Here is a 57,671-nt window from a genome sequence, read left to right as displayed (position 1 = left end):
TCAACCATCATATTTGCGATTGCAGCGCCAATTCGTCTTACTTACTTAGGTATGACCAAAGTACCGGAAGAGTTGATCGAAGCGGGCAAAGCGTTTGGTGCTAGCCGTAGAAAGTTGCTATTCAAAGTTGAGCTTCCGGCGGCGATGCCAAGCATTATGGCGGGCGTAACTCAATGTATTATGTTGTCACTATCAATGGTGGTGATCGCGGCATTGGTTGGAGCCGACGGACTGGGTAAACCTGTGGTACGTGCACTTAACACGGTGAATATTTCACAAGGTTTTGAAGCTGGCCTCGCCATTGTTTTGGTTGCCATTATTCTTGACCGCTTATGCAAAACACCAAACCAGAAAGAGGCTTAATGATGGATGCAATTACAATTAACAATCTTGACGTGGTTTTTGGTAACAAGCAAAAACAGGCGCTCGATCTGCTTGATCAAGGCAAAAGTCGCCAAGAAATTATTGATCAAACTGGCCAAGTTGTCGGCGTTGATAATGTTTCAATGACAGTCAAAGAGGGTGAAATCTGTGTGCTAATGGGTTTATCTGGTTCGGGTAAATCGAGCTTATTACGTGCCGTCAATGGTCTTAATTCAATCTCTCGCGGTAGCTTAGAGATTAAAGATGGCGAGCAAAGTGTCAATTTGGCCGATTGTGATGAAGGCACACTGCGTCACCTGAGAACCCATCGTGTATCGATGGTCTTTCAGAAGTTCGCTTTGATGCCATGGTTGACTGTGCTAGATAATGTTGCTTTTGGTTTAGAAATGCAGGGCGTGCCGAAGGCTAAACGTCGTGAAAAAGCGCGACAGCAGCTTGAAATGGTCGGATTAGCTGAGTGGGAAACCAAACATCCTCATGAACTTTCAGGGGGAATGCAGCAACGAGTTGGTCTTGCTCGTGCTTTTGCTATGGATACCGATATCTTATTGATGGATGAACCTTTTTCAGCGCTTGACCCCTTGATTCGTGCTCAATTACAAGATGAGCTGATTCTATTGCAGAAAAAGCTCAATAAGACGATTTTATTTGTTAGCCACGACTTAGACGAAGCGCTCAAGATTGGTAATAATATCGCGATTATGGAGTCTGGTAAGCTTATTCAACATGGTAAACCAGAGCAAATCGTACTCGCGCCAGAAACAGAATATGTCAAAGACTTTGTCGCACACACTAATCCATTGAACGTGTTGAAAGGACGCTCGTTGATGCAAATGCGCGAACATCTCATCAGCCGAGATGACCAATGGCAAATTTGTTCACGTGACGATTTATGGGTAAAACAGCAAATCAATGGTGTTGCTTTAGTTGACTCAGATAAAACGTTACTCGATTGGAGTGATGATACATTTGAAATGGCGCAAGTCAGTGAATCCAGCGTGGTTCAAGCAAGCCCTGAAATTGGGATGCGTGAAGCAATTGAGTTAAAACAACGCAGTAATCAACCTATTTTATTGGTTGAAGATAACCAGCTGGTGGGTGTGCTCACCGATAATGAATTGTACGATGCCTTGTTAGGTAATTTTAAAGACCAACGCGTAGCATAACGTGAACGGATAACAAAAAGCCCAGCAATCAATACTGGGCTTTTTGTATCATTAAGCGTTTGATTAACAGCGGTTACCCTCGTTTCATTACACACGCGTAAGCCGTCGCAAATGCTTGTTCTTGATATTGCTTAAGGCCAGTCTCTTTAAATGCGATGGCGAGTGGATTTCGCTTTAAGCTCTCTTTAATCTCTGTCGGAGAGACGACTTCAACATTCAGGCCTTCAATAAGTTGAATCGCGGCTTCAAGTTTAAAACCCACGGCACCACCGGCAAATTTTCCTTTGGTTTGACGCTGACGAATCACCACTTTTTCGATCTGATAATCTTCGACCAGCTTGGCGAAAGAGAACTGAAACTTACGGATTTCTTGTGTGTCATTCGCATTGCCGATGGTTAATTTCGATACGCGGCAGTCAGGCAGATGAACCACACTGTCTGAATGAGAAAGAAGACAAATAATTGCGTCGTTTGCTTTTAGTTCTACACCACAAATTTTCATGCTTAAACCTATTTATTATTGAACCCTTATTATATCGGCCAAATGCAATGAAGCGACCTAATTATGCCTTTTTCATTCAAACAAAGGTCATTTTCTTATGGACACAGTGGGCCAGGCGTCGCTATATGGTCGACCATGTAGTCATTTCGCAGATTCCGATAAACAACAGCATGCCAAACTTCGCCATTCTTCAGACGATATTCAATTGCATAGTTGATGCCACTGACTACCTGTGTGCGGACCTTGTCGACACTTTGTAATTCTGAATGACTGCCCATATGTGACATGAGGGCATTGACGGCAGCTTGGACATCAGGCGTGATGTCGGTATCACTCCATCCCCCAGGTATAGATTTAGAGGTACATAGAGGGTTAGGGGAAGGCTCTTGGATAGGGGATTGAGAAGTCTGACTGCATCCCATTAGCGCGAGGGCCGCCAACAACGAGCTGAGTATAGAGATTTTCATCGTTTACCTTCTAAATAAAAATGACGGACAGCGAAAATGGTGCCGAAGCAGGTTTATTTTTAGAGTATAGTTCGATCGCGCTCTGATAAGTCAGGAAACCGTCATAAAAAGGTCGCTATGCTTGCGCACCACGACCTGATTGTTTGCACTAACAAGATTAGCTTCGACGGTTTTCGCGGTAGGAGTACTGATAGTCAACACCAAGCTTTGCTTTGTACTCAAACTGCCCGGGAGCTTTGGCATACTCTTCAACTTGTACCAACATGTCATTTACTTTGATACTTGGGTAGATAACATTGTTTTCATGTATTGGGAGTACAAATTTCAGTTTAGCGCTATCCATCGCTTTCATTTCGTCCATTAGATCAAACGCAGCATCATAGGCTTGTTGTTTGGTTGCGTATGCGTCAGTTGTTAGCGTGGTATGGCTAATGACAGTTTGATCGGCAGCGAATACAGAAGCACTGATCACCAATGTGACAAAAAGAATCAATTTTTTCATCGTTGTGTCTCCTAATGAGGTCTCAGGTACAAGCTTACTGTGCAGCGAAATAAGACTGTCACTGCTGTGTAAAGAAAAATTACGGTTTGTGGTAACGTTTGTTTACGATACTCACTCTTTACTGACATAGTGATTTGGCGGTTAATAATTGGTCGCTTGGGTTGTTTTTGAGTCAAAATAGGTAGAGCTACGTACATAACCCGTCACGCATAGATTCAATTTGATAACGATGGCATCATCGAAAAGAGCGGAATGACTAAACTGAATAATAAATAGAGTGACCCAACGCGGTGAATGGCTTTTGCAGGGATAAGCATGAGAAAACTAATAGTATTGATAGTGATAAGTTTGAGTTTATTTGGTTGTAGCTCAAAGTTCGTATACAACCACATCGATTGGTTGGTGCTTGAGTTTGTTGACGATTACGTTGAACTTGATGAACAGCAAGAAGACTTTGTCAGTGATAAAATCTCGCAACTGAGTGAGTGGCATCGAAAGGAAGAAATTCCTAATTATATTGAGCAACTTGATCAACTTATCGTGATTGAACCAAGTCAATTTACTATTGATGACATGCGGGTTCACGAACAACAAATACGTGCCCATTCGCAACGACTAGTCGCACGAGTTGCTCCAGACCTATATCAAATTACGACACAGTTGTCTGACGATCAAGTCAATGAATTTATGGATAATCTACGTGTACGTCATACTAAATACAAAAAGAAATACCAATCACTTACTGATGAAGAAATCAAGCAGCGTTATCGCCAGCGAATTGAGAACAATCTTGAGAATTGGTTGGGCGCCTTAACCAAAGAGCAGCAGCAACTTCTCACCCGTTGGGCCAATGAGTTGCAGATTACTTCGCGCGATTGGGTGACCCATCAAACTAAGATGCGTATTGAAATCAATGCAATGCTGGGAGAGAGGCTTAACGAAGCATTATTTAAACCCGATTTTCAGGATCTTATGTTTAATCCAGATAACCTTTATTCGCCTCAACTTGCAGGGAAAATTGAGTATAACCGCGGGGTTGCAAGAACTTACTTAACACAAATTATTAATACTATGTCGTTAAAACAGACGCTGCATTTTCGGGATGAGCTAGAAGATTGGAAAGAGTTGGCTTTGGATATTCAGTAGGATGAGCACAGTTTTAGCCATCGGTGGTTTTTTCTTCTAACACCGCACGTTAATGTATATCATCTTGAAAATAACGAAATTTGCATATGGAATGGATTCTACTTTTTGCAGCGGGCGTGGTAGGTGGTATTTTAAATAGTATTGCCGGTGGCGGTAGCTTTATTACCTTTCCCGCACTGATGTTTTTTGGTTTACCTGCGGTTGCTGCGAACGCAACCAACACCTTCGCCGTTTGTGCCGGTTATATTAGTGGTGCTTATGGTTTTCGCCAAGACATTGCGCATTCGGCGCAGCGATTACCTTCAATAATTTTGATCAGCTTATTGGGTGGCGCACTTGGTGCGTATTTACTGCTCAATGTCTCAGAGCAGCAGTTTTTAATTGCTATTCCTTGGTTGCTTCTTTTTGCCACCTTACTATTTTTGTTCGGAAATCATTTAAGTGCTTGGCTTGCAAAAGGGGCACAACGCGTCTCTCTTGATCCGATATGGTCAACGGTCTCAATCAGTTTGTTGTTATTACTGGTCTCGGCTTATGGCGGCTTTTTTAATGCTGGCCTAGGAGTGATTGTACTGAGCTACCTTGTTTTAGCAGGCTACACCAACATCAATCAAATGAACGGGTTAAAATTACTGGTTTCATCGTGTGTCTCTGTGATCGCGATTGTGGTGTTCATGGTGGATGGGGTGATTGATTGGCAAAAAGGTTTTGCGGTAATGATGGGGTCACTGTTAGGTGGTTACGTGGCGGCGCGAGTCTCAAGAAAAGTCGATCAAAAATATGTGAAAGGTTTTGTGGCATTATCAAGCATCGCCATGACGTTGTATTTTTTCGCGGATGTATATTGGTAAACGTATTTTATCGTTCGCTTATCGGTAAGTGGTATTGTTCACGTTATGCTCGGGGAACGTTTTCTGGAGCCAATACGAAAGGCTATCTAGGCCGAGTTCGCCAAGCAGACAAAGGCAAAATGTCACGTGTTCTTGGGATTAGCCGCAACACCATCTACCGTAAACTAAAGGCTATAGGGATTGGCTAGGCGTAATTGTAGCGACAGCTATTGATAATGTATTGCAAGCGACTCTGAGAATAAGAGTCAAGTGTTAAATCTGCAAGTGTCTGAATTTAAATTATAAAAATAAAAAGGAGTCCACCGTGGACTCCTTTTCCTTGAAACCTAGCCTATAAGCCGCCTTGTTGCTGCGCCTGTTTTACTAAAGCCTGACGTTGAGTTTCCTTTTCTGACAATTGCTCATTGTCGTTTGCACGCTGAGATTTCTCTGCTTGTGGAGCAAAGACAAAGTATTTATTAATAGTCATATTAAGAACCTCAATTAAGAGTGGTAACCTTCCAGGTTAAGTTTATCACCATGGTCTACATCGTTAAGATGTAAAACTCCTTGTTGTAGGTTTCAAAAAATAGAGGATGTTAACTAGGTTAACATCCTCCATGAAGAAATAATTATAGTATGAGTCTTAGGTATGAATAAAGATAAAACTCATCCTTTTTATTATACGTCGTAAGTCGTAGATGCGGTATTACCGCCAGTACCTGTCCAGTTAGTGTGGAAGAATTCACCACGTTCACGGTCAATGCGCTCGTAGGTGTGGGCACCAAAGTAGTCGCGTTGAGCTTGCAGTAAGTTCGCTGGCAGACGCGCTGTTGTGTAACCGTCTAAGAACGAAAGCGCAGAGATAGTACAAGGCATTGGGATTCCCGCTTCTAGCGACTTAGCCGCTACTTTACGCCATGCGCTTAGGCTGTTCTTTAAAATGCCTTTGAAGTAGTCATCTGAGCCTAGGAATGCAATGTCTGGGTTCGCTTCATACGCATCACGGATGTTGCTTAGGAACGCCGAGCGGATAATACAACCACCACGCCACATAAGCGCTACGTTGCCATAGTTGAGATCCCAGCCATTTTCATTTGACGCTTCACGCATTAGCATGAAGCCTTGAGCGTAAGAGATAATTTTCGATGCGAGAAGAGCCTGACGTAGTGCGTCAACCCACTCTTGCTTATCACCTTCAACCGGCGTGATTGTCTTACCGAATAGAGATTCAGCTGCAACACGCTGATCTTTTAGAGCTGACAGACAACGAGAGAATACTGACTCAGAGATAAGCGTCAATGGAATACCTAAGTCTAGTGCGTTGATACCTGTCCATTTACCAGTACCTTTTTGGCCAGCAGTGTCGAGAATCTTCTCAACTAGTGGCTCACCATCTTCATCTTTGTAGCCAAGGATATCAGCGGTGATTTCTACTAGGTAGCTGTCTAGTTCAGTTTTGTTCCATTCAGCAAATACAGCTTGCATCTCGTCTGCAGACATACCTAGACCATCTTTCATGAACTGGTAAGCTTCAGTGATGAGCTGCATGTCGCCGTATTCGATACCGTTGTGAACCATCTTAACGAAGTGGCCAGCACCATCGTTACCAACCCAGTCACAGCAAGGCTCGCCAGCCTCTGTTTTTGCAGAAATACCTTGGAAAATAGGTTTGACCGCTTGCCAAGCTTCAGGAGAACCGCCAGGCATGATTGAAGGGCCAAAACGTGCACCTTCTTCACCACCAGAGACACCAGTGCCGATAAAGTGAATGCCTTTTTCACGCAGTGCAGCAACACGACGGTTAGTGTCTGGATAGTTAGTATTACCACCGTCGATGATGATGTCACCTTTGTCTAGAAGTGGAACAAGTGACTCGATAAATTTATCAACGACATCACCAGCGCGAACCATAAGCATGATTTTACGCGGTGTTTCTAGTTTCTCTACGAGCTCTTCTAGCGAGTAGGCACCAACAATGTTTGTGCCTTTTGCTGGGCCTTGAATAAACTCGTCTACTTTGGCTGCAGTACGGTTATGAGCAACCACTTTGAAGCCGTGATCGTTCATGTTTAAGATAAGGTTTTGACCCATTACGGCTAGGCCAATTACACCGATATCACCTTTCATTTTTTCTCTCCAATTGATCTATTTTGACGCGCATTACGCGATTTTTGCTGCTGCGTCTGAATCTAAGTACCACTCCGTCTCACCAGTTTTAGACTGGATTTTTGCTGCAGGATAAGGCAGCTCACTTGCTGGGGTGGTATGAATTTCGTGTACGATGTCAACTTTGCCCGCACCAAGGACTAGATAGCTAATACGCTTGGCCGCTTCAAGTACTTTGGCTGTTTTTGATACGCGGATTTGGCCTGACTCTGGGTGAGTGGCCAATAACGAAAGGTTTTCATCTTGATAGTTGGTTTGCCCTGGGAACAGCGATGCGGTATGACCATCCGCACCAACGCCAAGCAAAATCCAGTCAAATACTGGTGTACCGTTTTCACACGGGATAATGTCAAGCATTTCTTGTGCAAAGCGCTCAACTTCGCCCTCAGGGTCGTTCTCTCCAAGGATGCGATGGATGTTCGCAGCTGGGATATTTACTTGGCTGAACAGTAGCGTGTTGGCTTCGCCATAGTTGCTTTGTGCATCATCAGGTGCCACGCAGCGCTCATCGCCCCACCAAAAATGAAGGTTATGCCATTGAATGTCTTCAGCGTAAGGCGCTTGTGCTAAAAGCTTAAATAGCATTTTGGGCGTGCTGCCACCAGATAGTGAGATGTGTACAGGGCGACCAATTTCACTCAACGCTTGCATGTCATTGGCTAAGCTTTCGACAACGTGTTGAGCGGTTTGAAAAATCTTGTGGTTAATCATAATTCACAGTAGTCCGTGTCAGTTAGGTTCTTGCATGGGAAACGCCACGCACGATGATCGCGTTGAAGTAGGTCGTCTGACTCTTTTGGTCCCCATGTGCCACAGGCGTAACCAAACAGGGCTTGTGGGTCCTGCTTGAAGTCGAGAATAGGTTGGACGTATTGCCAGCAGGCTTCTACTGCGTCACTACGTGCAAACAGTGTCGCATCACCATTAAGCGCATCGAGTAATAAGCGCTCGTACGCGGTCAACATCTGGGTCTCTTGCAAAGAAGCATAGTGGAAGTTCATTTTTACTTCTTTTGCATTAAAACCAGCCCCTGGCTCTTTCAAGCCAAAGCTCATTTGAATGCCTTCATCGGGCTGAATACGAATGATCAACTTGTTCTCTGGTGCGTTTTGACCAAATACTGGATGCGGTGTTTGTTTGAAATGGAGAACCACTTCAGTGACGCGAGTCGGCAGTCGTTTGCCACTGCGGACATAAAAGGGCACGCCATTCCAGCGCCAGTTATTGATGTACGCTTTAAGGCCGACATAGGTCTCGGTTCGTGAGTCAGTCGCCACGCCTGCCTCATCACGATAGCTTGGTAAAAACTCGCCGCGCACGTCTGATTCGGTGTATTGACCAAGAACAAGATTGTTACGCAGATCGTCTTCCTCAAGAGGCTTAAGACATTGCAATACTTTGACCACTTCGTCGCGCATTGAGTCTGCGTTGATTTGTGCTGGTGGCTCCATACCGACCATGGCTAATACTTGTAATAGGTGATTTTGGAACATATCGCGCACCGCGCCAGAGCCGTCGTAGTAACCACCGCGCTCTTCAACGCCAAGGAATTCCGCTCCCGTGATTTCAACGTATTCGATATAGTTACGGTTCCATAGTGGCTCGAACATCGCGTTAGAAAAACGGAAGACAAGCAGATTTTGAACGGTCTCTTTACCTAAATAGTGGTCGATACGGTAGATTTGGTGTTCGTTGAAGTGTTCGTGAATCTCTTTATCGAGCGTTTGTGCTGATCTAAGATCGTAACCAAATGGCTTTTCGATGATCAGACGTTTCCAACCATCGTCTTCGCAGTTAAGACCGTGCGCGGCGAGGCTAGATGGAATGACGCTGTACAAGCTTGGTGGTGTCGCGAGATAGAACAGCGTATTACGTTGTTCAAATTGGTACTGCTCAGCGAGCTGGTCGAGTCGGTCGGTCAGTTTTGAATAGTCGGCACTGTCCGAAGTGTTGATGGCTTGGTAGTGAAGATGGTTGATAAAAGCATCGAGCGTGGTTGGTTCGGTTTTTTCCATTTCTAGCAGCGATCGCTTGAGCTTTTCGCGGTAAGACTCATCGCTGTATTCTGTACGACTTACACCAAGAATGGCAAAGTTTTCAGGCAGCTGTTTATTTGAGTAAAGGTGATATAGAGCGGGGATCAACTTACGATACGTTAAGTCTCCCGAAGCGCCAAAAATAACGATGCTGCTGTTTTCTGGTATTACCATCATCTTTCCCTTAAAAACGAGGTAGTGTCATGTGCCTCATTGGCTGGCATGAAATAGATAGCCAACCCTATCAACGACACCTAAAAGTATAAAATCGGCATTACCTATCAATCCAATAGGTAAAACAGAATAAATACGCCAAATCTCGATGCATCACTAAAAAGGAGTGAAAAAATCAGAGCTGAAAGTTCAGTTGGCAGCGTATTGTCTATGACTCTTTGACATACATCAACCTTTGGGAGGGCAATCGATTAAATAATGACTAGAAGTTAAGCTAAGATATTGATATTTAGAGTTTAGATAGACACTAGCTAAAATCTAGGAAATAAAGTTTTTACTCTAACAGTATGAAGCCGTTAGTGGCTAGAAATCGCCCCTTAAGAACGTTTTTACGCGTTTGATATGGACGGCTCGATCGAATTCAACTTTTTGATCTAAAGACAAAAATTGTTTGGCATAGGTCTGATCTATCTCTTTTTCTAAGAAAATCAGATACAGTTTAGCATCGATGTGACCTGTGGTTGCCATTTTTGTCATGATCTCAATCGATGCTGCTAACGTTTTGGCTTTCTTGTACGGTCTATCGCTTGATGTTAGTGCTTCGAACACATCGGCTATTGCCATGACGCGTGCAGGGATAGATAGCTGTTCTTCGTTTAAACCTCTAGGGTAACCTTTGCCGTCCACGCGTTCATGGTGTCCGCCCGCATACTCAGGCACTTCTTTTAAATGCTGTGGGTAGGGTAGGCGCTTGAGCATAGTGATAGTCTGAATAATGTGGTCATTGATGATAAATCGTTCTTCATCATTGAGTGTGCCACGGTAAATCGACAAGTTATAAAGCTCGCCTCGATTGTATTTCAGCTGACCGGGTTTAAGGACAAGCTCCTCTTGCCATGGATCTTGTGTGTTTTTGACTGCAGGCCAATCGATTTGATGAACTTTTTTGTCGCTCAATAGTGTTTCTTGTGTCGGAAGCGGGACCTTACTGCCAGCGCGCTGTTGTTCAATCCAAGAGACGCCAATCTGGTCGTCTAGTGTGCGAGTCCAAGTTACTTGGCTGATACGCTCAAGTCTTTCTAACGCTTCATCGCTCATCGATTCGCCGCCGAGATTACATTGACCGATAAAAGCAAAATCATCGTCAAGTTGTTGATGTTTAATATCCAATTCTTGCTTAAGCTTGTCAGGATCTCCTCCTTGTGAAATTGCTTTCCAGTATTCAGTTTCGGCTTGCGCTTTTAATAATTCAAAACGCATGCGTACTTCATGAATTCGGTCATAGATCGTTTCTAGTTTGGTGGCCTTGTCAATGACATATTCAGGGGTGGTCACTTTACCACAGTCATGTAACCACGAAGCAAGATGTAGTGCTTCCCATTGATCTTTTGACATCGAAAAAAACGGGAAATAACTTTCGTCAGAATTGGCAGCAGTGACGAGCATTTTGGTTAACTCGGGGACACGTTGACAATGACTGCCCGTGTAAGGCGACTTAGTATCAATTGCCGAAGCAATCAGCTCGACAAAGGCATTGAGCATCTCTTTTTGTTGCTCCATGCGATCGATGTTCTCTTTGGCAATTTCACCAAAGCTGAGTAACTCTTTAAGGAAAGCATGTTTGTCGGATTGTTCTGGGGTAATAGCACGTTCGTAGCCAAGCAAGAGTATGCCGACCAGCTGCTTGTCACGGCTATGTAATGGGAATAGATAAATATCTGAGTTATAAAGCTGTTCACGGAATTTAGCTAAGTTGGTATCATCTCGATTTAGATGGACAATTTCGCCTTTATTCAATTCGGTTTTTACCCAAGCAATTGAATTAACTAGAGTATTGATATCTATCTTAAAAGGAATAATGGCGTGATTGGCTGCGCAGTTGAAATCTGCCTGGGTATCCTCTTTGACATACAACACAATGGTCTCACCACGAGTGACCAGAAAGCTTTGATGTGCAATGGTTTTTGCCAGTACCGAAAAGTCTTGATTACTCGCCGTTTCACGCAATAGTCGTAACAAGTCGTACAGAGTGTGCTCCATTAACTCGATTGAATTGGTGAGATTAGCCACCTCTGTGATCATGCTGCGCGAGTAACGCGTTTTCTTAAAATCAAAGCGCGCGATATTGCCGGTTTGTTCCATTAACGCGTGCAGCGGTTGAGCTAAACGTTGGGCGACAAGCCAGACCAAAATAAAACTCACTGAAAGCATGGCGAGCGCGACGGTGACCTGTTTATCGCGCAGTGAAAGTAGCGGCGCGAGTAAGTCTTGCTGTGGCGTCGCTTCGGCGAGTAATAGTCGCGTCGAACTGTTCAGTTGGACGGGAGTGAGCGTCACTGACCACAATTTATTGTTAAACTCAGGGGTTTCGTAAATAATTTGGCTTGAAATACGGTTGATAACAGAACTGAAAACGGTGTCGTCTAAGTTTACTTTGTCATATTCAAGTGGATTTGTATGACCTGTGTTGTGATGCGCGAGAGAGTTAAATTTGTGATCAAACAGGATCAGTTGGGTGTTATCAGAATAGCCCATGTCGCTGACTTGTTTGGACAGTGACGTTAATGTGAAGTCAGCGCCCACCACACTGTTTCCGTCGGCGGCGCGACGTGACAAGGTTACTCCAGAGGTTTTAAGGAAATAAAAAAAGTAGGGGTCGGTTAAGCGAATTTGACCATCACCATTTGCTTTTTGAAACCACGGCCGTACACGAGGATCAAAGTTGTTGTCTTGGCTTTGTGTATATCCCACATGGTGTAGATTACCGTCTAAAAAGAAAAAACGATTTTGCCCTTCTATGTTAGTAGTATTGATCATTAAACTCGCGTCTTTTGGGGCGTTAAAACGTACTTTGTCTGCCTCGTTTCTGAGTGCTCTTGCGAGAGTGAAATCACCAGAGTCATTGGCGTAGTACAAAGCAACCACCCCTGGGTTTCGGTCAAAAATAAGTTTTAACGAACTCCAGAAATTGGCGTGTTTAGTTGGGGTTGCGTGATCTTCTATCGCTTCATTCATCGCCATAAAGTCGAGCGTGGTGAGGACTGGCCCTGTTTTAACTTGGAAAGTTGATTCAAGCTTACGGCTATTTTCACGGCTAAGCTCTTGCGCGCTGCCAGTAAGAAGCTGTTGAGCATGTTGATAGCTAATAGCAATCAATATCGTGCCAACAAGTGCTGTCAGGCATAAAAAGAGACTGATGATATGAATGCTAAGCGAATAGCGTTGCTTTCTCATAAAGACACCATAAATAAAGTACCTATTAAGTATCGAACAAACTCAACAAGCTGCAAAAAATTAAGCAACTTTTTGTTATCTCATGATTTTTTGCTTCGATAGCACCAAAAGGTCAAAATTTGGATTGCAATGATTAACTGTGGTGGAGAGGAATACTGGGCTATGATCAGAACAATATGCGAGCAACGAGAAGGATAGGCTGCTAACATAATAGCCACCATAGAAATAACTTGTGTTGAAGAATGAATTTAGTTGTTGATACCCATACCCACACCTATGCCAGTGGTCATGCTTATAGCACTTTGGTCGAAAATGCGCGTTTGGCCAAACACAATGGTCTAAAGATGTTTTGCACTACCGATCACGCAGAATCTATGCCGGGCGCTCCTCACTATTGGTTTTTTTCTAATCAACGGGTGTTGCCACGATTTATTGATGATGTCGCGGTTATTCGAGGTGTCGAATCGAATATTTTGAACACACAGGGTGAGATTGATGTTCACCCTTCGTCTTATAAAAGCTTGGATTGGGTCATTGCCAGCTTTCATGAGCCGGTGTTTAGGCCGAGTGATAAAAACTCGCACACCAAAGCGCTGATTAACACCATTAAAAGTGGCAATGTCGATGCGCTGGGTCATCTAGGTAATCCTAATTTTGATTTCGATTTTGAAGCGGTATTGCGTTGCGCTCAGCAGTATAATGTGGCGATAGAAATAAATAACACCACGTTAAAAGGCAATAGCCGAGTTGGTAGCGTGGAACGTTGCTATGAAATTGCGGCGATGGGCAAAGCGTTTGGTGTCTTTTTTACCACAGGTAGCGATGCCCATTTTTGCCAAGATGTCGGCAACTTGTCGCTAGTGTCAGAGCTGCTTGATCACGTCGGGGTTGAGAGTCATCAAGTCATAACTCACTCTACAGCTCAGTTTTTAGCTTTTCTTGCTTTAAGAGGCAAAGATGCTATCAGCGAATATCAAGATTTATAACTTGATACAAAAATCGTTTAATTTATTGGCTTAAATTCCAGTAAACTGAGCGACTTGATAAACCACAATTAAGAATAACAACAATGAGAAAGCTATTGCCGATTATTGCCATCGCTCTATCTGCGCATGCTTACGCTGCGGATTTTGACTTAAAAGCGACCATGAAACAGATGAAATTCGAGTTTAAGCAAGCGGCTCAGGCTGAGCAAATCGAGCCAATGCAGACTGCCATCTCGAATTTAACTTCGTTGGTCGAACTGTCCAAACAAGGCCATTATCCACCCGAGAAAACAGGTCTTTACTTAGAGGGCTTTAACAAGCTTTCAGTGGCGTTAGCCGAAGTCGACGCTAAGCTTAGCGATGGCGATCTCGCCTCGGCAAAACAAGCGCTTAAACAGGTTGATGCGTTACGTGAAGAGTACCACGACAAACGCAACCCGAGTATCTGGAGTACGATTTTTGGTTGATCATCACTCGTGTATTGCAACAGAAAAACCATGATCCAAGCAAGATTTTCTGCGTTCACTTACTGAGTTTATTAGCAAGAAATTATATACTTGCGCTCTAACCGTTGAGAGTGACAATGATCAGAGCGTTTAATTTCAAGCGTATTATGTTGCTTGCAAGTGCCCTTAGCTGGGTACTTGTGAGCTTGATGCCTATCATCAATGCCCACGGCGCCAGTGCTGGAATATGGGCCACGCTCTGCACCATCAACGGTTTCGAACTGGTTCAGATTGAAGAGGGCAAGGGGCAAACTCAACACAATAAACCATGTCCTTTCAGTCACTTCTCTTGTTTCCACCAGGTTTATTTTCCTACAGGCCAACACGAACGTAGAATCGCTTTAGCGCAGTTTGATACGTACACTTTTTTGGCTCTAAGTGAACGTTTTCAGATCGCTATCCCGCGTGCTCCACCTATACTCACAATGACTTTAGTTAAGTTAACCAATATTGCTACTCACTCCCATCAACTTCTCACTGATGTAATCAATAAACGCCCTTAACCTCGCTGGCATGTATTTGGTTTGTGCATATTGCAGCGCGATAGCGCCATGATAATTACTTTTAATCGTCCAGTCGGCCAAAACGGGTACTACCTCTCCCTTTTTCAGGGCATCTGCAATAACAAAATCATGAAAGATGCCAACTCCAAGCGCATTTTTTACCCCAGTCAAACGCATTTGTGAGTGATTGACCGCATAACGCCCATTGACCGCCACTGAGTGAAACTCATCGTCTTTGAAGAAGTCCCAGATATGATCGCTGTCATTCTCGGCCAAATATAGGCAATCATGTTCGAGTAACTGTGTTGGGTGAGTTGGCATGCCGCGTTGCTCAATGTATTTAGGACTTGCACACAAAACAAGATTGGTTTGACTGACCTCTTTCAACACCAAATTTTCATCTGGTTTATCAGTGAGTTTGAAAGCGATATCAATCCCATCACGAATCAAATCAATCTCACCGTCGGCCACCCGCAGTTTGAGTTGAATATGGGGATATTTTTGCAAGAAAGGCACCACGTGGGGTTGCAAAACCGAGTTGAGAAAAGCTTCTGGCGCTGCAACGGTTAATGCACCGATCATCTCTTGGTGCTGCGATGTTGAAATCTCAACAGCTTGCTTTGCTGCATTCACCATTACAATGGCTTGGTCGTATATTTGTTGTCCTGCGCGGGTAATGAGCAGTTTTCGGGTAGTGCGTTCAAATAGTTTCACAGACAAAGAGGCTTCTAGTCGAGTGACTAATTTACTTAATGCCGACGGTGTGACGCTGAGTTGCTTGGCGGCGGCAGTAAAACTACCTTCATCGACAATAAGAATAAAACTCGCCAAATCGGGGAGCAGGGCAATCAGTTGAGTATTTTTCATCGAATAGTGACTGTTCAAAACCAAAATAACCGTTAGTGTAGCGGTGATCAATGTGGCCGTCATCATTAAACTTGGATATTTGTGCTTGTTATTCACTAATGTTTTTCCACCCGACAGGATAATGCAAACCTTGCGATTGAATTACACTTAAGCGATAAGATTTCGGTCTTCACCAACGCTGAAGATTATCATTACGTGAAGCACTGACAATAATAACGAGCAAGGAATTAGACATGTCTGCTACATTCTACGACCAGATAAAGCAACAAATTGAGCAAGTGAAGACTGAAGGTCTTTACAAATCAGAGCGAGTGATTACGTCACAGCAGCAAGCTGCGGTTAAAATTTCAAGTGGTCAAGAAGTCTTGAACTTCTGTGCCAATAATTATCTTGGCCTTGCTAATCACCCCGCGCTTATCGAAGCTGGTAAGTCAGGTATGGATCAGCATGGTTTTGGCATGGCGTCTGTTCGCTTTATCTGTGGTACTCAAGATATCCACAAAGAGCTTGAGCAAAAGCTGTCTACATTTTTAGGTAAAGAAGATACGATTCTTTACACATCATGCTTTGATGCAAACGCGGGTCTATTTGAAACCATTCTCGGTAAAGAAGATGCGATCATTTCAGATGCGTTAAACCACGCCTCAATCATTGATGGTGTTCGCCTGTGTAAAGCGATGCGATTCCGTTATGCCAACAACAACATGCAAGAGTTAGAGCAACAGTTGATTGCAGCTAAAGAAGCCGGTGCGCGACATATTCTTATCGTCACTGATGGCGTGTTTTCAATGGATGGCGTGGTTGCAAACCTTCCTGCTATTTGTGACTTAGCAGACAAATATGGCGCATTAACTATGGTCGATGATTCTCACGCGGTGGGTTTCATGGGCGAAAACGGCGCGGGTACTCATGAGTTCCATAACGTTGTTGATCGTATTGATATTATTACGGGCACGCTAGGCAAAGCAATGGGTGGCGCTTCAGGCGGTTATACCTCGGGTAAAGCGCAAGTGATCGATTGGCTACGTCAACGCTCGCGTCCTTACTTGTTCTCTAACTCGGTTGCACCTGCGATTGTTAATGCTTCTATCCGTGTTCTTGACCTTCTGAAAGAGAGCGGCGAGCTTCGCGATCGCTTGTGGGAAAATTCAGCTCACTTCCGCGATCGCATGGAAGCGGCTGGTTTTACTATGGGTGGCGCTGACCATGCGATTATTCCTGTCATGCTTGGTGATGCAAAAGTCGCAGCCGAGTTCGCAGAGCGCGCTCTTGAAAAAGGCATTTACGTGGTTGGCTTCTCGTTTCCTGTGGTACCAAAAGGCCAAGCACGTATTCGTACACAAATGTCAGCCGCTCATTCTCGTGAGCAACTTGATCGCGCTATCGATGCCTTTATCGAAGTAGGCCGCGACATGGAGATCATCAAATAATGAAAATTAAAGCACTTGCAAAACTAAAGCCCGAAGAAGGCATTTGGGTGACAGAAGTCGACAAGCCAAAGCTTGGTCACAATGATCTTCTTATTCGGATTAAGAAAACCGCGATCTGTGGAACAGACGTCCACATCTACAACTGGGATGACTGGTCACAAAAAACCATTCCAGTTCCTATGGTTGTCGGCCATGAGTACGTCGGTGAAGTGGTTGGTATTGGCCAAGAAGTCCGCGGTTTTGAGCTTGGTGACCGTGTTTCTGGTGAAGGCCATATTACCTGTGGTCATTGTCGTAACTGTCGTGGTGGCCGTACTCACCTTTGTCGTAACACGGTTGGTGTCGGCGTAAATCGCGAAGGCGCATTTGCTGAATTTTTAGTGATCCCTGCATTCAACGCCTTTAAGATTCCTGAAGGTATCTCTGATGATTTAGCCTCTATCTTTGACCCATTTGGTAATGCTGTGCATACCGCGCTATCTTTTGACCTTGTCGGTGAAGATGTGTTGATCACTGGCGCAGGTCCTATTGGTATTATGGCAGCAGCCGTTGCAAAACATGTTGGCGCACGCCACGTTGTTATCACGGATGTGAACGAGTACCGTCTCGATCTTGCACGTGAGATGGGCGTGACTCGCGCAGTTAACGTTGCTGAGCAAAAGCTTGAAGATGTGATGGAAGAACTTGGCATGACAGAAGGCTTCGACGTAGGTCTTGAAATGTCTGGTAACCCGTCAGCGTTTAACTCGATGCTGACAACGATGAACCACGGTGGTCGCATTGCACTGCTGGGTATTCCACCATCTGATATGGGGATTGACTGGAATCAGGTGATTTTCAAAGGCTTGGTGATTAAAGGCATCTATGGCCGCGAAATGTTTGAAACATGGTATAAGATGGCGAGCTTGATCCAATCGGGCTTAGATCTGACACCAATCATCACGCATCATTACAAGATTGATGACTTCCAACGAGGCTTTGATGTTATGCGAAGTGGCCAATCTGGTAAAGTTATCCTCGATTGGGAATAAGCACATTCTCATTGCAAAGGCCGCGCATCCCAGCTCGGCCTTTTTTGGATCTCCATCACGTCATCAGAAAGCTTGTAGACACTCGCCAGTATCGACTGGCGTTTTGTTTATGTTTGTTTTTGCGCGATTTGCGCATATTGACGCAGTAAGTCGGTCAGGGTGGTGACCCACTCGAAAGCATTTTGTGGTGGTTGCTCAATGATAACTTCAACATGATTGCAATGTACTTCTAGGGGAATGGCCCGTTCCAAATGGAAGGAGACGCTATAAAAGTGCCACAGTAATAGACGTTGCATGCGCTGAATGTTTTGCTGCTTATTGTCAGACTCAGAAAACAATGCAGGTAGCTCACTGAGCGCGATGGCATTCATTCTTAGCATGGCATCAAACTGTGCTTCTTGATGCTTTTCTTCACAGCTCACCTCATTCTCATCGAAAGTAAACAGTTCGGACATCGAATCCTCAGGTACCAAGCGGTGAATCATGCGCAAGCTCAGTGTTTCAAGTTCATCGCGCGCCATGTTCGAGAGGCTGTTATAGGTATAATCAAGTTGCATAGACAATCCCAGACAAGAAACAGGCCTGGTATTTTATCGATAAAAAAAGAAATTGCCAGAGAAGGAAATAAACAAGCCCCGCGGATTAGCGGGGCTTGTAGACAGTAAAGCCTTGACGTTATTAGTGTATCTTTTTGTTCTGATAGAGCACGTTAAGTATCACTGTCTAACAGTAGGTGTTATTGGTAATTAAGCCAGTAATTTACTACCATTTTTGCTTGCTCACCTCTATATTGTGATCTCCGTTCAATATTTTCCATCGTGAGTTTGTGTCATTCGACACAGTCAGAGAGATTTTCCTTCTACCACGATGTAAATGGCTATTAATTAAGCGCGTGACCGTTTGCGTAAAAATATGTGATGAAACTCTCATTTATGTCGTTATACTTTCTGCCCGGTTGAGAATAACAGCTCTACCAATACAAGCCGTCACAGGGAATAGTGAATGACCCCACGGACCGGACCAGCTATCAATTGAATGCTTGTAGGGGTAATTTTTAATGAATTTTTTATTTGGCTTAATCGGGATTTCGGCCCTGCTCTTATGTGCCGTATTATTATCAGAAAACCGTCGGTTAATTAATTGGAAAACTGTGTCGCGTGCTTTATTACTTCAAGTGAGCTTCGCCGCGTTGGTGCTTTATTTTCCGTTGGGGCAAGCTGCACTTACCGGTTTAAGTAGTGGTGTGTCAAGTTTGCTCGGTTTTGCTGATGAAGGTATCCGTTTCTTATTTGGCGACCTTGCCAACACTGGCTTTATTTTTGCGGTTCGCGTTCTTCCTATCATCATCTTCTTCAGTGCTCTTATCTCTGCGCTTTATTACTTAGGGGTTATGCAAAAAGTCATCAAGTTTATCGGTGGGGGAATCCAGAAATTTCTTGGCACCAGTAAAGCGGAATCTCTTGTTGCTACTGGTAATATCTTTCTTTCCCAAGGTGAGTCCCCGCTTCTGGTTCGTCCGTTTCTTTCTAAAATGACCCGCTCGGAATTATTCGCTGTCATGGCTGGTGGTATGGCGTCGGTGGCTGGCAGCGTTTTAGGTGGCTACGCAGGTTTAGGTGTTGAGCTTAAGTATCTGATTGCGGCAAGCTTCATGGCGGCGCCGGGAAGTTTAATGATGGCAAAAATCATTGTTCCTGAGCGCGACGCTCCCATAGAGCAGTGCGATATTGAGATGGATAAAGCCCAAGAAAGTAACGTGATAGATGCGTTAGCAAGTGGCGCGATGAACGGCATGAAAGTCGCCGTTGCCGTAGGTACGATGTTAATCGCTTTTGTCAGTGTGATTGCGATGGTCAATACTGGTCTGGAAAGTTTAGGGGAGTTGATTGGCTTTAGCGGCATGACTTTACAAGCACTGTTTGGCTATTTGTTCTCACCGCTTGCTTGGGTGATTGGTGTTCCAACTAACGAAGTCTTGATGGCCGGTTCATATATCGGCCAGAAGATCGTGATGAATGAGTTTGTTGCCTTTATCGACTTTGTTGAACATAAAGCGCTCCTTTCAGAGCATACTCAAGTCATCATTACCTTTGCCCTTTGTGGTTTTGCCAATATTGGTTCTATTGCGATTCAACTAGGATCGATTGGCGTAATTGCACCAGAGCGCCGATCTGAAGTGGCAAACCTTGGGATTAAAGCGGTATTAGCAGGTACGTTAGCGAATCTAATGAGTGCTTGCTTAGCGGGCATCTTCATCTTGCTCTAGCCCAAGCTAAGTGCACTATCAAAAACCGAGTCGGGAACGCTCGGTTTTTTGTTTAACCAATGACGTGATGGTTATGCATGGTATTGTGCTAGGAAAGGGAGATGAAGTGCTGTCTCCCATCCAATATCCAGATCTGCATATGCTTCATGGACACAATTTAATTACTACTGATGGAACGACATTACTTGGCGCAGATAAAGCCGGTATTGCAGAAATCCTTTCTGCTGTTGCTGAGTTGATTGCCTGTGATGTCAAGCCCGTGATTAAACCTATTCGTGGCGGCACCGATGGGGCGCGTTTAGCATTTATGGTCTCTCTTGTCCGAATATATTTACTGGGGGGGATAATTTCCACTGCATTCACGAGTTTGTCTCTATCGAGTCGATGGAGCAAGCGGTTAAGGTAATTGTGACCTTGGCAGAAAAAACGGCGTTAAAAAACCAATAAGTCATCATTGCTACGCTGATATTATATTGAAATTCATATACCTTTAGAAGTAAAGGGTTAGCAACGAGTTTCAAAATGAAAAGGTTTTTATTGCTGTTATCGCATATAGTCTGTTTAGGTTTGGGTTTCGCGATTGGGATTTATGCGTTGCCCATTCTTATTCAGCCGCTGCCTCCTAGTGTGAATGATGTCCAGCATGTTTCTGATCATGCTGTCTATACTGGTACTTTTCAGCGTGCGCGGAAAGACAGCGACTTACTACATTGGGGCGCAGGCTCACTTTCTATCAATGAAGAACAAGTTGCTTTTATTGGTGAACTCGCTCCTGGCCCCGATTATCGACTGTTTTTTTCCCCTACGTTTATCGAAACGGAGCAAGACTTTATTGCTCAAAAGAACACGATGATTGAAGTCGGTGAAGTGAAAAACTTTGATCGTTTTACAATGATGTTGCCTGAAGGTTTCCCAATTAATGACTACAACACTGTGGTGATCTGGTGTGAAACCTTTGGCCAATTTATAACGTCTGCTCGTTACCAATAGCAAAGACTGAGTGCTCGATGATAAGATTTGGGCGCGATTGAATGTGATATGGTTACATTGAGAGGCATCGCCAGTGTTTTTTATAAAATATTAGGAGTACCGAGTGGAGAAAGTACAGCTAGTTATTGATTTTCTTCTGGCTTATAAGTTGGTGTTTAGTGCACTGATTATTATCATTATCTCACTAGTAAGGCGACTTGTACTGTCAAAGATCCGTGGTGATGTTGCTTTTGTGTCGGAAGAACAACGTAATTGGATGTCTCGTACTAAAAACGGCACCTTCATTTTTACGGTATTGACGCTATTTATTTTATGGCAATCAGAGATCAGTGAGTTTGCCTTCTCGGTCGCGGCGATCGCTGTTGCGATTGTTGTGGCATCAAAAGAGATCATCTTATGTTTTACTGGGTCTATTCAACGTGCAAGCTCACGCTCTTTTCGCATCGGTGACTGGATAGAAGTTGGCAAAACATGTGGTGAGGTGATTGAACACAACATCATGGCGACAGTGATCCAAGAAATCGACCTCCACCATGGTCAATATCACTACACGGGAAAAACCATCACATTGCCTAACAGTATGTTTTTCACTTATCCGGTGAAAAACCTTAACTTTATGAAGCGTTATGTCTTTCACAACTTCTCTATCGTGGTGAGAGATTTCGTCAATTTGTATCCACTGTTACCAACTCTGCACGAAAAAATTGAGCATCACACCAATTATTTCCACGATGTGGCTACAAGATATAACAGTATGATTGAAAAGCATGCAGGTGTCGATCTGCCGGGGTCTGAAGCGCACATTCATATTACAAGTGGTATTACAGGGGAGCAATTTGTTCATATCATGTTGTTCTGCCCGACCGATAAAGCCGTTCACCTTGAACAAGAAATACGCTCTGATTTTATGGCGCTGTATGAGCAACGTTTTCCAACGCCGTTAGCCAGCTGATTGTGCAGTGAAGGTACTGTTATCCTCATTACATTGCTGATACCCCCTTGGCTCTGTGGGACCCTGTAGGGACAAAAGAGTCGGTTCAAAATGCCAGCGCTGATTCGATTCGTGACTTTTACCAAACTTGGTATCAGCCACAATATGCACAAATTGTGATTAGTGGGGACATAACTCGCGAAGAGGCGAAGGCGTTAATTGAAGCGAAGTTCGCCAGTTGGTCGGCAAACAATCAGGCATCAAACAAACGTAATCAAGACATCGTACTCAAGGTTGACGATTATGTCGCTGAAGTCGGCCAATATGACTCGCCAAGCATCAGTGTTTTGATTGATAGAGGAACGTCAATCGTTAAGTTACGTGGTCAACAGCATCAATTGTGGCTTGATGAACTTGCTCAATCGCTGATTTTCAATCGTCTTGACAAAGAATTCAATGCTGCTGCGATCCCCTTGCAAGGACTTGTCGTCACAAGTGATTATATTAACTACCGCCGTTACACCTATTTGTCAGCGGCTTTTGCAGAACAAGAGCATCAACAAGCTCAACAATTGGTTGTCTCTACACTCGCAGCGCTGCGCGATTTTGGTGTCAGTAAACAAGAGTATCAAACTGGTTTAGCAGGTTATGTTCTACAGGCAGAGAACCTTGATTACAATTGGCAACAGCAAAGCACCATTGACGCGGTACAAAGCATGGTCGCTTCAATAACGCAGTCGAGCGCAAATCAATCTAAAGCCGACTATCAACGCAGTTTAGATGAATTTTTAGCGCTTGCGACGCCTGAACGGATCAATCAACGCATTCAAACCCTGCTGACTCAAGAGAAAGTACTGCTTCTGGCAGCAGAGAATGATCAAGCGGTTGCCACATTGACCAAACAGCTCCCTCAACTACGTGCGAGCTTTGATATTGCTGGGGTGGAACCCGTGATGTTAACCGCTCAAGTCGATCAGTTGAGTAATCCCTTAAGTGGCGGTGATATTGTCAGTAAAGATCAACGACCAGGTTTTACTGTGTGGACACTCTCCAATGGGGTAGAAGTGTGGTTTGAACGTGATAAAAACGCAGGCGATTTCGTCCATATGGTTTACATTAGCCAGGGTGGCAAAGCGGCGTTAGATAGTGAACTGTATGCAGCTCATGGGTTAGCTCCGAGCGTGATTAGTCGAAGTGGTATCGGTGAGTTCTCTGGCAGCGAATTTGATGCGTTTCTGACGCGGCAGTCGATTGAGGTGTATCCATTTGTCGGGCTGAGTCATCATGGCCTTGAGGTCGGTACTACGAAGAAAAACCTCGCAGATTCACTTAATGTTATCTTCAACGCGGTGACTAACGCGAAGGTTGATACTCGACAGCTTGAGGTGGTTAAGCGTGAGGTGATTGAAGAGCGACAAAGCGACCTAGAAACCCCTATCGGTCAGTGGAATAAAGCGATTAACCAAAACAGTTACCTGCCATCAAGTTTCCATCGTATGACCACCGCGCCTGAAGTGGCGATGGTCAATGACGCGCAAATTCACCAAGTGTACCAACAACTGTTTTCGGTCAACCGTAACAACAAGCTGGTGGTGATTGCTGATATGACGGAACAAGAGCTTGAACCTTTAATCAAGTATTATGTCGGGGCCATTCCACTGCAACAGGGCAAGGCAGCTAAACTACTGGCTGATTATCAGCGTAGTCCGCAAGCTCGTGTTGATATGCCGATCTACAATGAAGAGAACAGTTTCTATCTGCTACGTTCAACCAATCCTAATGCATCGATAACAACGGCACGTCTTGCATTTATTGACGATATGATTCAGCGCTTACTTGCCAAGCGCCTGAATGACTATGTGCGTGAAGAACTTGGCCTAGACTATGCGCCTGATGCTTACAGTATCTCACTCGATGGGGAGGCCAGCACTGATTGGTTCATCGAGGCTCAAGTCGCACCGCAAGATATCGACAAGATTGATAAGGCTGTCGCTAAAGTGATGCAAGGCCTTCTAGATAACGTAACGCAGCAAGATGTTGATCTGGTTGCCAAACAACTTGCTGTGGCGCTTGATCCTTTAGCGGATGATCCTGTTCAACGCGCTTGGTTTTATGCGCGGTACTTGGTTCATGAGTATGGCTTAGAGGCATTGCAAGATGTTGACATGATGACACAGTCAATAACGCTTGATGAGATACAAGAGCGGATTGAAGAGTCATTTGGGCGCGCGAGCTTGATAACTAAATACACGCTCACGCCTAAAGCGTAATCTAACCCTAAAAGCAGCGACCAGTCGCTGCTTTTTTAATGCTTAGAATGACTAATTTAATGTTTAAAATGACTGCGCTGAATGAAGTGATGGATTTGCTCTAGAGTAGCTGAGCCGTAGATTAAGCTCGTGTGACTATTGTAGATCTCTATATGATCAGTCATGCCAGGAATTTTAGTTTCTTCAACGGTGACGGTGCCATCCGAACGTTTTTGATCGCCCTGAAGCAGTATTGAACGCGCTCCTATTGGTAGGGTGCCCGCAATACTGCCAAGTTTCTGAACAAAATCCCACTCTTCTTCGTGCTCGGTTAAACCAAAATCAGGGGCATTACCAAGAATAACGCCCATTCCTAACTCTTCGATGCGTGATGCGATGGAAGCGCCTTGCAGAGGAGAGCCTATCGCGACCACATGTGAAATTTTGCGAACCGATGGACGTCGTGCCTTGAGATAGTGTTTGATAATCAGGCCGCCAAGACTGTGGCCTACCAGTACATTGGGCTCTTTTAAACTCAGTGCTTGGTCAATATCACTGAACACGCGTTGCTCATCAATGGCCAAGCTATTATAGGTTAGCACTTGAGTTTGATAGCCCATACCACTGAGTTTATAACTAAGTGGCTTCATTACCATTCCGTGCATATACAGACCGTGTAAGATAATGACTTTCATGCGACTCTCCCGATAACCTCTTAAACAGTATCTAATCACTTTCACAGGTGAAAAGCATTAAAAACTGTTGCGCTGGATGCAACTTTTTATCGGGCTAGCCGTATGGCAGCGCCCGCAGAGATTAAAGGACCGGATTATAACGGTGTGCTGACTTCATCAACCAAATATAACAACGATTGATAGGGGATGCCGCTATGGTGAGAGAGCCCAATTTCACAGGTTCGACTGTTACTAAAGCCACGAGAGCAACCTGACGGAACTTGCTGTTTTAATGTGTCTACCGCCGCTTTATTGAGCTCTGGGGTGATGAAGCCTTTGTCCCCCGCCCAGCCGCAACAAGAGATGTGCTCAGGAACAACCACGTCAGTAACACATGCTTTTGCAAGGACTAACATATCGTTTTCTAATCCCATACGACGTGAGCTGCAGGTGACATGGAGCATAACGGTTTCATCTTTAGGTAAAATGGCCAAATGCTGCAAAAGATATTTAGAGACAAAACCTGTTGGTTCGAGGATTTCCATCGGTTTGCTGAAGGTCTCGATGCTTCGCTTGGCACATGGACTGGTGTCGATCAGTACAGGGTATTCGCCTTCGTAGCTAGCTTGCCATAAAGCATTCTCGAGTTGTTGGGCTTTTGATGCAGCGATCTCCTTCATTCCTTTGCTGTCGTACGGCATACCACAGCACTGGTCATTGAGCTTGTCGGGAATGATCACTTCAAATCCCGCCTTTTTAATAAGTGACAGTGTCACTTCAGTCAGACTACGTTGATCTTGCGCATCGGATTGCTGGCTCATGGTACGAGAAGCACAAGAGGGCAGGTAGACCACCTTTTTATCGGAGCGAACCAGCAACTCCATCGACTTTTCAAGTTTATGGCTGTTGGCTTGCGGTGTTTCTGGTAGCCAAATAGGGGTGGTGTTGCCGCTGAGCTTGCGAATACTGTTGGTCAGGCCTGCCACCGCGCGCTCGCCGATCACATTAACCGCAATCTGGTTAGCTTTGAGAGAAGCGCGAGTGAGTGAGGTCGTGGTAGCGAAGTGATCCGCCGTCCATTTAGCGATCGGGGTGAACTTTTGATACTTAGCGGTGCGCAGCTGTTTAATTAAATCGCCGGTGTTAATCCCAACTGGGCAGCGTTCTGCACACAGGCCAGTTGCGGCGCAGGTATCAATACCTTGGTACTCGAAAATCTGTTCAAGTTCTGTTGCTGCTGTCTCTTCACCAGCCGCTCGGCGGCGCTGTAATTCTCGGTATAAAACAATTCGCTGACGTGGTGATAGCGTGAGCGTCCGAGACGGGCAAACTGGTTCACAGAAGCCACATTCGATACAACGGTCAACCAGATCGTCAGCGGCGGGCATTGGTTTCAAATTTTCAATATGCGAGTGTGGATTGTCATTTATAATCACGCCTGGATTAAGTAAACCTTGTGGATCAAACAGGGCCTTGATTCTCTGCATTAGCTGATAACCATCTTGTCCCCATTCGAGCTCGACATAAGGCGCCATATTGCGACCAGTTCCGTGTTCGGCTTTTAGTGAACCTTGGTACTTAACCGCAACTAACTCGGCGACATCATCCATGAACTGACCGTAGCGATTTATCTCTTGCTGCGAATCAAAGCCTTGAGTAAAGACAAAGTGTAAGTTGCCCTCAAGGGCGTGACCAAAAATGATCGCTTCGCTGTAGTGGTACTTGTCAAATAGTGCTTGCAGATCGCGCACGCCATTGGCGAGGTTTTCAACTGGAAATGCAACATCTTCAATGATCACTGTCGTGCCAACTTCACGAACGGCGCCCACCGCTGGGAACATGCCTTTGCGAATTCCCCAAAGCGTCGCAACCATGTTGGCATCTAAGGTGAAAGGCACGGACTCGATGATGGTGTATGGCGACAATGCCGCGAGAATTTGCTCACACTGGACATCAATACTAGCTTGTTCGCTGGCGTGGGTTTCAACCAAAAGTGCGGCAGCTTCAAGGTCAAGGTGTTGAATAAACTTTGGCATGCCGGGTTTATCGGCAACGGAGCGCAGCGCACGCCCATCCATTAACTCGACCGCTGCGACAGGCGTTTTTGATAGTGTGGTGACCGCTCGACATGCTTCTTCAATGTTGGCAAAAACTAGAAGTGAAGAGGCTTTGTAATTGTGTTCAATTACGGTGTTATAAGTGATTTCAGCAATAAAGCCTAACGTCCCTTCAGACCCGATCATTAGGTGTTCAAGGACTTCAATTGGATCGTTAAAATCAACCAACGCATTCAGTGCATAGCCGGTGGTATTTTTAAGACGATACTTGTGGTGAATGCGGTCACTGAGCTCAGTATTCGCTTGAGTTTGTTCCACCAGTTCGGTTAATCCTTCAATGATGTCTGGACGTGCAACTCGGAAGGCGGCAATGCTGTCAGAGCAGCCAGTATCAAGCAGAGTTCCGTCGCTAAATACCACTTTGATACTGTCGAGGGTTCGGTAGGAGTTTTGCGCCGTGCCACAGCACATGCCGCTGGCGTTATTAGCCGCGATACCACCAATTTTGCAAGTGTTAATCGATGCCGGATCGGGGCCAATTTTTCGTTTGAATGGGGCAAGGTATTTATTGGCGTCAGCGCCAATCACGCCCGGTTGCAAAACGATTTTATTACCGTTATCAAGAATTTTATGACCGCGCCAGTCATCGGTTAATGTGATGAGCACAGAGTCGGATACCGCCTGACCAGACAAACTGGTACCTGCGGCGCGAAAGGTAAAGTGAACGTTCATCTCGCGGCAACATTGGATAGCGTAAGTCACCTCATCGAGACTGTTTAACCGCAGCACAATCTTTGGAACCAAACGATAGAAACTGGCGTCAGTACCATAAGCTAAACGTTTTGCTTGTTCGGTGATGATGCGTTTAGCTTCAATCTCGACGGCGAACAGTGACTCAAGTTGTTGATAGGCATTATCGTTAATGTGCTGCGACATGTTGGCTTCCTTGTGCTTGCTACTGACGTTATATTTTTTTGCTGTCAGTAGTAAAAAAGTGTCACAGCGTAGTTGGATTTTCTGTGACACCTTGTTGATTTATTAAATGTTGACCAGTGACTGGCGATTTAGATCGTGAATACTTTTCGCACCAGTTAGCGTCATGGCAACGCGCATCTCTTTTTCATACAGGTCGAGTAAGTTTTCGACGCCAGCTTGGCCTTGAGCGGCAAGCGCATAAATAAACGATCGTCCCAGTAAGGTACAATCAGCGCCAAGTGCTAGCATCCGTACCACATCTAGTCCTGTGCGGATCCCTGAGTCAACAAATATCTTCAGATCGCCCTTTACCGCATCCGCAATATTAGGTAATGCCTTAGCGGTTGAAAGCACACCATCTAACTGACGACCACCGTGGTTGGAGACCACAATGCCATCTGCGCCAAAAGTGACAGCATCTTTAGCGTCTTGCTCATCCAATATGCCTTTAATTACCATGGGGCCGTCCCAGAACTCACGAATCCACTCAAGATCTTGCCAAGAGATCGAAGGATCGAAATTATTGCCTAGCCAGCCAATATAGTCTTCAAGTTTGGTCGGCTCACCGCGGTAAGTGGAAATATTACCCAAGTCGTGTGGCTTACCAAGCAAGCCAACATCGACGGCCCAGCGAGGGTGACGTATGGCCTGGAAGACTCGGCGCATTGCCGCGTTTGGCCCGCTCATTCCTGAATGCATATCGCGATAACGAGCGCCAGGCACTGGCATATCGACGGTAAACACAAGAGTTGTCACGCCAGCAGCTTTAGCGCGCTCAAGAACATTTTTCATAAAGCCGCGATCTTTAAGTACGTACAGTTGGAACCACATCGGACGCTCGATAACAGGTGCGACTTCTTCAATCGGGCATACAGATACCGTAGACATGGTGAATGGGATGCCTTTATTTTCGGCGGCTTTGGCTGCTTGAACTTCACCACGCCTTGCATACATACCTGTCAAGCCAACTGGGGCAAGCGCGATCGGCATCGCAAACTTTTCACCAAAAATTTCTGTCTCAAGACTAAGGTCTTGCATGTCTTTCAGTACGCGTTGTTTTAATGCAATTTCGGCAAGATCCTCGGTGTTCTTCCTTAGCGTGTGTTCACCATAAGATCCGCCATCAATATAGTGAAAGAGAAAAGGAGGCAGTTTTGCTTTGGCTGCAGCACGATAATCAGTAGAAGCAGAGATGATCATAATTCAATCCTATTAATGGGTTATACGACACCTTTCTGTTGATGGCTTAGTATGGTCGACATCTGAAAGGGGCGGCGCTAATACTCAGGTTTTGCTAGCGTGTTCACATTCGCAGGCTTTTGTTAGGCGAGAAGAGTATTAACGCCATCAGTCATTACATCAGTGCGTCGGTAATATGTAGGCCGTAGATAGCAAACAGACCGATAAGACCGGTGACAAACAAATAATAAATAGTTGGAATGATGGTTTTACGTAATGTAGCGCCTTCACGGCCAAGTAGGCCCACCGTCGCTGACGCTGCAACCACGTTATGAATGGCTATCATATTGCCCGCTGCCGCACCAACCGCTTGGAGAGCAACCACAACGGCACTTGAGATAGTCAACGTTTGCGCAACCTCGAACTGGAACTGACTAAACATCATATTAGACACGGTGTTTGAACCGGCGATGAAGGCGCCTAACGCCCCGACAGTGGCACTGAGTGCAGGGAAGGCATCACCAACTAATCCGGCGGCGAAGTTTGCTGTCGTGACCGGCATACTGGCCAAATCGGCGCCATTAATACCTGAATTAATAAAAATTCTCACCATTGGAATAGTGAACACTAAGACAAACCCTGCGCCAATTAAGGTCTTACTCGATTCACCAAACGCTTTGATTAATGGAGTGGCACTGCGCGACTGCAGTACAACGGCAACCAGTGCTACGAACACTAAGATACCACCGGGTAAATACAAAGGTTGGATGGCGGTACTAATACCCGTTTCACCTAAAATGTTGTTAAATGAGAGACTTACACTTGTCAACATCGCTTTGAAATCGGCGCTAACTCGGCTTGCAACCAGCACGATAGCAAGTAGAACATAAGGAAGCCACGCCAGTGCCATCGCCATTGGTTTGCCTTTTACGTCATCAAGTTCAATTTTGAGTGAACCAAGCCATTCTACTGGCCAGTTCTTTTCATCCTCAAAGTCCCAAGTTGATTTTGGCACAAGAAAGCCCCGTTTTGCTGCTGAGACAACAACAGACAGGCCAACCAAACCACCGATTAATGATGGAAATTCTGCCCCGAGGAAGACTCCCGTCAGTGCGTAGGGAATAGTAAAGGCTAGGCCGGCAAATATCGCAAACGGCAGAATATCGATGCCTTCTGTCCAACTCTTATTTTTGCCAAAGAAACGAGTAAGCATCATCGCCATAAGAACAGGAATCATCGTACCAACACAGGCGTGGATCAGTGCAACGCTTGAGGTGATTTGTTGTAGGTAGGCATCCCATGTTGAACCATTGGCCAACAGGGCTTGACTAATATTGTGTGTATCAAGGCCTTTGTTTACACCGACAATAATCGGCGTGCCAACGGCGCCAAATGATACCGGCGTTGATTGAATCATCATACCCATTAGCACGGCGGCCATTGCAGGGAAGCCGATAGCAACCAATAGTGGTGCGGCGATGGCGGCGGGCGTACCAAAGCCAGAAGCACCTTCAATAAAAGAGCCAAAACACCAAGCAATAATGATGGCTTGAACTCGTCTATCAGGGGAAATATTGGTGAATCCATTACGAATGGTCGAAATTGCGCCAGTATGTTTGAGCGTGTTGAGCAAGAAAATGGCACCAAATACGATCCATAGAACGGAAATGGTAATACCGAGTCCTTGAAATACCGACGCGAGTACACGAGTTGTCGACATGTCCCACGCGAACAACGCGATGACAACAGTCAGGCCGAAGGCGATCGGCATCGCCCGTTTTGCCGGCCAATTCAGTCCGACGAGAAGTATGGCAGCCACCACTATCGGTGAGAAGGCCACGAGAGCTAGCAGGGTTTCACTCATTGGTATGTCCTTTACATTCTTCAGTTAGGACTCTGGAGAGTCTCTTGGATTTTATATTTGTGATGAGTTTGTTAATTATAGGTGAATTTACCCCTTTATTTTTTATTGATATAGGGAAATAATGAAAATAATTAATTCCAAAAATGACATAATAAATGCGTGCAGATGACTTAATTCTTTTTTCCCAAGTGGTAGAGCTTGGCAGTTTTAGCAAGGTAGCTGAAATAAATAATCTTACAAATTCGGTAGTTAGTAAGAGAATCGCCCGTTTAGAGCAAGAAATTGGCGTTCAATTATTATATCGAACCACACGTAAATTAACGTTAACAGAAGCAGGTAAAGCGTTAACACATGGTGCAAAAAATGTGAAGCTAGCCGCTCAAGAGGCGATGGATGCCGTGTCGGGCTTTGGTGAGAACGTCAGCGGTCATATCAAAATGTCTGTTCCTTCGATTTCGGGAGATCTCATCCTGGCAGACGCCGTAGCAGAATTTTGCAATCTTCATCCTGGTTTATCAGTTGATATGTCACTCGACAATCGCTTTGTCGACTTAGTTGCAGGAGGCTACGATTTGGTCATTCGTACCGGATACCTTGAAGACTCAAGTTTAATTGCTCGCCATATCCTCGATTCACAATGGGTGGTGTGCGCCTCTCCCTCTTATATCGCCCGAAATGGAAAACCCTACGAACCGCAAGATTTAACCCAACATAATTGCTTGCAATACGCTTATCAAACTACAGGCGCATGCGAATGGGAGTTTAAAGCGAAAGAAGATAACTATATTGTCAGGGTCTCGGGATCGTTTTCGACCGATAACGCGACTGCATTAAGGAAGGCGGCACTGGGCGGGCATGGTATCGCCTACGTTCCAAGGTGCTTGGTCTATCATGATCTACGTAATGGGCAATTGGTTGATCTGTTTCCAGAGCAAGTGGGTAAGCGACTCGGGATCTATGCGGTCTATCCTTTTACTCGACAACCGCCGAACAAAGTCAAATCACTCATTGAGCATATTCGCACGCGATATTTAGCGATTTCTCATTATTTTTAAAAAAACAGCCGACGCATCCATGCGTCGGCTTTATCGGCGGCCAAACCGAATATACTTTTAGTTTAGGCGGCTTGTGTCGAGAATTAATGCTCGAGCGATGGCGATACGTTGACGCTGACCGCCAGAGAACTCATGCGGATAACGGTTAATTGAACGTGTATCTAATCGTACTTTTTCTAACGCCTTGCGTGCTCGGCTCATACGTTGTTTTCGGCATGATATATCCTTATTAATTAACGGTATAGGCGCCCTCCATGGCGGCGTTGTAGTGTTTAAGAGTCGAAAAATAGTGATGGGCTTTTTGCACGTTCTCGAGCTCTATCATCCACTCGGCACTGCGTTGTGAGCAGCAAAAGGCCGCAATGTGTTTGAGTAGATCTTCACATTGTTGGTGGAGAACCGTTTGTGTGGCATCGACAGCTCTAGATGACTCGATCGAAACAAACTGCAGATGCGCGTAGGTCTGATTGAGAAGATCAAACGTCTGCTGATGTTGGCCCATTTTATTTAAGATTTCAGATTGTGAGATGGCAGCACCACGTAAACCAGTTATTAGACATCTTAATTGGCATGGTTTGGTTGCTTGGTCTGTTACAGCATGTTGTAAGTGGTTAGGAAGATGACTTAAAACCAGGTCGTATAAATAGTGTGCTTCCGGCCAATGCCCTTGTTCTAAAAGTTGTTCGGCTTTTAGGTAGTTCGCCCAACACTGATGTAAATTCATACCTTTATTACTCCACCTACAAGTTATAATTACATTTAAATGCAATTTAATATCAAATGCAAATAAATATCATTTGTATCATGGGTGTGGGGATTTGTTTGAAATTTAGCCACTTAAACGTGAATTGGCTGTAAGTCACTAAAATATAATAAAAACTAACCTAAACTAAAGATCACAGGAAAATAACAACAAGGATAGAGTGATGACTATTCAAAGACTTGAAACAAGCCAGTTATATCGATCTGCTGAACTTGAAAAGTTACAAAGCAAGTCGACAAAAGAGTTGGCACCTATCGATGAAATCGTTGGGCAAGAGCGAGCTCAGAAGGCAGTAGAGTTCGCCATGTCTATCAAAGAGAAAGGGTACAACATTTACGCCATCGGTCAAAATGGACTGGGCAAGCGGACAATGATTTTACGCTATTTGAATCGCCATCAACATGATGCCAACGCTCTTTATGATTGGTGTTACGTGGCGAACTTTGAAGATATTCGTACCCCAAGAGTGCTCAAGCTTCCATGCGGAGTTGGGAATAAGTTTCGTCAAGATATTGAAAAGCTCATGGCTAAGCTTAACAACGCGATGCCGCTCGCGTTTGATAACGAACTTTACTATAGCCGAGCCGATAAGCTCAAAAACCAGCTGGCAGCAAAACAAGAAGCGGAGCTAGAACAAATCAGCAAGGAGGCGAAAGCAAAAGGGATCAGTTTGACCATTACTACCCAAGGCGATTATCAATTTGTTGCTATGGATGGTGAAGAGATGCACAGTGAGGAATCTTTCGATGCATTAAGTAAAAAGAAACAAGAGGAGTTTGGCACCACCATTGATGAACTTGAAATTCAACTAAGAAACATGGTCCGCCAACTCACTGAATGGGAAGAAACCTACAGTGAGAAAATTAAAAAGCTTAACGATGAAGTGACGCTTGATGTCATCACACACTTTATCAAACAGCTAAAAAAAGATTATGCTCGTTATCCTGCAATAAAATCATACCTGACTGAATTGCAACAAGATATTGTTGAAAATGCGGATATTTTTCTTGATCAAAGTGCTGAGCAGGGAGAAGTGGCGACGGCATCATTGGATAAAAAATTACCTCGTCGATACAAGATTAACGTATTGGTAAGCCGTAAAGATCAAGTACTGCCGATTGTAGTGGAAGAAAACCCTAATTATCACACTTTGTTTGGGTACATTGAGACAGCAACTTTTAAAGGCACAGTATTCACCGACTTTTCATTGATTCGTCCGGGCAGTCTACACAAAGCCAATGGCGGTGTGCTACTGATGGACGCTCAAAAAGTACTTGAGCAACCCTATGTATGGGATGGGCTTAAGCGAGCGTTAAGGGCGCGCCAACTTAGTTTAACTTCGCTCGAAAAAGAGGTGACGCTAACAGGGACCGTCTCTTTAGATCCCGAGCCTATTCCACTCGATGTGAAAATTATTTTGTTTGGTGACTACCGTACTTATCAGTTGTTGCAACATTACGATCCGGAGTTCAGCGAACTGTTTAGAGTCACGGCGGATTTTGAAGACGAGATGAAGCGTGATGCTGACTCAGAGCTTCAATATGCACGTTTCATCTCAAGTGTCGTTAATGACAACGGTATGTTGCATTGTGATAAAAAGGCGATTGCGCGCATCATCGAACATAGCTCTCGCTTGGTAGGGGATCAGAAGAAAATTTCACTACACTCAGCCAATATTGCCAACCTTCTACGTGAGTCAAACTATGTGGCCAAGCAAGCTAACTCGAACATGATTCGTTCCAGTCACGTTGAAGAGGCGCTAGGTAATCAAGAGCTCAGAATTAGCCGTTTAAAAGACAGCGTAATGGAGAGCTTTGTTAACGGCACGACGTTGATTCACACCTACGGAGAAGCCATCGGTCAGGTCAACGCGCTGTCGGTACTGAGTACCAGTGAATATATGTTTGGTGCACCAAATCGAATTACCGCCACCACCTGCTATGGTGACGGAGAGGTGATCGATATTGAGCGCAGTGTTGATTTGGGGGGCAGTATTCACTCTAAAGGTGTGATGATCTTAAGTGCTTACTTGTCTTCGGTGTTTGGCAAAACGGCTAAAGTTCCTTTAAGTACGACCATTACTTTCGAGCAATCGTATGGTGGCGTCGATGGCGATAGTGCCAGTATGGCCGAATTTTGTGCAGTAGTGTCGGCATTTTCGAAGCAACCTAATCGTCAAGATATTGCGATAACCGGTTCGATGAACCAGTTCGGTGAAGCGCAACCTATTGGTGGGGTTAACGAGAAGATCGAAGGGTTCTTTGATGTCTGTGGCATTAAAGGTCGCAGTTCTGAACAAGGAGTTATTATTCCGCGTTCTAACATGCATAACTTAATGTTGCGTGCTGACGTGGTGAAAGCCGTCGACAAAGGTGAATTTCATATCTGGGCGATTGACCATGTTACCGAAGCGATAGAATTATTCACCGGTAAATCAGCAGGCGTAGCCAGTGATGAGGGAAGCTACCCGATTGATACCGTGTTCGGCATTGCTCAGGCTAAGCTTAACGCATTGCGAAAGTAGTCCGCTAGCGTAACAAATTAAAGCGAACCGTTTGGTTCGCTTTGTTGTTTTTAGGCCCCTCACAGACACTGATATAAAAAATTTAAATAAGTTGAATTAATTGCTTTACCTAAACCTAACTTGAGGTTTTAACATCAGTGGTGTTGAGACGAGTAAATGTTAAGGAGACAGTATGCTTCAACTTGAACACATTAATTTGGTGGTAAGGGATATCCCAACCACTTTGGCTTTTTATCAAGCGGCTTTTCCACATTGGTTTGTGCGTGATGAAGGTCAAGGTGAATGGTATGGCAAGTCGAGAAACTGGCTCCATTTTGGTGACGAATACCAATATTTAGCCTTGAGTGATCATGGCGAAGGTGAAAACCGTGAGCTGTCAGGACATCAAGTCGGTCTTGCACATTTTGCTTTCGTGACGAATAACCTTGACGCTATGAAGGCGAGATTAAGCCAAGCGGGTTATCAAATCGCAAAAGGAGGCTCTATCGACGCTTATCGCAAGAACGTCTACTACCTTGATCCTGCAGGTTTTGAGGTTGAATTCGTTGAATATTTAAGTGATAACCCAAAAGAGCGAAATTTATCAAGTTAAACCTTATAACTAAGGCGAGCCACTCATATGCTCGCCTTGTAAGTTGACGAGATCGCTTAAAAAGGAAACTGACTCACATCATTGGCGATGATGTTGTCGGCAATGTACTTATGTACAGCAGTCGTCGGGTGAGTCACGCCCCAAAACACGTACTTATCTGATCCATGATAGGCACAGTCATTGGTAAAATTATGACGCAACAAGTAGTCTTTAGCTGAACTACGGTTGATATCTAAACATGCATCAGTGGCGTTTTCGAAACCATGCTGTTGCGGGTTACTGGTGATTTGCTCGAATAGGGTATATGTATCGAATAAGAGAACATTTACCCCTTTATCTGTATATAATTGCGCTTGTTCAGCGATAAACTGATTAAACTCAACAATTTTGGCTTGAACTTTGTCGATTTCTTGCTGCGTCGAGTACTTATATTGTGGCGCTTTAGTCGCATCGGGAAGCGTCAATAATATCAGGTGTTGCGCGCCAGAATCTGTGAGTCGAATGAGGGCACTACTCAGATCCGCTTTTACATCGCGGACTTCGCGGTTGTAATTAATAAAGTCGTTAAGTCCAAATGCAAGCGTAAATAAGACATTGGCAGGATCGTAATTTTTTGTCTTCTCCATATAGGTTAGGTATGAAGTGACTTGGTCATAAATGCCGGTTAATGCAACATATTGGTTGGTCCCTGCAGCACCACCCACCGCCCAGTTATAAACGGGCAGTTGCTGACTTTTCGCAAGATATTCAGTCCATACTAATCCGTTAGAAAAGTGGCCTAAGAACCACGAATTTGAGTTTGGAAATACCCACTGAGAACCATTAAACAAGTTACCAGTATCAGATAAACTGTCACCAAAGGCAACAATACGGTTGACTGTGTCACCCGTATGGGCTTCGTTTGTCCAGATAGAGTGATTGTAAGATAGACGATGATCAGCGGCATAGTAGAGAATATCGGCAGTATCATGGTCGACATCAAGGGTCTCCTCACAACGCTGCTTTATGGTTTGCTGTGAAGTGGTGGTATAAAACATATTCTTCAAAGAGACTGATGACCACCAGTAGCCCTCAATCGTGTAGTAATCCCCATTTTTATCCAGTGCCCATTCCCAACTTGTGGCAGGATCGTCGTGGGTTTGTGCTGGACGATACCAGCAGCGCACAAAGGTATAGGTTTGCTTATTGTGTTCGAAGTCGAGCTCAGAACCGTTTATTCTTTCAACGCTGACCAACGGTTCTTCCGCTAAAATATTTGTGCTATTGATGAGACCAATACTTGCTAGGATCAGGAGGGTACTTTTCATAAATTTCAGTCCTACATATAGAGCTTATACTCTACATTTATTACATAACCCTCATTTATCAGTCAAAAAATTGATGCATTTAATCGCTCTACGATGAACCAAGATCAAATTTTAGTAATATTTCTATCAACAATCGTACTCAATAATAAATTATATTGCTTTACCTAAACTAATTGGAGTTTCAGGTAGGCGGTAAGCGAGTGAATCTCCATGAGCATAGATAGACTATGTGATTGGTGTGAGTGAAGGTACCAACACCACTGCAGCTTCAAGTAGGAAGGGGATAACGCACAGCCAAAAATATAGCTCAATAAGCAACAATAGAGATTGGTGGTGAAGAAATTACCAGTCACCCTATTGGCATATCAGTAACAATGCGCTAGTGAAGGAGCACGCCTTAAGTGCTCCAAATAAACAGTCAGCGCAGTTCTTATTATATCTTGGCGAACTTATAGGTACGATAACCGCCAATCAAGTTACGGGCTTTATAGCCGTTATTGACTAGCTGACGATAAGCGACGTGACCACGCAATCCAACTTGACAGTAGATAACAATTTCTTTGTCTTGTGGAAGCTCACCCATTCTGTGACGTAGTTGGTCAACAGGAATGTTAATCGCATCCTTGATGAAACCCACGCTATCAAGCTCACCTGGATTACGCACATCCAATAGGATTTGATCGTCACTTAGCGAGTCCATTTCATCAAAGTGAATTGGAGTGGAATCTCCCTTAATGATATTGTTTGCAACAAACGCAGCTTGGTTAATCACATCTTTCGCACTTCCGTAGGGTGGCGCATAAGTGAGCTCCAAGTGTTGAAGCTGTTCAACCGTCATACCGGCACGCTGAGCAACAGCCATCACGTCGATACGCTTATCGATACCGTCTTTACCAACGGCTTGAGCACCTAAAATCTTGCTAGATTTCGGATCGAACAACATTTTGAATGACACGATTTCAGCGCCAGGGTAGTAACTCGCGTGGCTGGCGGTATGCACATAAACTTTTTCATAGTCCACACCTTCGCGTTTCAACTGCTTCTCGTTTTTACCTGTTGAGGCGACGGCAAGGTCAAAAATCTTACAGATTGCGGTGCCTTGTGTACCTTGATAAGTTTCTTGACGACCAAGCATGTTGTCGGCAGCCATACGACCTTGACGGTTAGCAGGGCCCGCTAGAGGAACAAGTGTCTGCTCGCCAGTGACAAAATCTTTCTCTTCAACTGCATCACCAACAGCGTAAATTGAAGGATCACTAGTTTGCATGTATTCATTGGTATAAATACCACCTAGAGCGCCAATTTCTAATCCCGCTTCTTTCGCTAATTTGGTTTCTGGGCGAACCCCAATAGCCATAATCAGAATATCAGTGGTTAGTTTTTGACCATTGTTAAGCGTAAGCTCTAGCTCACCTTCTAAGTGTTGATGTTTTTCACTCTCACCTGCGTCTACGCTGGCCACATGTTCATTTGGAACAAATTGGACAGACTCAAGCGCAACGCTCAATTTTAGGTCGATGCCTTTTTCACGGATTTCTGCGTGAGCAAACCCCGCCATTTCACGGTCAACAGGCGTCATTACTTGGTCAGCCATCTCAATAAGAGTGGTTTTAATACCGAGTTGGTGGAATGCTTCCATCATTTCTAAACCAATGAATCCGCCACCAACGACAGTTGCGTGTTCAGGTTTATTCATTTGAATGGTGTGAATGATACGATCCATATCTGGGATGTTACGCAATGAATGCGTTAGTGGGTTATCAATCCCAGGGATTGGCGGAACCACAGGACCTGCTCCAGGGCTCAGTAAAAGGCAGTCGTAGCTTTCAATATACTCATTGCTATCTAGTAGATTCTTAACCGTAACCTGTTTGTTGTGTCGGTCGATAGAGACGACTTCGTTCATCACACGAACATCAACGTTAAATCGAGCTAAGAAGCTCTCTGGAGTTTGAAGGAGGAGCTTACTTCTATCCTTTATGTCGCCACCTATGTGGTATGGTAAGCCGCAATTGGCGAACGAGACGAAATTCCCTCTTTCGAACATGATGATTTCTGCATCTTCACTCAAACGACGAGCACGTGCGGCGGCTGATGCTCCACCTGCGACGCCGCCAACGATAACGATCTTAGTCATTTATAACTCCGTTATTGGAAACCTAACTTTTTAAGAAAATAGACTGCTGGGCAAATCCCTGTGAATGAACTCTGAATCAGATTAACACCAACAAAAACAGTCAACCATACAAAGTTACTATGCACGGTAAGTGTCAAAATGACTGAGATAAGTACCATACTTCCAGCCAATACTCGAATTGCATTTTCAAGCGTCATAATGTTCTCCATATGTTTCTATTCCCTATAGTGTTAATCACTATAGGCATTTAAATTAGAAAAGTCTAATGTTAATTTATCTAATTTTACCAATGCTAAATTAGAATTGACTAAACACTGTTATTTAGTATGATCTAATGTATGTGTAAGCCGAGGTGATTCATGAAAGATCAGACAGTTAATATTACGGAGATGCAAAATAAAGCCGTCGAAGCAGCTGATTTGTTGAAAGTAATGGCTCATCCAGAGCGATTGATGGTGCTGTGTCAGTTAACTAAAGGCGAAGTTGGGGTAGGCGCTTTACAGACCAGTTCAGTGTTAAGTCAGTCTGCGTTTTCTCAGCATCTTACCGTACTGCGCAAGCATGGGTTAATTAAATCGCGCAAAGAATCGCAGCAAGTTTTCTATTCGTTGGACGATGAGCGTGTCGTTCAGCTTATTCACAATTTACAGTCCACATTTTGTGGTTAAATTTTTGTTCAGTTAGAGGTAATTATGGCTTTCACTATCCCTTGGCAATCATTAGCCGGAGGTATGTTATTAGGCGTCTCAGCGACCTTATTGTTGTTGCTAAACGGTAAGATCGCAGGTATCAGCGGCATTATGACTGGGTTATTGACGCCTAGAACTTCAGACTTTGCGTGGCGTTTATTGTTTTCGCTCGGCATGGTGCTTGGTGGGGCTGTCGGTGCGTCTGTGTTTGCTAATGAAATACCTACAAGCTTTGATAGTAGTGTCTGGGTACTCGGTGCGGCAGGTTTACTGGTTGGGATTGGCACTCGTTTAGGAAATGGCTGCACAAGCGGTCACGGTATTTGTGGGATAGGGCGTTTATCGCGTCGCTCCATCATCGCAACCATGATCTTTATGCTAGTCGCCGCCATGACGGCATTTGTCCGCTTTCACCTAGTGTAACTCGTAGTGAGAAATCAAATGAATAAGTTAATTTTCCGCTTAACCGCTTTATTTACCGGTTTTTTGTTTGGTCTAGGAATGATTATTTCAGGCATGGCTGATCCTAATAAAGTCTTAGCCTTTTTAGACGTCACTGGCGCTTGGGACCCAAGCTTGGCCTTTGTGATGGGCGGGGCGTTATTGATTTATATGCCAGCCTATTTTCTTATCATCAAGCCGTTACAAGCACCAGTAGTCGCGGATGAGTTTTGCTTAGCTAAAAAAACACGTGTAGACGCACCTTTAATCAGCGGTGCCGCAATTTTTGGTTTAGGTTGGGGGTTAGCAGGCATTTGTCCTGGACCTGCAATGTCAAGCTTGGCGCTAGGCAACATCGGAGTTTGGATTTTCTTTGCTAGTATGATGGTAGGTCTTGGAGTGACAAACTTATTGATTAGTATGCAAGATAGTCGCAAGTCACAAACGCAAACCGCGTAGTGTCTATTATGGATGGAATGAATCGAAACAGGGAGTGGTGGTAATGAACATGATAAGTTGGAGTATTGCCGTTGCGTGTGCGACGGCAATGAGTGTCAATGCTCAACAAACCGATCAGCAATACACCGTTAGTTTAAAGCCACTTTCGCAGATTATTCATCTCGACGGTGTTGTTCAGCCGGTGAATCAAGGCACGGTAGCGGCGCAAACGTCAGGTCGAGTCGTCGGTCTGTATGTGGATGTTAATGACTATGTTAAACAAGGGACTGTATTACTAGAAATCAGCGCCGTTCAACAATCAGCGTCCCTTGACGCGGCCGAGGCGCAACTGTTGAGTGCTGTTGCGCAAAACAACGAAGCGCAAGCACAATTAAAGCGTTACAAACAGCTGTTTCCTAAAGGGGCCATTTCCCAAGATCAAATGGACAGTGCGCAAGCGCGCGCGCGCAGCGCAGCAGCGGCGGTGACATCTGCTGGGGCCAATGTTGCCCAAGCGAAGGAGTCTCTAGGTTATACCAATATTAGCGCGCCTTACGATGGTATTGTCACTAAGCGTCACGTTGAATTGGGCGAAACCGTTGCGCCAGGGACACCATTATTAAGCGGTTTTGGACTTAACTTACTTCGAGTCGAAACTGAGATTCCTCAACGTTATCAAGCCAAAGTGCAAAGCATTGATCAGTTTGATGTGGTCTCTGCAGATGGTACTGAAATATCCCCAACCAATTTGAGTCTATTTAGTTACGCCGATCCTCAATCGCATACCTTTAAAATTCGTTTGTCTTTACCCGAGAGTATTGGATCACTGGCACCGGGAATGTGGGTGAAAACGGCCTTTCGTTATGGTGTGAAGCAGACGCTGGTGATTCCGGAGTCTGCGGTGGTGCGCCGTGGCGAATTGAGTTCGGTTTATCGAATCGATAATCAAGCACAAGTTTTGAATCCAGTGCGCTTAGGGCAGGTGTATGGCGAATATGTCGAAGTGCTTTCAGGCCTTGAAGAGGGCGATGTCATTGCAACGCTAGCTCTAACTGTTGAGGGAGAGTAATTATGGACAATCGACTCGGTATCTCGGGTCGCATTGCTGCGGCCTTTCAAAACTCAGCCATGACGCCTTTACTGGCCTTAGTGGGGCTTTTGATGGGTTTATTTGCCGTGATGGTGACACCCAAAGAAGAAGAGCCACAAATCGATGTGACTTTTGCCGATGTGTATATTCCCTTTCCTGGCGCTTCACCTCAAGAAGTAGCAAGCTTAGTGACTACACCTGCAGAGCAGATCATTTCAGAAATTCAAGGTATCGATAAACTGTACTCTTTCTCCCAGCCTGACGGTGCGATGATTGTCGCTATCTTTGAGGTGGGGGTTAGCCGTAACGATGCCGTGGTGCGTATCTATAACAAACTCTATTCAAATAAAGACTGGATGCCTAAAGGTGTGGGGGTTGGAGAGCCGATCATAAAACCGAAAGGTATCGAAGATGTGCCGATTGTCAACCTCACTTTAAGCGATAGAAATGGCGCGCTTGATCAGCAACAATTGACTCAAGTGGCTCACGGGTTAGAAACCGAACTTAAACGTATTCAAGGTACGCGTGATATTTATACCATAGGAAGTCATAATTCCATTGTTGATGTTAGGCTTGATCCGGTCAAAATGAACAGCTTTGGCATTACTATCGACCAACTCAATCAACACCTTCCTGCGGCGAATACCCGTTCACCTATGTTACGCCTTACTCATGACAATCAGACCTTTCCTGTTCAAGTTGGTCAATTTTTAACTCAGGTGTCAGAAGTTAAACAACTGGTTGTCGGTCTGCATAATGACGCTCCAGTTTATTTACAAGATGTTGCTGAGGTTAAGCTAGGCGCTAACACACCTACTCAAAACGTTTGGACCAGTGATAAACAGAACATCTACCCCGCCGTGACGATCGCGATTGCCAAAAAGGCGGGCGAAAATGCAGTAGATGTTGCTAAGGCGATTGAAGCGCGCCTGCTTGAATTGGAAAATCAATTAATCCCTGATGGTATCGATATTGAAATTACCCGTGACTACGGTAAAACAGCGGCCGATAAAAGTAGTACCCTGATTGGTAAGTTAGCGTTTGCCACTGTCGCGGTGGTGATTTTGGTGATACTGACTATGGGGTGGCGTGAGGCGTTCGTGGTCGGTTTCGCCATTGTTGTTACCTTAATGATCACACTTTTCGCGTCATGGGCATGGGGATTTACTTTAAACCGCGTTTCGTTGTTCGCGCTTATCTTTTCTATCGGAATATTGGTCGATGATGCGATTGTCGTGGTGGAAAATATCCACCGACATATGTCGCTTGGTAAAGCAAAACTCAAACAATTAATTCCTAGCGCGGTCGATGAGGTGGGTGGGCCAACTATTTTAGCCACATTCACTGTGATTGCTGCGCTACTACCCATGGCTTTTGTGAGCGGCTTGATGGGGCCTTATATGAGTCCTATCCCAATTAACGCCTCGATGGGGATGCTTATCTCCTTAATCGTGGCATTTGTCGTCTCTCCTTGGTTGGCAAGCCACGTGTTAAAGCCATCACCGCACAAACAACAAACTCAGGCGAATTCAGTTTTTCATACCATGATGACGCCCTTTGTGACGGCGAAAGCTCAAGGACGAAACCGTTTTATGTTACTGCTGGCGATTCTGGCTTTGATTGTGGGCTCGATTATGTTGCCCGTGATGCAAGCGGTGGTGCTGAAAATGCTGCCATTTGATAATAAATCTGAGTTCCAAGTGGTGCTTGATATGCCAGAAGGGACCTCGTTAGAGCGCACTCAGCGAGTGTTATTTGAAATGGGTACTAAGCTAAACCAAGTACCAGAAGTGAACAGCTATCAGATCTACGCTGGTACTGCTGCACCGATCAATTTCAACGGCTTGGTTCGTCACTATTTTACTCGCGACCAATCTCATCAAGGTGATATTCAAGTTAATCTTGCGAGTCGCAAAGAGCGTGAGCGCGACAGTCATGAGATTGCCGCTGCCATCAGACCTGTGCTCAATCAAGTAGCACAAAAGTTTGCCGGTAAAGTTAAAGTGGTTGAAGTGCCCCCTGGGCCACCTGTGTGGTCACCAATTTTGGCTGAAGTGTATGGCCCAACCCCAGAGATTCGCAGCCAAGCTGCACGCGAGATTCGGCAAATATTTCGAGCAACTGATGACATTGTTGATGTTGATATGTACTTGCCCGAGGTTCATCAGAAATGGCAGGTGGTGATTGACCGCAGTAAAGCTGCGCACCTACAAGTATCGTATGCATCGATTGTCGACGCCTTGGCGACGTCAGTCGGTGGCAAACCTGTCAGCTATCTGCATAGTGAACATAGCAAGTACCCAGTACCGATTCAACTGCAAGCAAGTGAGAGTGCCAAAGTCCGTTTGGAGCAAATATTAAACATGAAAGTAGGCAGCCAAACTGCTCAAGCTTATCCTTTGTCTGACTTGGTCACCGTGCGTAAAACGCGCATGGATGACTATATCGTGCATAAAAACATGGTTCCAATGATTATGGTGGTTGGCGATATGTCTGGCTCGGTGGATAGCCCACTGTATGGCATGTTTACTATCGGCAGTGCGCTTGATAGTCAGATGGATGTCGAGCAGTACTACCTCAATCAGCCCGATGGATTAGAAGGGGTTTCGGTCTTGTGGGATGGGGAGTGGACCATTACCTACGAAACCTTCAGAGATATGGGCATCGCCTATGCAGTGGGTATGATACTGATTTATCTGTTAGTCGTCGCACAGTTTAAATCTTACTTAGTGCCACTGATCATAATGGCGCCAATACCGTTGACCATCATTGGCGTTATGCCAGGGCATGCGTTGCTCGGCGCGCAGTTTACCGCCACATCGATGATTGGCATGATTGCGCTAGCGGGTATTATTGTGCGTAACTCGATTCTGTTGGTTGATTTTATTAACCAGCAGGTTACCGAGGGTGTGGAGTTTGCCGAAGCGGTTATTCAATCGGCCGCAGTGCGAGCCAAACCGATCATGCTAACTGCACTGGCAGCAATGATAGGTGCAGTCTTTATCCTTGATGACCCGATATTCAATGGTCTCGCTATCAGTCTTATTTTTGGTATCTTTGTCTCGACCATATTGACACTGTTAGTGATACCAGTGCTCTATTATGTCGCGATGCGAAAACGCTTTGAATAGTTGAATGGCCCCGCTGTTAACGCGGGGTCTTTTTGATCACTGTAGACGTAACGGACAATGATCGCTCAATTGATATTGAAACAAGTCATCAAGCTCATAGGTGATTTGTTTTACCGATTTTAGCGCCAAATCATGACTAATCACTGCATGGTCGATCAGCGAGCGGAATTGGTGAGTTTTATTCGGTTGCTTGCGAGAGCGGACTTTACACTCGGCTGAGGTGTTTCTTGTGGCCAACTTCGCCTGACTGTTGGTGCTCAGGGTTTGCCATAACCAATCGTTAGGGTAGGAGAGGTTATGGTTGAAGTCACCAATAATCATGTAAGCCTGTTGATTCGCCTCACGTTGCACTATCCATTGGTTTAACGCTTTTGCTTGTGAGTTTAACGTGCGGCAGGCCGCGTTGTTTTTGTATGCGCCCGAGCAGCGCGCTTTGAGGTGCACCGACAATAAGTGAATTGCGCCATCACTTGCTGGGTTAATCACCACATACTTAGCAAATCTAAGCTTGCTGTTACTGTGGACATCCAACCGAACATCCGTTTTGTTCTCCACACTGATACCTTTACGCACCGCAAAACCCGTGTACTGATTGATATCGGTAAATTGCAGCATTTGGTATCGAGGCTCAGAGCGCTGTGATAAGTAAAGTTGATAGTCATTTCCGACTACCTTGCGCAGGGCAACTAAGTCGTTGACTTCTTGAAACGCCAACACGTCACTATCGAGTTGATTAAAGTGGCGACTAAGGGCTTGATAATCGCCATTGGTTCGTTGTGAGCTGGGGAACTTTCCAGAGGGATTGCTCGATAACCATTCAAGGTTCCAACTGCTGTAGACGAGTTTTTGTTCGGCTAGTACAGTTACTGGTACCAGTAGCCAAAAACCGATCCCAAGCAGCCAATGTTTAACGTTGAACATAAGGTAAATTCCTGAAAATAGTTGCAGCCTTTATCTTATAAGATGTCTACAAAAATCAAGTGGAATAGCCAGCATTTTTCTAATTTACATCAATTTCTTTTTATCTGAGATCAGTACCACTAAGATCGATTTGTTCTTGAGCGAGGCTCTCCTTTTATTGATCGAAATCAATACCAATCTGTGTGTCATTTCGTTTAATACGCCACAATATATAGTGTCAGTTGAATTACAAATCGCCCTATATAGTGTGTTTGTGGATAACTCTGTGAGTATACTGGGGTAAGGAGAAAAGGTGAAACCAATCGTAATCAAGCGTGATGGCTCTAGGGCGCCATTTAGCAGGGATCGCATTCAAGCTGCTGTCGAATCTGCAGCTGAGCACGTCGACAATCAAATCGCAATCTATGCGCTTAATGTTGCGCTTGCGGTGGAGTTGCAGCTAAAAGATCACGATGAAGTACACATCATCGAAATCCAAACCCTGGTTGAAAACGAGCTTATGCAAGGGCCGTATAAGTCACTGGCACGTTCATATATCGAATACCGCCATGACAGAGATATTGCACGAGAAAAACAAAGTACTTTGACGCGTGAAATCGAAGGTTTGATTGAAGAGAGCAATGTTGACCTCATCAATGAAAATGCCAATAAAGATGGTAAAGTGATCCCCACTCAACGTGATTTGTTAGCTGGTATCGTTGCGAAACACTACGCGAAAACACACATTTTACCGCGTGATATTGTCCAAGCTCATGAGTTGGGTGATATTCATTACCACGATTTAGACTACGCGCCGTTCTTCCCAATGTTTAACTGCATGCTTATTGATTTGAAGGGAATGCTAACCCATGGTTTTAAGATGGGTAATGCTGAAATTGATACACCTAAGTCAATTTCAACCGCCACAGCCGTAACGGCGCAAATCATTGCACAAGTTGCTAGCCATATTTATGGTGGAACGACCATCAACCGTATTGATGAAGTTCTTGAACCATATGTAGAGTCAAGTTTTGAGAAACATCTTAGTATTGCTCAAGAGTGGGATATCCCCAATGCACAAGCATTTGCAAAGGCTCGCACCGAGAAAGAGTGTTTTGATGCTTTCCAGTCCTTAGAATATGAAGTCAATACGCTGCATACCGCGAATGGACAAACGCCATTTGTCACTTTTGGTTTTGGCCTAGGTACAAGTTGGGCATCGCGTCTAATTCAACAGTCGATCTTGAAAAACCGTATTGCGGGATTAGGTAAAAATCGCAAAACTGCGGTGTTTCCTAAGTTAGTTTTTGGCATCAAAGCGGGTTTAAATCACCAACCAAAAGATCCCAATTACGACATCAAACAGCTGGCGCTTGAGTGTGCTTCTAAACGTATGTACCCAGACATTCTTAATTATGACAAAGTGGTCGAGATCACCGGATCATTTAAAACCCCAATGGGATGTCGCAGTTTCTTAGGTACTTATGAAGAAAATGGTGAGCTAATACATGAGGGGCGTAATAATCTGGGGGTGGTGAGTCTCAACTTGCCACGTATCGCGTTGGCTGCTAACCGTGATGAACAAGCATTTTATACACTGCTTGATCAAAAGTTAGACTTAGCACGTCGAGCCCTTGAAACGCGGATTTCTAGATTAGAAAACGTCAAAGCTCGCGTCGCTCCAATTTTATATATGGAAGGCGCGTGTGGTGTCCGGCTTAAAGAAGATGAGTCGATCGCCAGTATCTTTAAAAATGGACGTGCATCGATTTCGCTCGGTTATATTGGTATCCATGAAACTATAAATGCATTGTTTGGCAATGAGTCGCACGTTTACGATGATGCTAAATTACGCCAAAAAGCGATCGACATCGTTAAGTACCTAAAAAGCAAGGTTGATCAATGGACGCAAGAGTCTGGTTATGGCTATAGCTTGTATGGCACACCGAGTGAAAACTTGTGCAGTCGTTTTTGCCGAATTGATACCAAAGAATATGGTGTTATTAAAGGCGTAACTGACAAAGGTTATTACACCAACAGCTTTCACTTAGATGTTGAGAAAAAAGTTAATCCGTACGACAAGATTGATTTTGAGATGCCATACCCACCAGTATCGAGTGGTGGGTTTATCTGTTACGGTGAATTCCCAAATATGCAGCGCAATATTGAAGCGTTAGAAAACGTTTGGGATTATAGCTACAGTCGCGTGCCTTACTATGGCACTAACACGCCAATCGATGAATGTTACGAATGTGGATACAATGGCGAATTTGATTGCACCAGTAAGGGTTTTACTTGCCCAAGCTGTGGCAATCATGATTCAACCAAGGTGTCAGTAACACGACGTGTTTGTGGCTATTTAGGCAGTCCCGATGCGAGACCGTTCAATTTTGGCAAACAAGAAGAAGTTAAACGACGTGTCAAGCACCTGTAATGATATCGCTGTGTGGTCAGAGCCCTGTGTTTAGGGTTCTATTGCTTCCTATACATCAACGATTTATTTCGAGACTTCATCGATGAATTACCATCAATATTATCCAATTGACGTTGTCAACGGGCCCGGAACACGTTGTACCTTGTTTGTATCAGGGTGTGTGCATCAATGCAAAGGATGCTACAACCAATCAACGCAAAGGCTTGATTCAGGCATTGCGTTTACTCAACAGGCCGAAGACCGCATTATCGCTGATCTTAATGATACTCGAATTAAAAGACGTGGACTATCGTTGTCTGGAGGCGATCCGCTCCATCCTGCTAATGTCGCGAGTGTGTTTCAACTGGTTAAGCGAGTTCGCGCAGAGTGCCCGGATAAAGACATTTGGGTCTGGACAGGGTATTGTTTGAGTGAACTCAATCAAGAGCAGCGTGACGTCGTCAATCTCATCGATACATTAATTGATGGGAAGTACGAACAAGATAAACGCGATCTCAACCTTGAGTGGCGTGGAAGTTCCAACCAAATAATTCACACATTTACAGTGTGAATTAGTGCAATAGCAGGATATGGTCCTGATGGCGGCTCGTCAGGTTAACGTATTGTTAATTTTTGTGGGCTTTTATCCTGTTTTGCTCTTTAGAACTGAAATTTTATTTCTAGATTTGTAAATTAGATGGTAAGTTGATGCCCATTACTTGAATTTCAAAGGGTTGTGACTTTCATGTTCTCTCAATTACCGACTCCAATATTGGATCCTATTCTTTCTCTATCTGTTGCTTACCGCAGCGATCCTCGCAGCGAAAAAGTTGATCTTGGCATCGGCGTTTATAAAAACAGCGCAGGTGAAACGCCTGTCATGAAGGCGATTTCACAAGCACAAGATATCGTCGTTGCGACGCAAAAAACCAAATCCTACGTTGGCCTTGCAGGCTGTGAAGAGTTCAACCAGTCGATGGTTAACTTACTGCTTGATGGGACTTCGGCAATGGATCGTGTTGCTGCTATTCAAACGCCAGGGGCGAGTGGTGCATTGCGCATGCTTGGCGACCTAATGAAGGTGGCCCAGCCAAATACAACGATTTGGATTTCAAACCCAAGTTACGTAAATCATCGCCCAGTAATGGAAGCGGCAGGGCTTAAAGTGAAACATTATCACTACTTTAGCCCAGAAACTAAGCAAGTTGATGCCGCTCGTATGCTGGATGATTTATCAACTGCTGGTCCTGACGATGTCGTCTTACTGCACGGTTGCTGTCATAACCCAACAGGGGCAGACATCGATTTTGATGCATGGAAGGTGATTACCCAACTTGCACAGAAAAATGGTTTTACCCCTTTTGTCGATATTGCTTATCAAGGCTTCGGTGATGGGCTTGAACAAGATGCCCAAGGGCTCCGTTATATGGCAGATAACGTCGAAGAGATGTTGATTACGACCTCGTGTTCAAAGAATTTCGGATTATATCGCGAGCGTACAGGAGCGGCGATTGTGGTGGGTAAATCTCAGCATGATGTTAATAATGCCAAAGGCAAACTGATGACCCTCGCACGTGCAACTTACACGATGCCACCTGATCATGGCGCTGCACTAGTAAAAACGATCTTGCAAAATCAAGAGCTCACAACGGTTTGGAAGCAAGAGTTAAGTGAAATGCAGCAACGATTGTTAAACCTGCGTAAAATCTTGTGTAACGAGTTGAGAAATAACTACAATACTTCACAATTCGACTTTATCGAGAGTCACAAAGGAATGTTTACTGTGCTAGGATTTAGCCAAGACCAGATGGCGCGACTGCGCGAAGAATACGGGATCTATGGTGTTGGGGATGGTCGAATCAACGTTGCAGGATTGACAGAAAGAGATATTCCATATGTCGCCCAAGCAATTGTGAACGTCGCTTAATACTAACGGGGTTGTTATCAGCCCCGTTTCATCTAGATCCGATTGATTATGATTAGGTGAGCAAATGAACAAAACGTGGAAAGTACTCGTTCCATTAATGTTGAGTGGTGGTTTAGTCGCCTGTTCAACGACTGGCCAACAAGTAACAGAACCAAAGCAACAAGCTGATGAAGTAGAACAATCAGAAAAAATAGAACAACCTCAAGACTCGCAAGTTGACACTCCTGAAATCATCCCTCCAACGGTCAAACCTGAAGAGCCTGTGGTCAAGGCGCCCAAAACGCCAACGCCTGAAGTAAAAACTACCACACCGGTGGCAAAAAAACCGGCCCAAAAGACCGCTGATGGAAAGCTACTTCTTGGTGAAGAAGAGTGGGTTTATATTCCTGGCCTTGAACAAAACTTTCGTGCGCGTGTTGACACTGGTGCGACTACATCATCAATCAGTGCGGTAGATATTGTGCCGTTTGAAAGAGACGGTAAAGATTGGGTTAAGTTCAAAATTGAACACGATAACATCAAAAGTAAAGAGATGGCATTGCCCGTTAAACGTTGGGTCAAGATACGTCAATCGAATTCAGAAGGAACACAAGATCGTGCAGTTGTCGAAGCGTGGCTGCAGGTTGGTGATCTAAAAGAAAAAACTGACTTTACTTTAGCTGACAGGAGCCATTTAACTTACCCATTACTACTTGGGCGTAGTTTTTTTAAAGATGTGGCCGTTGTCGATGTAAGCCAGAAATACATCCAAGATAAACACAAATAATAGTGTTTTAGCGCACAAAACTAAGCCAGTAGCACGACAAGATACTGGCTTTTTTATCTCCTAGATCATATTTTTGCTTTTCTCATCTGCGAACTTCAAGCGGCTAGGTTACTATTTGTCCGCTCAAGTCGGTCTACTGTACAGCTCTCTAATAAGTGTCTCAAACGAAAATTGCTTCGTTAATGTGTTGCTAAAAACCCAACTAAAGCTGTACGGAAATAAAGTAAAAATTGAAAAGGAGTCAAATATGAAGCACTTAGCTATGGCGATAGTGATAAATGATGGCAAGGTGTTACTTAAAAAGCGTGGATGTCCTGCACAAGGAGAAATACGCGAGTTTCCCGGTGGTGCAGTGAAGGATAATGAAACTGGTACGGATGCAGCAAAAAGAGAGTTGCAAGAGATCTCTGGCATTGATGCTGATAGCCATGTGGCAACGTTTAGCGGTATTAATGATTTTGGTGGACGTATTTACTACGCTATCTTTAATGCAGAAGACCAGCCATTGCTTAGCGATAAAGAGGCTCAATTTGAATGGGTTAAGTTCAAAGATTTGCCACTCGACGACTTTTATGCGGCAGATATTGACTTCATAAATAAACATCTAAGTCGCTATAGCAAAAAAGAAACGGCTGCTATCGACTAACGAACAGTTAAAAGGCCAATCAACGGATTGGCCTCTACCCTCTATTGAATCTCTAACAATTCAACTTCAAAAATCAGAGTTGCGGCTGGTGGAATAGGGCCGGTACCATTTTTTCCATAACCAAGCGTACTAGGAATAAACAAGCGAAATTTATCTCCTTCAGACATGTAGGTTAGGCCTTCTTGCCAACCTTTAATGACTTGATTGAGTTTGAAGCTGATTGGCTCGCCGCGTTCGACAGAACTATCAAAAACAGTGCCATCAAGAAGCATACCGTGGTAATGAACCTTAACCGTGTTGCTTACTGTCGGATGAACATTGCCTTCGCCTTTATGCAGAATTTGATATTGTAAGCCACTTTCTGTCGTGATGACGTCTTCTTTGTTTCCATTTTCGATTAAAAATGCTTGTCCAACGGCAAAGTTTTCTTCGCTCGATTTATGATTGGTCCAAGTACGATAGATGAAAAAGCCCGCTAGTACGAAGATAATGATTGGAAAAATAATCTTAGACATAAATCCTTTCCGTTAAATTATGGTTGCTGTAGTAAATAGTTGATTGTATCTGCGATGCTTTCAACATCGCGGTGTCCACTCGTCATGACTTGATATTTACCATTAATAATAAAGGTAGGTACCGAGTTGATTTGACCTGTGGTTGTAATGTCATCAGCGATTTGCATCGCGGCAAACAGTCGTTTTTGCTCGGCCTCATTGAAGTCGTAAGGACTGACAAAATTGCGGTTATGAAAAGCAAGATCAATGGCGGCTTTTTTATCGGCAGAGGTTGAGTCATTGCTAAGTTGCGTTGCGGCAAACAATTCCGTCATCATTTGATAATCGGGTTTTTTACCAAATTGCATTTCAGCAGCATAGTAGACCATCGCAGCAATTCGAGCACTTTCGTTAAAGGTCACGTGTACTTTACCGATGTCTTGTCCCGTTAATTCCTCGACCTTAGCAAGCTGGTCTTCCATCTTGCGGCAATGGCCACAGTTTAACGAGAATACTTCCGTTACAGCAGGGAGCCTGAACGTTGTTAAATTAGCAGCTAGGATCTGATAATGCTCGCCTTGTTTAGGCACATCACTTTCGCTACAACCGAGCAAAATCGCAGACAAAGCGATAAAGAACAGGGTCGTTATTTTTTTCATCGTTTACTCTCTTAACCTCGCTGATAAAAGTGGGGTATGGTATTTATAAATCAGTGAATTAACAATGGATTGATTCTACTTGTTCAGGTAGCGAAGCGAAACACTCGGATTAAAAAATGACATTACAAAGTATGTCTTTCAATGAGTTTGTGTGGTTTGTTGCCATATAGTGTTCACAAAATTAAGTGAAACCAGTACAAAAAATGCTAAAGTCTTGGCGTTACGGCCGATAAAGAAATGGTATCGAAAAGGAACCAACGGTGAACTAATGAAGCGCTTTGTATTACCTCTGATCTTGTTACTTTCTGGATGTAGCGGCTTAAAAGAGCAGATGGCTATGTTCGGTGATGACCTGTTAGATACCGCGCCTAAGTCTGATTTTGATGTGCGCTATCCTGAATGGGGAACAACGCCGACCATCGCTAGCTCGGGCGTGAAAGGCCCATTCGGACAACAACGAACTCAAAGTTATAACGATCTGCAGAGCTTCTTGCTTAGCAAAGGTGTTGATTACGAATTACTGCCAGGTAATCACGTGATGGTTAAACTTAAAGACACCATTAAATTCAATACCGGATCGTCTCGTGTTTCAACAGACTCAGCATATTGGCTTGATATGATGGGGGGCTATCTCGCGACTCAGCCGGGCATTGATATTGTAATTGACGGTCATGCTGATAGCAGCGGTGCCCCGACATTCAATGATAGTTTGTCGATGAAACGCGCGAGTGCCGTCAAACAGAAGTTGATGAGCAATAATGTTGCAATGGATTCGATTTTTACCCGCGGATATGGCGAGTACGTCCCAGCTTGCAGTAATAAGACTAAGGAAGGAAAAGCATGCAACCGGCGAGTGGAAGTGCTATTCATTGTGGCAAATAACTAGGCTCAACAATCAAGCTCTTCAATCAAAAGCCCTTGAGTTTGAAGCTCAAGGGCTTGTCATCGATGTAGTACTACTTATGCGACGTTTTTTACTTGCTCGCTTTTTTTTTCAATTTGCATTTTTGCAAGAAAGTAGACATTGACACAGGCAATGAAGCCATTGGTGACAACTACTGGCCAAGCATCGATCATTAGGCCGTATGACGTAAACAACGCACAACCGATAAAGTTAAGAACACGCAGTTTAACGATATCTTTCATTGTTAATGAGATCGCAACCATAATTGAAGCTGCGTAGCCTAAAATTTCAACCATATCCATAATTTGACCCTCTTAATTTTGCCGACTTAGGTCGGTACCAATTCTTCTCATCGTGAGATAATTGAGGAAGCTCCGTGCCTCGAATGGTCTAAATGATTAACTTTTTTGAAATATAACAGGGCTAAATTTGTGATGAAAGCCCCAAAAATATGAACGGAGAAGGTTAGCGATTACGCAAACGTTTCACCTTATTTATAATATTATAATAACCAATTATGTTGGCGTATCCGTTACACTCACTGATGCATAAAAAAGCCTACCATCATGGTAGGCTCTTTGAGTTATTTGTCAGGTATTATTTCTTTTTGCCCTGAATGATTTTGTCTTCTTCAGTCAGTTCACGAATCCGACGACTGATATCGCGACGCTCTTTTGATATTTCAGCGCTCTTGATGATGTGATCATCAACACGGTCTTCGTAGTCGCCTTTCATATTTTTAATGATCGACACAATTTCTTCGTTGGTCATTTCTGGCTTGATGTAATCAAGAAGGTTTTCAAGCAAGTCAACACGTTTACGGTTGTCACGAACCTTTTTCTCGTTGTCTAACAGTTCACGTTTTAACTTATTCTTACGACGTGCTTGAGCTACGATTTCAAAGACACCACTCATAGTTCCCATTCCTAATATTTTGAATAACCACAATGATTAAATCACATCATCTGGCGCGATAACAGTCTTTAGATCAATCATTACCTTAGCTTGATGTATTTATCGCCAATCTCGAGTCTAGTCATTGAGCGAGTTTCAGTAACCATATATGATTCGACTATTGTTAAAACGAGTTCAAACCTGTATGCCCCAAACGTCTGAAATCATCGTCCCTACTTTAAGTGAGAGTGAACCTGAGCGCGCTCCTCGGCTAACCAAAGCGTATAAACATGAGCGTGCTCATCAAGAAGTGACTGAGGTAGAGTTAAATCGTAGTAAAATTGTCATGATTGATGAGAACGGTAATATTAAAAGAGTTGCCATTATATCTGAGCACTAAATAACCAAAGAATAACAAGGAAACGATATGAACATTGAACTAACCCAAGTTGAGACTCGTGTTATTGGTGCGCTGATTGAAAAAGAAGTCACAACGCCAGATTATTATCCACTTTCACTGAATAGTTTGACGGCGGCGTGCAACCAAAAAAGCAATCGTGAGCCTGTCATGTCTTTAAGTGAAATTGACGTTCAACAGGCCGTAGACAACTTGATTGCAAGAAGACTCATTAGTGATGAAAGTAGCTTCAACAGCCGTACTAGCAAATTTCGCCACCGTTTTTGCAATACGGAATTTGGCGACCTCAAATTAACTAAACAGGAAAAGGCGATCGCCTGTTGTTTGTTATTGCGTGGCGCTCAGACCCCAGGAGAATTAAGAACCCGCACAAATAGACTGGCTGATTTTACGGATGTTAAAGAGGTTGAAGCCGCGTTAGAACATATGGCAGTGCGTAGCGAAGGGGCGCTCGTGGTTAAACTGCCACGTGAACCGGGTAAGCGTGAATCACGCTATATGCATCTATTTAGTGGTGAGGTTGATATCAACGACATACCCAATATCACTGAGAGTACTGTGGCTGTGGGCAGTGAACGTATTGATATACTCGAGCAAGAGGTTGCTCAACTTAAACAGGATCTTACTGAATTAAAAGCACTCTTTGAACAGTTGACCGCATAATGTCGCTAAGTCCGAGTTGTTTAACAACTAATTGGTATGTGTACTTGATTCGCATGCCTAATAACGCGCTCTACTGCGGTATTACAACGAACGTAGAGCGACGTTTTTCTGAGCATTGCAGCGGACGAGGAGCTAAGGCCTTAAAGGGGAAATCTCCGCTTATTTTGGCGTGGTCCCATCCAGCAGGGCATAGTCGTAGTGAGGCTTCTAAAATTGAGTCTCGAATTAAAAAACTCTCCAAAGCAAAAAAAGAACGCTTAATTTCCTGCCAAAATGAAACTCTGATCACATTAGATATGGTATTGATTGATTAATAGCCCGTCAGGATGATTATTTTTGTATTAACCTTGAAAATGAATAAATAAAATAAGGTTGATACGGATATGAATCAATACAAAAAAATAGCAGCGGTGTTCGGAGCTTTAGCTTTTTCTAGCCTCACCTATTCGGCCAGTGTGGTTCCGGATGGTCGTGGCAACGGAATGGGCAATACGGGGGTGACAAGTGCCGATTACGTGTTAGCTCCGTTCTATAATCCTGCGTTAACCGCAATCTACCGTGATAGCGATGACTTTGGTATTTTGGTGCCAGCGGTTGGCGTAACGTTACGAGATACGGATGAGTCTCTCGATACCATCGATTCGCTCCAAGATACCATCAAACAATTCGAAAATGGCGGCAGTACAGATCCAGCCCAAGCGGCGTTGCTCAATAGCTATCTTACTCAATTGTCAGACAACAAAGCACTTGCGGTGACCGGTGGCGCAGCGCTTGCGGTTGCCCTACCTATCAATACCTTATCAGCAAACTTCTTCCTGCGTGGATACGCTGAGATTGTGGCGTCTCCTGAAATTGCAGCGAACGGTGGCGATACTACTTCAGCGGTAAAATCGCGTTATGAAAATTCGAATGTCGATATGATTGCGTTTGGTTATTCCGAATATGGAGTTGCCTTGGCCAAGCGTTTTGCTATCGCTGGTCAAGACGTATCGTTTGGTATCACGCCTAAATATCAGGAACTGCGCACTTATAAACAGAGCCTTTCTGTCCAAGATTTTGAACTTGATGATTATGACCAGAGCGAAACGAACAACAATGCCTTTAACCTTGATCTTGGCGCCGTTTGGTTGATTTACGACTATCGTCTTGGTGTCGTGGTTAAAGATCTATTCTCGCAAGAGATAGATACACAGAATATTGGTGGAGTAAGTCGTTATAAGCTCAATACACAAGTGACACTCTCGGGCAGTTATGCAATGGATTACTTTGTCGCAACGGTTGATTGGGATGTTACGCAGCAAGAGCGATTCACTGATCTTAAGGATGAAACTCAGTTCCTACGTCTCGGTGTTGAAGGCAATCTCTTTGGTTGGGTTCAGTTACGTGCTGGATATCAAGCTGATATTCAGGACACCTTAGATGATGAAGTCACGCTTGGTCTTGGCATCAGCCCAGGAGACCTCGTGAGTATTGACCTTGCGGGTAGCTACGCAGGAGATAATCAATTTGGCCTTTCTGGTAATTTATCTTTTACGTTCTAAACGCTATACGGCATAATGAAAAAACCGAGTTAAATGAGTATGTTAATGCAGTAATTTGATTAACTCGGTCCATTTTATACTAAACATATAATGATACTAAATAGTTATACCAATTTAATTATTTAATTGGTCAAGTCGGTCCAACTTCGGTAGCACATAGA

Annotated in this window: 55 protein-coding genes and 2 pseudogenes (1 of these 57 running past the window's edge); 33 read left to right on the top strand and 24 right to left on the bottom strand. The window is 44.3% G+C overall.

Annotated elements, in window-relative coordinates; genetic code table 11:
* Positions 1-363 carry the end of a choline ABC transporter permease subunit gene (gene choW / locus CDZ87_RS12715; RefSeq protein WP_038176764.1) on the top strand. 480 nt of this gene lie to the left of the window's left edge, so only the last 363 of its 843 coding nucleotides appear in the window; its start codon lies beyond the left edge, outside the window; its stop codon occupies positions 361-363.
* A 2-nt stretch (positions 364-365) separates the two neighbouring features.
* On the top strand, positions 366-1,550 hold the full coding sequence (choV, locus tag CDZ87_RS12710) for a choline ABC transporter ATP-binding protein (RefSeq protein ID WP_100753882.1): 1,185 nt from the start codon (positions 366-368) through the stop codon (positions 1,548-1,550).
* 73 nt (positions 1,551-1,623) lie between these two features.
* Here the strand turns inward: choV and CDZ87_RS12705 are convergent, their stop codons facing one another.
* The 3 genes from CDZ87_RS12705 to CDZ87_RS12695 all read right to left on the bottom strand — a co-directional run bounded on the left by CDZ87_RS12705 (position 1,624) and on the right by CDZ87_RS12695 (position 3,021).
* Positions 1,624-2,052 (bottom strand): DUF3010 family protein, encoded by a 429-nt coding sequence (locus tag CDZ87_RS12705; RefSeq protein ID WP_038176761.1) that lies wholly within the window; start codon positions 2,050-2,052, stop codon positions 1,624-1,626.
* Between the two features lie 95 nt (positions 2,053-2,147).
* Complete coding sequence (locus CDZ87_RS12700) at positions 2,148-2,519, bottom strand: cystatin domain-containing protein (RefSeq protein ID WP_100753874.1); 372 nt, start codon at positions 2,517-2,519, stop codon at positions 2,148-2,150.
* Positions 2,520-2,676: 157 nt separating this feature from the next.
* On the bottom strand, positions 2,677-3,021 hold the full coding sequence (locus tag CDZ87_RS12695; RefSeq protein ID WP_100753873.1) for a DUF3316 domain-containing protein: 345 nt from the start codon (positions 3,019-3,021) through the stop codon (positions 2,677-2,679).
* 315 nt (positions 3,022-3,336) lie between these two features.
* Here CDZ87_RS12695 and CDZ87_RS12690 point away from each other — a divergent pair, with 315 nt between their 5' ends.
* The 3 genes from CDZ87_RS12690 to CDZ87_RS17360 all read left to right on the top strand — a co-directional run bounded on the left by CDZ87_RS12690 (position 3,337) and on the right by CDZ87_RS17360 (position 5,206).
* Complete coding sequence (locus tag CDZ87_RS12690) at positions 3,337-4,167, top strand: DUF6279 family lipoprotein (RefSeq protein WP_100753872.1); 831 nt, start codon at positions 3,337-3,339, stop codon at positions 4,165-4,167.
* 86 nt (positions 4,168-4,253) lie between these two features.
* The gene (locus tag CDZ87_RS12685) at positions 4,254-5,018 is read left to right on the top strand and encodes a sulfite exporter TauE/SafE family protein (protein WP_100753871.1); all 765 of its coding nucleotides are present in this window, start codon (positions 4,254-4,256) and stop codon (positions 5,016-5,018) included.
* Positions 5,012-5,206, top strand: coding sequence for a helix-turn-helix domain-containing protein (locus tag CDZ87_RS17360; RefSeq protein WP_245834712.1), 195 nt, complete (start codon positions 5,012-5,014; stop codon positions 5,204-5,206). Before CDZ87_RS12685 ends, CDZ87_RS17360 begins: the two co-directional genes overlap by 7 nt.
* A 143-nt stretch (positions 5,207-5,349) precedes the next feature.
* On the opposite strand, the gene CDZ87_RS17190 is transcribed toward CDZ87_RS17360, so the two are convergent.
* The 5 genes from CDZ87_RS17190 to CDZ87_RS12660 form a co-directional block, all read right to left on the bottom strand.
* Positions 5,350-5,487, bottom strand: a complete 138-nt coding sequence (locus CDZ87_RS17190) for a hypothetical protein (protein WP_172953583.1) — start codon at positions 5,485-5,487, stop codon at positions 5,350-5,352.
* A 191-nt stretch (positions 5,488-5,678) separates the two neighbouring features.
* Positions 5,679-7,127, bottom strand: coding sequence for a decarboxylating NADP(+)-dependent phosphogluconate dehydrogenase (gnd, locus tag CDZ87_RS12675; RefSeq protein WP_100753870.1), 1,449 nt, complete (start codon positions 7,125-7,127; stop codon positions 5,679-5,681).
* 33 nt (positions 7,128-7,160) lie between these two features.
* Positions 7,161-7,877, bottom strand: a complete 717-nt coding sequence (pgl, locus tag CDZ87_RS12670) for a 6-phosphogluconolactonase (protein WP_100753869.1) — start codon at positions 7,875-7,877, stop codon at positions 7,161-7,163.
* Positions 7,874-9,376: a glucose-6-phosphate dehydrogenase gene (gene zwf / locus CDZ87_RS12665; RefSeq protein ID WP_172953582.1), complete on the bottom strand. Its 1,503-nt coding sequence runs from the start codon at positions 9,374-9,376 to the stop codon at positions 7,874-7,876. Before zwf ends, pgl begins: the two co-directional genes overlap by 4 nt.
* Positions 9,377-9,739: 363 nt before the next feature.
* Positions 9,740-12,610, bottom strand: coding sequence for an HD domain-containing phosphohydrolase (locus CDZ87_RS12660; protein WP_100753867.1), 2,871 nt, complete (start codon positions 12,608-12,610; stop codon positions 9,740-9,742).
* 242 nt (positions 12,611-12,852) lie between these two features.
* On the opposite strand from CDZ87_RS12660, the gene CDZ87_RS12655 reads away from it, so the two are divergent.
* The 3 genes from CDZ87_RS12655 (at position 12,853) to CDZ87_RS17185 (ending at position 14,605) form a co-directional block, all read left to right on the top strand.
* Complete coding sequence (locus tag CDZ87_RS12655) at positions 12,853-13,596, top strand: phosphatase (RefSeq protein ID WP_100753866.1); 744 nt, start codon at positions 12,853-12,855, stop codon at positions 13,594-13,596.
* 83 nt (positions 13,597-13,679) lie between these two features.
* Complete coding sequence (locus tag CDZ87_RS12650; RefSeq protein WP_100753865.1) at positions 13,680-14,063, top strand: cytochrome b562; 384 nt, start codon at positions 13,680-13,682, stop codon at positions 14,061-14,063.
* A gap of 116 nt (positions 14,064-14,179) precedes the next feature.
* On the top strand, positions 14,180-14,605 hold the full coding sequence (locus tag CDZ87_RS17185; RefSeq protein ID WP_245834711.1) for a hypothetical protein: 426 nt from the start codon (positions 14,180-14,182) through the stop codon (positions 14,603-14,605).
* Here CDZ87_RS17185 and CDZ87_RS12640 read toward each other — a convergent pair.
* Positions 14,543-15,472, bottom strand: coding sequence for a LysR family transcriptional regulator (locus CDZ87_RS12640; protein WP_100753880.1), 930 nt, complete (start codon positions 15,470-15,472; stop codon positions 14,543-14,545). The two genes, CDZ87_RS17185 and CDZ87_RS12640, sit on opposite strands and share 63 nt — an antisense overlap.
* Before the next feature lie 233 nt (positions 15,473-15,705).
* Here CDZ87_RS12640 and CDZ87_RS12635 point away from each other — a divergent pair, with 233 nt between their 5' ends.
* Positions 15,706-16,902 (top strand): glycine C-acetyltransferase, encoded by a 1,197-nt coding sequence (locus tag CDZ87_RS12635; protein ID WP_100753864.1) that lies wholly within the window; start codon positions 15,706-15,708, stop codon positions 16,900-16,902.
* Positions 16,902-17,933, top strand: a complete 1,032-nt coding sequence (gene tdh / locus CDZ87_RS12630) for an L-threonine 3-dehydrogenase (protein ID WP_100753863.1) — start codon at positions 16,902-16,904, stop codon at positions 17,931-17,933. Before CDZ87_RS12635 ends, tdh begins: the two co-directional genes overlap by 1 nt.
* A 107-nt stretch (positions 17,934-18,040) precedes the next feature.
* On the opposite strand, the gene CDZ87_RS12625 is transcribed toward tdh, so the two are convergent.
* Positions 18,041-18,490 carry an exoribonuclease R gene (locus tag CDZ87_RS12625; RefSeq protein ID WP_100753862.1) on the bottom strand — a complete coding sequence of 150 codons (450 nt, stop codon included), beginning with the start codon at positions 18,488-18,490 and terminating at the stop codon, positions 18,041-18,043.
* A 500-nt stretch (positions 18,491-18,990) separates the two neighbouring features.
* Here CDZ87_RS12625 and CDZ87_RS12620 point away from each other — a divergent pair, with 500 nt between their 5' ends.
* The 5 genes and pseudogenes from CDZ87_RS12620 to CDZ87_RS12600 all read left to right on the top strand — a co-directional run bounded on the left by CDZ87_RS12620 (position 18,991) and on the right by CDZ87_RS12600 (position 24,390).
* Complete coding sequence (locus CDZ87_RS12620; RefSeq protein WP_100753861.1) at positions 18,991-20,199, top strand: NupC/NupG family nucleoside CNT transporter; 1,209 nt, start codon at positions 18,991-18,993, stop codon at positions 20,197-20,199.
* A gap of 82 nt (positions 20,200-20,281) precedes the next feature.
* A pseudogene (locus CDZ87_RS12615) lies at positions 20,282-20,646 on the top strand (hypothetical protein); the annotation flags it as partial.
* Between the two features lie 75 nt (positions 20,647-20,721).
* Positions 20,722-21,189 (top strand): DM13 domain-containing protein, encoded by a 468-nt coding sequence (locus CDZ87_RS12610; RefSeq protein ID WP_100753860.1) that lies wholly within the window; start codon positions 20,722-20,724, stop codon positions 21,187-21,189.
* A 103-nt stretch (positions 21,190-21,292) separates the two neighbouring features.
* The gene (locus CDZ87_RS12605; RefSeq protein WP_100753859.1) at positions 21,293-22,141 is read left to right on the top strand and encodes a mechanosensitive ion channel family protein; all 849 of its coding nucleotides are present in this window, start codon (positions 21,293-21,295) and stop codon (positions 22,139-22,141) included.
* Between the two features lie 47 nt (positions 22,142-22,188).
* On the top strand, positions 22,189-24,390 hold the full coding sequence (locus CDZ87_RS12600) for an insulinase family protein (protein ID WP_100753858.1): 2,202 nt from the start codon (positions 22,189-22,191) through the stop codon (positions 24,388-24,390).
* A gap of 56 nt (positions 24,391-24,446) precedes the next feature.
* Here the strand turns inward: CDZ87_RS12600 and CDZ87_RS12595 are convergent, their stop codons facing one another.
* The 4 genes from CDZ87_RS12595 to CDZ87_RS12580 all read right to left on the bottom strand — a co-directional run bounded on the left by CDZ87_RS12595 (position 24,447) and on the right by CDZ87_RS12580 (position 31,118).
* Positions 24,447-25,064: a lipase/acyltransferase domain-containing protein gene (locus tag CDZ87_RS12595; RefSeq protein ID WP_100753857.1), complete on the bottom strand. Its 618-nt coding sequence runs from the start codon at positions 25,062-25,064 to the stop codon at positions 24,447-24,449.
* Between the two features lie 134 nt (positions 25,065-25,198).
* Positions 25,199-28,036: an FAD-binding and (Fe-S)-binding domain-containing protein gene (locus tag CDZ87_RS12590; RefSeq protein ID WP_100753856.1), complete on the bottom strand. Its 2,838-nt coding sequence runs from the start codon at positions 28,034-28,036 to the stop codon at positions 25,199-25,201.
* A gap of 102 nt (positions 28,037-28,138) precedes the next feature.
* Positions 28,139-29,275 (bottom strand): FMN-dependent L-lactate dehydrogenase LldD, encoded by a 1,137-nt coding sequence (gene lldD / locus CDZ87_RS12585; RefSeq protein ID WP_100753855.1) that lies wholly within the window; start codon positions 29,273-29,275, stop codon positions 28,139-28,141.
* Between the two features lie 154 nt (positions 29,276-29,429).
* Positions 29,430-31,118, bottom strand: coding sequence for an L-lactate permease (locus CDZ87_RS12580; protein WP_100753854.1), 1,689 nt, complete (start codon positions 31,116-31,118; stop codon positions 29,430-29,432).
* A 155-nt stretch (positions 31,119-31,273) separates the two neighbouring features.
* On the opposite strand from CDZ87_RS12580, the gene CDZ87_RS12575 reads away from it, so the two are divergent.
* Positions 31,274-32,173 (top strand): LysR family transcriptional regulator, encoded by a 900-nt coding sequence (locus CDZ87_RS12575; RefSeq protein ID WP_100753853.1) that lies wholly within the window; start codon positions 31,274-31,276, stop codon positions 32,171-32,173.
* 69 nt (positions 32,174-32,242) lie between these two features.
* On the opposite strand, the pseudogene CDZ87_RS17235 reads toward CDZ87_RS12575, so the two are convergent.
* Positions 32,243-32,386 (bottom strand): annotated as a pseudogene (locus CDZ87_RS17235) (ATP-binding cassette domain-containing protein); the annotation flags it as partial.
* 16 nt (positions 32,387-32,402) lie between these two features.
* Positions 32,403-32,897: a hypothetical protein gene (locus CDZ87_RS12565; RefSeq protein ID WP_100753852.1), complete on the bottom strand. Its 495-nt coding sequence runs from the start codon at positions 32,895-32,897 to the stop codon at positions 32,403-32,405.
* Between the two features lie 202 nt (positions 32,898-33,099).
* Between CDZ87_RS12565 and CDZ87_RS12560 the strand changes: the two genes are divergently transcribed.
* Both CDZ87_RS12560 and CDZ87_RS12555 read left to right on the top strand, forming a co-directional pair.
* Complete coding sequence (locus tag CDZ87_RS12560) at positions 33,100-35,460, top strand: Lon protease family protein (protein WP_100753851.1); 2,361 nt, start codon at positions 33,100-33,102, stop codon at positions 35,458-35,460.
* 172 nt (positions 35,461-35,632) lie between these two features.
* Positions 35,633-36,052, top strand: coding sequence for a VOC family protein (locus tag CDZ87_RS12555; protein WP_100753850.1), 420 nt, complete (start codon positions 35,633-35,635; stop codon positions 36,050-36,052).
* Between the two features lie 56 nt (positions 36,053-36,108).
* On the opposite strand, the gene CDZ87_RS12550 is transcribed toward CDZ87_RS12555, so the two are convergent.
* The 3 genes from CDZ87_RS12550 to CDZ87_RS12540 all read right to left on the bottom strand — a co-directional run bounded on the left by CDZ87_RS12550 (position 36,109) and on the right by CDZ87_RS12540 (position 39,693).
* A complete protein-coding gene (locus tag CDZ87_RS12550; RefSeq protein WP_100753849.1) occupies positions 36,109-37,359 on the bottom strand; it encodes an SGNH/GDSL hydrolase family protein in 1,251 nt (416 codons plus the stop codon).
* A gap of 433 nt (positions 37,360-37,792) precedes the next feature.
* Entirely contained in the window at positions 37,793-39,496 is a 1,704-nt protein-coding gene (locus CDZ87_RS12545; protein ID WP_100753848.1) for an FAD-dependent oxidoreductase, read from the bottom strand.
* 11 nt (positions 39,497-39,507) lie between these two features.
* Positions 39,508-39,693, bottom strand: coding sequence for a YgaP family membrane protein (locus tag CDZ87_RS12540; RefSeq protein WP_100753847.1), 186 nt, complete (start codon positions 39,691-39,693; stop codon positions 39,508-39,510).
* A gap of 162 nt (positions 39,694-39,855) precedes the next feature.
* Between CDZ87_RS12540 and CDZ87_RS12535 the strand changes: the two genes are divergently transcribed.
* From CDZ87_RS12535 to CDZ87_RS12515, 5 genes are all read left to right on the top strand, one after another.
* A complete protein-coding gene (locus CDZ87_RS12535; RefSeq protein WP_100753846.1) occupies positions 39,856-40,164 on the top strand; it encodes an ArsR/SmtB family transcription factor in 309 nt (102 codons plus the stop codon).
* A gap of 24 nt (positions 40,165-40,188) precedes the next feature.
* Positions 40,189-40,608: a YeeE/YedE family protein gene (locus tag CDZ87_RS12530; protein ID WP_100753845.1), complete on the top strand. Its 420-nt coding sequence runs from the start codon at positions 40,189-40,191 to the stop codon at positions 40,606-40,608.
* A gap of 18 nt (positions 40,609-40,626) precedes the next feature.
* Complete coding sequence (locus CDZ87_RS12525) at positions 40,627-41,085, top strand: YeeE/YedE family protein (protein ID WP_100753844.1); 459 nt, start codon at positions 40,627-40,629, stop codon at positions 41,083-41,085.
* 88 nt (positions 41,086-41,173) lie between these two features.
* Positions 41,174-42,133, top strand: a complete 960-nt coding sequence (locus CDZ87_RS12520) for an efflux RND transporter periplasmic adaptor subunit (protein ID WP_422641423.1) — start codon at positions 41,174-41,176, stop codon at positions 42,131-42,133.
* 2 nt (positions 42,134-42,135) lie between these two features.
* Positions 42,136-45,285 carry an efflux RND transporter permease subunit gene (locus CDZ87_RS12515; protein WP_100753842.1) on the top strand — a complete coding sequence of 1,050 codons (3,150 nt, stop codon included), beginning with the start codon at positions 42,136-42,138 and terminating at the stop codon, positions 45,283-45,285.
* A 36-nt stretch (positions 45,286-45,321) separates the two neighbouring features.
* Here the strand turns inward: CDZ87_RS12515 and CDZ87_RS12510 are convergent, their stop codons facing one another.
* A complete protein-coding gene (locus CDZ87_RS12510; protein ID WP_100753841.1) occupies positions 45,322-46,206 on the bottom strand; it encodes an endonuclease/exonuclease/phosphatase family protein in 885 nt (294 codons plus the stop codon).
* 292 nt (positions 46,207-46,498) lie between these two features.
* On the opposite strand from CDZ87_RS12510, the gene nrdD reads away from it, so the two are divergent.
* The 5 genes from nrdD to CDZ87_RS12480 all read left to right on the top strand — a co-directional run bounded on the left by nrdD (position 46,499) and on the right by CDZ87_RS12480 (position 51,937).
* Positions 46,499-48,619: an anaerobic ribonucleoside-triphosphate reductase gene (nrdD, locus tag CDZ87_RS12500; protein WP_100753840.1), complete on the top strand. Its 2,121-nt coding sequence runs from the start codon at positions 46,499-46,501 to the stop codon at positions 48,617-48,619.
* An 82-nt stretch (positions 48,620-48,701) separates the two neighbouring features.
* Positions 48,702-49,169, top strand: a complete 468-nt coding sequence (nrdG, locus tag CDZ87_RS12495) for an anaerobic ribonucleoside-triphosphate reductase-activating protein (protein ID WP_100753839.1) — start codon at positions 48,702-48,704, stop codon at positions 49,167-49,169.
* A gap of 174 nt (positions 49,170-49,343) precedes the next feature.
* Complete coding sequence (locus tag CDZ87_RS12490) at positions 49,344-50,525, top strand: amino acid aminotransferase (protein ID WP_100753838.1); 1,182 nt, start codon at positions 49,344-49,346, stop codon at positions 50,523-50,525.
* 64 nt (positions 50,526-50,589) lie between these two features.
* Complete coding sequence (locus CDZ87_RS12485; protein ID WP_100753837.1) at positions 50,590-51,291, top strand: ATP-dependent zinc protease family protein; 702 nt, start codon at positions 50,590-50,592, stop codon at positions 51,289-51,291.
* 247 nt (positions 51,292-51,538) lie between these two features.
* Positions 51,539-51,937, top strand: a complete 399-nt coding sequence (locus tag CDZ87_RS12480) for an NUDIX hydrolase (protein ID WP_100753836.1) — start codon at positions 51,539-51,541, stop codon at positions 51,935-51,937.
* Between the two features lie 41 nt (positions 51,938-51,978).
* Here CDZ87_RS12480 and bamJ read toward each other — a convergent pair whose 3' ends face one another.
* Positions 51,979-52,452: a BamJ family beta-barrel-assembly machinery protein gene (gene bamJ / locus CDZ87_RS12475; RefSeq protein ID WP_100753835.1), complete on the bottom strand. Its 474-nt coding sequence runs from the start codon at positions 52,450-52,452 to the stop codon at positions 51,979-51,981.
* A gap of 17 nt (positions 52,453-52,469) precedes the next feature.
* Positions 52,470-53,090, bottom strand: coding sequence for a thioredoxin domain-containing protein (locus CDZ87_RS12470; protein WP_100753834.1), 621 nt, complete (start codon positions 53,088-53,090; stop codon positions 52,470-52,472).
* A gap of 268 nt (positions 53,091-53,358) precedes the next feature.
* Between CDZ87_RS12470 and CDZ87_RS12465 the strand changes: the two genes are divergently transcribed.
* Entirely contained in the window at positions 53,359-53,976 is a 618-nt protein-coding gene (locus tag CDZ87_RS12465) for an OmpA family protein (RefSeq protein WP_100753833.1), read from the top strand.
* 74 nt (positions 53,977-54,050) lie between these two features.
* Here the strand turns inward: CDZ87_RS12465 and CDZ87_RS12460 are convergent, their stop codons facing one another.
* Positions 54,051-54,296 (bottom strand): YgjV family protein, encoded by a 246-nt coding sequence (locus tag CDZ87_RS12460; RefSeq protein WP_100753832.1) that lies wholly within the window; start codon positions 54,294-54,296, stop codon positions 54,051-54,053.
* Positions 54,297-54,591: 295 nt separating this feature from the next.
* Positions 54,592-54,909, bottom strand: coding sequence for a DUF496 family protein (locus CDZ87_RS12455; protein ID WP_038176640.1), 318 nt, complete (start codon positions 54,907-54,909; stop codon positions 54,592-54,594).
* 148 nt (positions 54,910-55,057) lie between these two features.
* Between CDZ87_RS12455 and CDZ87_RS12450 the strand changes: the two genes are divergently transcribed.
* The 4 genes from CDZ87_RS12450 (at position 55,058) to CDZ87_RS12435 (ending at position 57,510) form a co-directional block, all read left to right on the top strand.
* On the top strand, positions 55,058-55,288 hold the full coding sequence (locus CDZ87_RS12450; protein ID WP_245834709.1) for a hypothetical protein: 231 nt from the start codon (positions 55,058-55,060) through the stop codon (positions 55,286-55,288).
* A gap of 27 nt (positions 55,289-55,315) precedes the next feature.
* Positions 55,316-55,969, top strand: a complete 654-nt coding sequence (locus CDZ87_RS12445) for a YceH family protein (protein ID WP_100753830.1) — start codon at positions 55,316-55,318, stop codon at positions 55,967-55,969.
* A complete protein-coding gene (locus CDZ87_RS12440; protein ID WP_100753829.1) occupies positions 55,969-56,283 on the top strand; it encodes a GIY-YIG nuclease family protein in 315 nt (104 codons plus the stop codon). Before CDZ87_RS12445 ends, CDZ87_RS12440 begins: the two co-directional genes overlap by 1 nt.
* A 69-nt stretch (positions 56,284-56,352) precedes the next feature.
* Positions 56,353-57,510 carry a conjugal transfer protein TraF gene (locus tag CDZ87_RS12435; RefSeq protein WP_100753828.1) on the top strand — a complete coding sequence of 386 codons (1,158 nt, stop codon included), beginning with the start codon at positions 56,353-56,355 and terminating at the stop codon, positions 57,508-57,510.
* Positions 57,511-57,671 lie beyond the last annotated feature (161 nt).

This window comes from Vibrio salilacus, from assembly GCF_002811245.1.
Taxonomy (GTDB): domain Bacteria; phylum Pseudomonadota; class Gammaproteobacteria; order Enterobacterales; family Vibrionaceae; genus Vibrio; species Vibrio salilacus.
This window is presented reverse-complemented; position numbering and strand designations above follow the sequence as displayed.

Bases quoted from the DNA above. Each gene is read 5' to 3' on its own strand.
- choV (WP_100753882.1), top strand. From the start codon at position 366: ATGGATGCAATTACAATTAACAATCTTGACGTGGTTTTTGGTAACAAG.
- CDZ87_RS12705 (WP_038176761.1), bottom strand. From the start codon at position 2,052: ATGAAAATTTGTGGTGTAGAACTAAAAGCAAACGACGCAATTATTTGT.
- CDZ87_RS12700 (WP_100753874.1), bottom strand. From the start codon at position 2,519: ATGAAAATCTCTATACTCAGCTCGTTGTTGGCGGCCCTCGCGCTAATG.
- CDZ87_RS12695 (WP_100753873.1), bottom strand. From the start codon at position 3,021: ATGAAAAAATTGATTCTTTTTGTCACATTGGTGATCAGTGCTTCTGTA.
- CDZ87_RS12690 (WP_100753872.1), top strand. From the start codon at position 3,337: ATGAGAAAACTAATAGTATTGATAGTGATAAGTTTGAGTTTATTTGGT.
- CDZ87_RS12685 (WP_100753871.1), top strand. From the start codon at position 4,254: ATGGAATGGATTCTACTTTTTGCAGCGGGCGTGGTAGGTGGTATTTTA.
- CDZ87_RS17190 (WP_172953583.1), bottom strand. From the start codon at position 5,487: ATGACTATTAATAAATACTTTGTCTTTGCTCCACAAGCAGAGAAATCT.
- gnd (WP_100753870.1), bottom strand. From the start codon at position 7,127: ATGAAAGGTGATATCGGTGTAATTGGCCTAGCCGTAATGGGTCAAAAC.
- pgl (WP_100753869.1), bottom strand. From the start codon at position 7,877: ATGATTAACCACAAGATTTTTCAAACCGCTCAACACGTTGTCGAAAGC.
- zwf (WP_172953582.1), bottom strand. From the start codon at position 9,376: ATGGTAATACCAGAAAACAGCAGCATCGTTATTTTTGGCGCTTCGGGA.
- CDZ87_RS12660 (WP_100753867.1), bottom strand. From the start codon at position 12,610: ATGAGAAAGCAACGCTATTCGCTTAGCATTCATATCATCAGTCTCTTT.
- CDZ87_RS12655 (WP_100753866.1), top strand. From the start codon at position 12,853: ATGAATTTAGTTGTTGATACCCATACCCACACCTATGCCAGTGGTCAT.
- CDZ87_RS12650 (WP_100753865.1), top strand. From the start codon at position 13,680: ATGAGAAAGCTATTGCCGATTATTGCCATCGCTCTATCTGCGCATGCT.
- CDZ87_RS17185 (WP_245834711.1), top strand. From the start codon at position 14,180: ATGATCAGAGCGTTTAATTTCAAGCGTATTATGTTGCTTGCAAGTGCC.
- CDZ87_RS12640 (WP_100753880.1), bottom strand. From the start codon at position 15,472: ATGAAAAATACTCAACTGATTGCCCTGCTCCCCGATTTGGCGAGTTTT.
- CDZ87_RS12635 (WP_100753864.1), top strand. From the start codon at position 15,706: ATGTCTGCTACATTCTACGACCAGATAAAGCAACAAATTGAGCAAGTG.
- tdh (WP_100753863.1), top strand. From the start codon at position 16,902: ATGAAAATTAAAGCACTTGCAAAACTAAAGCCCGAAGAAGGCATTTGG.
- CDZ87_RS12625 (WP_100753862.1), bottom strand. From the start codon at position 18,490: ATGCAACTTGATTATACCTATAACAGCCTCTCGAACATGGCGCGCGAT.
- CDZ87_RS12620 (WP_100753861.1), top strand. From the start codon at position 18,991: ATGAATTTTTTATTTGGCTTAATCGGGATTTCGGCCCTGCTCTTATGT.
- CDZ87_RS12610 (WP_100753860.1), top strand. From the start codon at position 20,722: ATGAAAAGGTTTTTATTGCTGTTATCGCATATAGTCTGTTTAGGTTTG.
- CDZ87_RS12595 (WP_100753857.1), bottom strand. From the start codon at position 25,064: ATGAAAGTCATTATCTTACACGGTCTGTATATGCACGGAATGGTAATG.
- CDZ87_RS12590 (WP_100753856.1), bottom strand. From the start codon at position 28,036: ATGTCGCAGCACATTAACGATAATGCCTATCAACAACTTGAGTCACTG.
- lldD (WP_100753855.1), bottom strand. From the start codon at position 29,275: ATGATCATCTCTGCTTCTACTGATTATCGTGCTGCAGCCAAAGCAAAA.
- CDZ87_RS12580 (WP_100753854.1), bottom strand. From the start codon at position 31,118: ATGAGTGAAACCCTGCTAGCTCTCGTGGCCTTCTCACCGATAGTGGTG.
- CDZ87_RS12575 (WP_100753853.1), top strand. From the start codon at position 31,274: ATGCGTGCAGATGACTTAATTCTTTTTTCCCAAGTGGTAGAGCTTGGC.
- CDZ87_RS12565 (WP_100753852.1), bottom strand. From the start codon at position 32,897: ATGAATTTACATCAGTGTTGGGCGAACTACCTAAAAGCCGAACAACTT.
- CDZ87_RS12560 (WP_100753851.1), top strand. From the start codon at position 33,100: ATGACTATTCAAAGACTTGAAACAAGCCAGTTATATCGATCTGCTGAA.
- CDZ87_RS12555 (WP_100753850.1), top strand. From the start codon at position 35,633: ATGCTTCAACTTGAACACATTAATTTGGTGGTAAGGGATATCCCAACC.
- CDZ87_RS12550 (WP_100753849.1), bottom strand. From the start codon at position 37,359: ATGAAAAGTACCCTCCTGATCCTAGCAAGTATTGGTCTCATCAATAGC.
- CDZ87_RS12545 (WP_100753848.1), bottom strand. From the start codon at position 39,496: ATGACTAAGATCGTTATCGTTGGCGGCGTCGCAGGTGGAGCATCAGCC.
- CDZ87_RS12540 (WP_100753847.1), bottom strand. From the start codon at position 39,693: ATGACGCTTGAAAATGCAATTCGAGTATTGGCTGGAAGTATGGTACTT.
- CDZ87_RS12535 (WP_100753846.1), top strand. From the start codon at position 39,856: ATGAAAGATCAGACAGTTAATATTACGGAGATGCAAAATAAAGCCGTC.
- CDZ87_RS12530 (WP_100753845.1), top strand. From the start codon at position 40,189: ATGGCTTTCACTATCCCTTGGCAATCATTAGCCGGAGGTATGTTATTA.
- CDZ87_RS12525 (WP_100753844.1), top strand. From the start codon at position 40,627: ATGAATAAGTTAATTTTCCGCTTAACCGCTTTATTTACCGGTTTTTTG.
- CDZ87_RS12520 (WP_422641423.1), top strand. From the start codon at position 41,174: ATGAGTGTCAATGCTCAACAAACCGATCAGCAATACACCGTTAGTTTA.
- CDZ87_RS12515 (WP_100753842.1), top strand. From the start codon at position 42,136: ATGGACAATCGACTCGGTATCTCGGGTCGCATTGCTGCGGCCTTTCAA.
- CDZ87_RS12510 (WP_100753841.1), bottom strand. From the start codon at position 46,206: ATGTTCAACGTTAAACATTGGCTGCTTGGGATCGGTTTTTGGCTACTG.
- nrdG (WP_100753839.1), top strand. From the start codon at position 48,702: ATGAATTACCATCAATATTATCCAATTGACGTTGTCAACGGGCCCGGA.
- CDZ87_RS12490 (WP_100753838.1), top strand. From the start codon at position 49,344: ATGTTCTCTCAATTACCGACTCCAATATTGGATCCTATTCTTTCTCTA.
- CDZ87_RS12485 (WP_100753837.1), top strand. From the start codon at position 50,590: ATGAACAAAACGTGGAAAGTACTCGTTCCATTAATGTTGAGTGGTGGT.
- CDZ87_RS12480 (WP_100753836.1), top strand. From the start codon at position 51,539: ATGAAGCACTTAGCTATGGCGATAGTGATAAATGATGGCAAGGTGTTA.
- bamJ (WP_100753835.1), bottom strand. From the start codon at position 52,452: ATGTCTAAGATTATTTTTCCAATCATTATCTTCGTACTAGCGGGCTTT.
- CDZ87_RS12470 (WP_100753834.1), bottom strand. From the start codon at position 53,090: ATGAAAAAAATAACGACCCTGTTCTTTATCGCTTTGTCTGCGATTTTG.
- CDZ87_RS12465 (WP_100753833.1), top strand. From the start codon at position 53,359: ATGAAGCGCTTTGTATTACCTCTGATCTTGTTACTTTCTGGATGTAGC.
- CDZ87_RS12460 (WP_100753832.1), bottom strand. From the start codon at position 54,296: ATGGATATGGTTGAAATTTTAGGCTACGCAGCTTCAATTATGGTTGCG.
- CDZ87_RS12455 (WP_038176640.1), bottom strand. From the start codon at position 54,909: ATGAGTGGTGTCTTTGAAATCGTAGCTCAAGCACGTCGTAAGAATAAG.
- CDZ87_RS12450 (WP_245834709.1), top strand. From the start codon at position 55,058: ATGATTCGACTATTGTTAAAACGAGTTCAAACCTGTATGCCCCAAACG.
- CDZ87_RS12445 (WP_100753830.1), top strand. From the start codon at position 55,316: ATGAACATTGAACTAACCCAAGTTGAGACTCGTGTTATTGGTGCGCTG.
- CDZ87_RS12440 (WP_100753829.1), top strand. From the start codon at position 55,969: ATGTCGCTAAGTCCGAGTTGTTTAACAACTAATTGGTATGTGTACTTG.
- CDZ87_RS12435 (WP_100753828.1), top strand. From the start codon at position 56,353: ATGAATCAATACAAAAAAATAGCAGCGGTGTTCGGAGCTTTAGCTTTT.